Origin of the sequence: Kaistia granuli DSM 23481, from assembly GCF_000380505.1 — a bacterium.
Lineage (GTDB): Bacteria > Pseudomonadota > Alphaproteobacteria > Rhizobiales > Kaistiaceae > Kaistia > Kaistia granuli.
In genome coordinates this window covers 115,344-171,166 of record NZ_AQYH01000008.1, presented here as the reverse complement: position 1 = coordinate 171,166, position 55,823 = coordinate 115,344, and the positions used below count along the sequence as shown (strand labels likewise).

At 66.4% G+C, this 55,823-nt stretch carries 53 protein-coding genes (2 of these 53 cut by a window edge); 26 read left to right on the top strand and 27 right to left on the bottom strand.

Going from position 1 to position 55,823, the window contains the following annotated elements:
* On the bottom strand, positions 1-267 hold the 5' end (the start) of the coding sequence (locus tag G342_RS0113115; RefSeq protein ID WP_018183610.1) for a DeoR/GlpR family DNA-binding transcription regulator. The gene continues 516 nt to the left of window position 1, outside the view; only the first 267 of its 783 coding nucleotides appear in the window; its start codon is at positions 265-267; its stop codon lies beyond the left edge, outside the window.
* 353 nt (positions 268-620) lie between these two features.
* Between G342_RS0113115 and G342_RS25315 the strand changes: the two genes are divergently transcribed.
* Positions 621-1,946 (top strand): glycosyltransferase family 4 protein, encoded by a 1,326-nt coding sequence (locus tag G342_RS25315; RefSeq protein ID WP_018183609.1) that lies wholly within the window; start codon positions 621-623, stop codon positions 1,944-1,946.
* A gap of 4 nt (positions 1,947-1,950) precedes the next feature.
* Here the strand turns inward: G342_RS25315 and G342_RS0113105 are convergent, their stop codons facing one another.
* The 4 genes from G342_RS0113105 to G342_RS0113090 all read right to left on the bottom strand — a co-directional run bounded on the left by G342_RS0113105 (position 1,951) and on the right by G342_RS0113090 (position 5,906).
* Entirely contained in the window at positions 1,951-2,793 is an 843-nt protein-coding gene (locus G342_RS0113105) for a sugar phosphate isomerase/epimerase family protein (RefSeq protein ID WP_018183608.1), read from the bottom strand.
* 230 nt (positions 2,794-3,023) lie between these two features.
* Positions 3,024-4,271 carry an NAD(P)/FAD-dependent oxidoreductase gene (locus G342_RS0113100; RefSeq protein WP_018183607.1) on the bottom strand — a complete coding sequence of 416 codons (1,248 nt, stop codon included), beginning with the start codon at positions 4,269-4,271 and terminating at the stop codon, positions 3,024-3,026.
* Positions 4,272-4,317: 46 nt separating this feature from the next.
* The gene (locus G342_RS0113095) at positions 4,318-4,647 is read right to left on the bottom strand and encodes a MocE family 2Fe-2S type ferredoxin (RefSeq protein WP_018183606.1); all 330 of its coding nucleotides are present in this window, start codon (positions 4,645-4,647) and stop codon (positions 4,318-4,320) included.
* Between the two features lie 164 nt (positions 4,648-4,811).
* Positions 4,812-5,906, bottom strand: a complete 1,095-nt coding sequence (locus G342_RS0113090; RefSeq protein WP_018183605.1) for a fatty acid desaturase family protein — start codon at positions 5,904-5,906, stop codon at positions 4,812-4,814.
* A 180-nt stretch (positions 5,907-6,086) separates the two neighbouring features.
* On the opposite strand from G342_RS0113090, the gene G342_RS0113085 reads away from it, so the two are divergent.
* Positions 6,087-7,121 (top strand): LacI family DNA-binding transcriptional regulator, encoded by a 1,035-nt coding sequence (locus G342_RS0113085; protein ID WP_018183604.1) that lies wholly within the window; start codon positions 6,087-6,089, stop codon positions 7,119-7,121.
* A gap of 33 nt (positions 7,122-7,154) precedes the next feature.
* On the opposite strand, the gene iolB is transcribed toward G342_RS0113085, so the two are convergent.
* From iolB to G342_RS0113060, 5 genes are all read right to left on the bottom strand, one after another.
* Positions 7,155-7,952 (bottom strand): 5-deoxy-glucuronate isomerase, encoded by a 798-nt coding sequence (gene iolB, locus G342_RS0113080; protein WP_018183603.1) that lies wholly within the window; start codon positions 7,950-7,952, stop codon positions 7,155-7,157.
* A gap of 209 nt (positions 7,953-8,161) precedes the next feature.
* Positions 8,162-9,046: a myo-inosose-2 dehydratase gene (gene iolE, locus G342_RS0113075; protein WP_018183602.1), complete on the bottom strand. Its 885-nt coding sequence runs from the start codon at positions 9,044-9,046 to the stop codon at positions 8,162-8,164.
* A gap of 157 nt (positions 9,047-9,203) precedes the next feature.
* On the bottom strand, positions 9,204-11,051 hold the full coding sequence (iolD, locus tag G342_RS0113070) for a 3D-(3,5/4)-trihydroxycyclohexane-1,2-dione acylhydrolase (decyclizing) (RefSeq protein ID WP_018183601.1): 1,848 nt from the start codon (positions 11,049-11,051) through the stop codon (positions 9,204-9,206).
* A gap of 276 nt (positions 11,052-11,327) precedes the next feature.
* Positions 11,328-13,265, bottom strand: a complete 1,938-nt coding sequence (locus tag G342_RS0113065; protein ID WP_018183600.1) for a bifunctional 5-dehydro-2-deoxygluconokinase/5-dehydro-2-deoxyphosphogluconate aldolase — start codon at positions 13,263-13,265, stop codon at positions 11,328-11,330.
* 129 nt (positions 13,266-13,394) lie between these two features.
* Positions 13,395-14,237 (bottom strand): MurR/RpiR family transcriptional regulator, encoded by an 843-nt coding sequence (locus tag G342_RS0113060; protein WP_018183599.1) that lies wholly within the window; start codon positions 14,235-14,237, stop codon positions 13,395-13,397.
* A gap of 202 nt (positions 14,238-14,439) precedes the next feature.
* Here G342_RS0113060 and G342_RS0113055 point away from each other — a divergent pair, with 202 nt between their 5' ends.
* From G342_RS0113055 to rfbA, 8 genes are all read left to right on the top strand, one after another.
* Positions 14,440-15,363 carry a sugar ABC transporter substrate-binding protein gene (locus G342_RS0113055; protein ID WP_018183598.1) on the top strand — a complete coding sequence of 308 codons (924 nt, stop codon included), beginning with the start codon at positions 14,440-14,442 and terminating at the stop codon, positions 15,361-15,363.
* A gap of 203 nt (positions 15,364-15,566) precedes the next feature.
* Positions 15,567-16,694: an ABC transporter permease gene (locus tag G342_RS0113050; RefSeq protein WP_018183597.1), complete on the top strand. Its 1,128-nt coding sequence runs from the start codon at positions 15,567-15,569 to the stop codon at positions 16,692-16,694.
* Positions 16,694-17,473, top strand: coding sequence for an ATP-binding cassette domain-containing protein (locus tag G342_RS0113045; RefSeq protein WP_018183596.1), 780 nt, complete (start codon positions 16,694-16,696; stop codon positions 17,471-17,473). Before G342_RS0113050 ends, G342_RS0113045 begins: the two co-directional genes overlap by 1 nt.
* A 31-nt stretch (positions 17,474-17,504) precedes the next feature.
* Positions 17,505-18,623, top strand: a complete 1,119-nt coding sequence (locus G342_RS0113040; RefSeq protein WP_018183595.1) for a Gfo/Idh/MocA family protein — start codon at positions 17,505-17,507, stop codon at positions 18,621-18,623.
* A 46-nt stretch (positions 18,624-18,669) separates the two neighbouring features.
* A complete protein-coding gene (iolG, locus tag G342_RS0113035) occupies positions 18,670-19,668 on the top strand; it encodes an inositol 2-dehydrogenase (RefSeq protein WP_018183594.1) in 999 nt (332 codons plus the stop codon).
* 131 nt (positions 19,669-19,799) lie between these two features.
* A complete protein-coding gene (gene rfbB, locus G342_RS0113030; protein ID WP_018183593.1) occupies positions 19,800-20,858 on the top strand; it encodes a dTDP-glucose 4,6-dehydratase in 1,059 nt (352 codons plus the stop codon).
* Positions 20,858-21,745, top strand: a complete 888-nt coding sequence (rfbD, locus tag G342_RS0113025) for a dTDP-4-dehydrorhamnose reductase (protein ID WP_018183592.1) — start codon at positions 20,858-20,860, stop codon at positions 21,743-21,745. Before rfbB ends, rfbD begins: the two co-directional genes overlap by 1 nt.
* A complete protein-coding gene (rfbA, locus tag G342_RS0113020; protein ID WP_018183591.1) occupies positions 21,742-22,614 on the top strand; it encodes a glucose-1-phosphate thymidylyltransferase RfbA in 873 nt (290 codons plus the stop codon). Before rfbD ends, rfbA begins: the two co-directional genes overlap by 4 nt.
* A gap of 21 nt (positions 22,615-22,635) precedes the next feature.
* On the opposite strand, the gene rfbC is transcribed toward rfbA, so the two are convergent.
* Positions 22,636-23,187: a dTDP-4-dehydrorhamnose 3,5-epimerase gene (gene rfbC, locus G342_RS0113015; protein ID WP_018183590.1), complete on the bottom strand. Its 552-nt coding sequence runs from the start codon at positions 23,185-23,187 to the stop codon at positions 22,636-22,638.
* A gap of 206 nt (positions 23,188-23,393) precedes the next feature.
* Here rfbC and G342_RS0113010 point away from each other — a divergent pair, with 206 nt between their 5' ends.
* A complete protein-coding gene (locus G342_RS0113010) occupies positions 23,394-23,999 on the top strand; it encodes a phosphatase PAP2 family protein (protein WP_198010792.1) in 606 nt (201 codons plus the stop codon).
* A 100-nt stretch (positions 24,000-24,099) separates the two neighbouring features.
* Here the strand turns inward: G342_RS0113010 and cueR are convergent, their stop codons facing one another.
* A complete protein-coding gene (gene cueR, locus G342_RS0113005) occupies positions 24,100-24,561 on the bottom strand; it encodes a Cu(I)-responsive transcriptional regulator (RefSeq protein WP_018183588.1) in 462 nt (153 codons plus the stop codon).
* A 208-nt stretch (positions 24,562-24,769) separates the two neighbouring features.
* Between cueR and G342_RS0113000 the strand changes: the two genes are divergently transcribed.
* Complete coding sequence (locus G342_RS0113000) at positions 24,770-24,967, top strand: heavy-metal-associated domain-containing protein (RefSeq protein WP_018183587.1); 198 nt, start codon at positions 24,770-24,772, stop codon at positions 24,965-24,967.
* Positions 24,968-25,039: 72 nt separating this feature from the next.
* Here G342_RS0113000 and G342_RS0112995 read toward each other — a convergent pair whose 3' ends face one another.
* Positions 25,040-25,477 (bottom strand): DoxX family protein, encoded by a 438-nt coding sequence (locus G342_RS0112995; RefSeq protein ID WP_018183586.1) that lies wholly within the window; start codon positions 25,475-25,477, stop codon positions 25,040-25,042.
* A gap of 143 nt (positions 25,478-25,620) precedes the next feature.
* On the opposite strand from G342_RS0112995, the gene G342_RS0112990 reads away from it, so the two are divergent.
* A complete protein-coding gene (locus G342_RS0112990) occupies positions 25,621-25,845 on the top strand; it encodes a hypothetical protein (RefSeq protein WP_018183585.1) in 225 nt (74 codons plus the stop codon).
* 83 nt (positions 25,846-25,928) lie between these two features.
* Here the strand turns inward: G342_RS0112990 and G342_RS0112985 are convergent, their stop codons facing one another.
* Positions 25,929-27,428 (bottom strand): FGGY-family carbohydrate kinase, encoded by a 1,500-nt coding sequence (locus G342_RS0112985; RefSeq protein WP_018183584.1) that lies wholly within the window; start codon positions 27,426-27,428, stop codon positions 25,929-25,931.
* A 58-nt stretch (positions 27,429-27,486) separates the two neighbouring features.
* Complete coding sequence (locus G342_RS0112980) at positions 27,487-28,368, bottom strand: DeoR/GlpR family DNA-binding transcription regulator (protein WP_018183583.1); 882 nt, start codon at positions 28,366-28,368, stop codon at positions 27,487-27,489.
* Between the two features lie 129 nt (positions 28,369-28,497).
* Here G342_RS0112980 and G342_RS0112975 point away from each other — a divergent pair, with 129 nt between their 5' ends.
* Positions 28,498-29,280, top strand: a complete 783-nt coding sequence (locus G342_RS0112975; protein ID WP_018183582.1) for an SDR family NAD(P)-dependent oxidoreductase — start codon at positions 28,498-28,500, stop codon at positions 29,278-29,280.
* 34 nt (positions 29,281-29,314) lie between these two features.
* Here the strand turns inward: G342_RS0112975 and G342_RS0112970 are convergent, their stop codons facing one another.
* From G342_RS0112970 to G342_RS0112960, 3 genes are all read right to left on the bottom strand, one after another.
* Positions 29,315-30,460: an MFS transporter gene (locus tag G342_RS0112970; protein WP_018183581.1), complete on the bottom strand. Its 1,146-nt coding sequence runs from the start codon at positions 30,458-30,460 to the stop codon at positions 29,315-29,317.
* 240 nt (positions 30,461-30,700) lie between these two features.
* Positions 30,701-31,897, bottom strand: coding sequence for an amidohydrolase family protein (locus G342_RS0112965; protein ID WP_018183580.1), 1,197 nt, complete (start codon positions 31,895-31,897; stop codon positions 30,701-30,703).
* Between the two features lie 25 nt (positions 31,898-31,922).
* Positions 31,923-32,966, bottom strand: a complete 1,044-nt coding sequence (locus tag G342_RS0112960) for a questin oxidase family protein (RefSeq protein WP_018183579.1) — start codon at positions 32,964-32,966, stop codon at positions 31,923-31,925.
* A 532-nt stretch (positions 32,967-33,498) separates the two neighbouring features.
* Here G342_RS0112960 and G342_RS0112955 point away from each other — a divergent pair.
* The 3 genes from G342_RS0112955 (at position 33,499) to G342_RS0112945 (ending at position 36,736) form a co-directional block, all read left to right on the top strand.
* Entirely contained in the window at positions 33,499-34,779 is a 1,281-nt protein-coding gene (locus G342_RS0112955; RefSeq protein ID WP_018183578.1) for an extracellular solute-binding protein, read from the top strand.
* Positions 34,780-34,970: 191 nt separating this feature from the next.
* Positions 34,971-35,921 (top strand): carbohydrate ABC transporter permease, encoded by a 951-nt coding sequence (locus G342_RS0112950; RefSeq protein WP_018183577.1) that lies wholly within the window; start codon positions 34,971-34,973, stop codon positions 35,919-35,921.
* Positions 35,918-36,736 carry a carbohydrate ABC transporter permease gene (locus G342_RS0112945; protein ID WP_018183576.1) on the top strand — a complete coding sequence of 273 codons (819 nt, stop codon included), beginning with the start codon at positions 35,918-35,920 and terminating at the stop codon, positions 36,734-36,736. The genes G342_RS0112950 and G342_RS0112945 overlap by 4 nt, the downstream gene beginning before the upstream one ends.
* 151 nt (positions 36,737-36,887) lie before the next feature.
* Here the strand turns inward: G342_RS0112945 and G342_RS26015 are convergent, their stop codons facing one another.
* The 8 genes from G342_RS26015 to G342_RS0112905 all read right to left on the bottom strand — a co-directional run bounded on the left by G342_RS26015 (position 36,888) and on the right by G342_RS0112905 (position 44,202).
* Positions 36,888-37,052, bottom strand: a complete 165-nt coding sequence (locus tag G342_RS26015) for a hypothetical protein (protein WP_018183575.1) — start codon at positions 37,050-37,052, stop codon at positions 36,888-36,890.
* A gap of 129 nt (positions 37,053-37,181) precedes the next feature.
* Positions 37,182-38,348 carry an ABC transporter ATP-binding protein gene (locus G342_RS0112935; protein ID WP_018183574.1) on the bottom strand — a complete coding sequence of 389 codons (1,167 nt, stop codon included), beginning with the start codon at positions 38,346-38,348 and terminating at the stop codon, positions 37,182-37,184.
* A 116-nt stretch (positions 38,349-38,464) separates the two neighbouring features.
* The gene (locus tag G342_RS0112930; RefSeq protein WP_040878931.1) at positions 38,465-39,205 is read right to left on the bottom strand and encodes a copper homeostasis protein CutC; all 741 of its coding nucleotides are present in this window, start codon (positions 39,203-39,205) and stop codon (positions 38,465-38,467) included.
* 49 nt (positions 39,206-39,254) lie between these two features.
* Entirely contained in the window at positions 39,255-40,163 is a 909-nt protein-coding gene (locus G342_RS0112925; protein WP_018183572.1) for an ROK family protein, read from the bottom strand.
* Between the two features lie 14 nt (positions 40,164-40,177).
* The gene (gene nagA, locus G342_RS0112920; RefSeq protein ID WP_018183571.1) at positions 40,178-41,341 is read right to left on the bottom strand and encodes an N-acetylglucosamine-6-phosphate deacetylase; all 1,164 of its coding nucleotides are present in this window, start codon (positions 41,339-41,341) and stop codon (positions 40,178-40,180) included.
* Between the two features lie 133 nt (positions 41,342-41,474).
* Complete coding sequence (locus G342_RS0112915; RefSeq protein ID WP_018183570.1) at positions 41,475-42,500, bottom strand: SIS domain-containing protein; 1,026 nt, start codon at positions 42,498-42,500, stop codon at positions 41,475-41,477.
* 23 nt (positions 42,501-42,523) lie between these two features.
* Positions 42,524-43,288 carry a GntR family transcriptional regulator gene (locus G342_RS0112910; RefSeq protein WP_018183569.1) on the bottom strand — a complete coding sequence of 255 codons (765 nt, stop codon included), beginning with the start codon at positions 43,286-43,288 and terminating at the stop codon, positions 42,524-42,526.
* A complete protein-coding gene (locus G342_RS0112905; protein WP_051094221.1) occupies positions 43,285-44,202 on the bottom strand; it encodes a glucosamine kinase nucleotide-binding domain-containing protein in 918 nt (305 codons plus the stop codon). The genes G342_RS0112910 and G342_RS0112905 overlap by 4 nt, the downstream gene beginning before the upstream one ends.
* A gap of 299 nt (positions 44,203-44,501) precedes the next feature.
* Here G342_RS0112905 and G342_RS0112900 point away from each other — a divergent pair, with 299 nt between their 5' ends.
* From G342_RS0112900 to G342_RS0112860, 9 genes are all read left to right on the top strand, one after another.
* Positions 44,502-45,854, top strand: a complete 1,353-nt coding sequence (locus G342_RS0112900; protein ID WP_018183567.1) for a neutral/alkaline non-lysosomal ceramidase N-terminal domain-containing protein — start codon at positions 44,502-44,504, stop codon at positions 45,852-45,854.
* Positions 45,851-46,771, top strand: coding sequence for an N-acetylmuramic acid 6-phosphate etherase (locus G342_RS0112895; protein WP_018183566.1), 921 nt, complete (start codon positions 45,851-45,853; stop codon positions 46,769-46,771). Before G342_RS0112900 ends, G342_RS0112895 begins: the two co-directional genes overlap by 4 nt.
* Before the next feature lie 44 nt (positions 46,772-46,815).
* Positions 46,816-48,084, top strand: a complete 1,269-nt coding sequence (locus G342_RS0112890) for an ABC transporter substrate-binding protein (RefSeq protein WP_018183565.1) — start codon at positions 46,816-46,818, stop codon at positions 48,082-48,084.
* A gap of 232 nt (positions 48,085-48,316) precedes the next feature.
* Positions 48,317-49,264, top strand: coding sequence for a carbohydrate ABC transporter permease (locus G342_RS0112885; protein ID WP_018183564.1), 948 nt, complete (start codon positions 48,317-48,319; stop codon positions 49,262-49,264).
* 9 nt (positions 49,265-49,273) lie between these two features.
* On the top strand, positions 49,274-50,113 hold the full coding sequence (locus tag G342_RS0112880; RefSeq protein ID WP_018183563.1) for a carbohydrate ABC transporter permease: 840 nt from the start codon (positions 49,274-49,276) through the stop codon (positions 50,111-50,113).
* 186 nt (positions 50,114-50,299) lie between these two features.
* Complete coding sequence (locus tag G342_RS0112875) at positions 50,300-51,352, top strand: Gfo/Idh/MocA family protein (RefSeq protein ID WP_018183562.1); 1,053 nt, start codon at positions 50,300-50,302, stop codon at positions 51,350-51,352.
* A gap of 99 nt (positions 51,353-51,451) precedes the next feature.
* Positions 51,452-52,450, top strand: a complete 999-nt coding sequence (locus G342_RS0112870; protein ID WP_026304393.1) for an ABC transporter ATP-binding protein — start codon at positions 51,452-51,454, stop codon at positions 52,448-52,450.
* Between the two features lie 250 nt (positions 52,451-52,700).
* Entirely contained in the window at positions 52,701-53,924 is a 1,224-nt protein-coding gene (locus G342_RS0112865) for an NAD(P)/FAD-dependent oxidoreductase (protein WP_018183560.1), read from the top strand.
* A 122-nt stretch (positions 53,925-54,046) separates the two neighbouring features.
* Positions 54,047-55,159: a sulfite oxidase gene (locus G342_RS0112860; protein WP_018183559.1), complete on the top strand. Its 1,113-nt coding sequence runs from the start codon at positions 54,047-54,049 to the stop codon at positions 55,157-55,159.
* A gap of 42 nt (positions 55,160-55,201) precedes the next feature.
* Here G342_RS0112860 and G342_RS0112855 read toward each other — a convergent pair whose 3' ends face one another.
* Positions 55,202-55,823: the 3' portion of an HlyD family secretion protein gene (locus G342_RS0112855; RefSeq protein ID WP_018183558.1), read on the bottom strand. Its footprint extends 452 nt past the window's final position; 622 of the gene's 1,074 nt are visible here — the last part of the coding sequence; its start codon lies beyond the right edge, outside the window; it ends in the stop codon at positions 55,202-55,204.

Sequence of the window (55,823 nt, the reverse complement as noted above, 5' to 3'; positions counted from 1 at the left end):
CGGGATGATCGCCGCCACCGCCTGGCCGATCGCCGCCTTCTCGCGCGCGGCGATCTGCGAGCGCGCCTCATAGCCGACATTCTCGACGCCGGAGGCGAGGATGGCGCCGCCATGGGTGCGGGCCATCAGCTTGCGGTCGCAGAGATCGTTGAGATCCTTGCGAATTGTCTGCGGCGTGACGCCGAACTGGACGGCGAGTTCGTCAACCATGACGCGGCCGCGCTGCTTGGCGATTTCGAGAATGGCGGTCTGGCGCGACGGAGGCATTTGCGTTCGGCTTTCGAATGTTTCGATCGGGGCGCGAAACGAAACTAGCACATCCCTACGGCAATGGCGCGTCCCCGCAAAACCGGCGCAACTGTCGGCTTCATAGCTAAGGTGAGGCAACCAAGCCGACGTAGACAGATCTGGTCGAAGGCGTACCAACAAGGGGGGCAAGCCAAAGGTAGTCAAATTTGTTTCGTCTCTTGAGGAAAGTGACGCGACAGGATCTGCCGAATCCGGCAGATGTTCCCGTTCGGGATTATCTTGTCATTACGGAATGCTATTCGCCGTATTCGGTCGGGGGGGCGGAGGTCAGTCTTTCCCTGACATTGCGCGCCTCGCGCCGAGCCTCCGATATGCTGGTCGTCAACGTGCTCGGCCGGTCGCCCCAGATCGCCCGCCATCGCGTCGACGGCATCGAGGTGCTGGCGCTGCCGCCGCAGGCGAAGTGGCCCTATCACCGCCTCTCCGTCGGCGAGCGATCCCGCCTCAAGGCCGAACTGCCGAGGCTGGCCTGGGCGATCTTCCTGTTTCACGCATTGCTCTACTTCTTCTCCGGCCGACCGGAGCAGATCGCAGCGCGCTGGCTGATGCTGGCGACGCTGCCGTTCCGGAGCCGGGAGCGCGGAGCCTTCCCGCAGCTCGATACCGAAGAGACCGGTTACTGGTCGCTGGCGGTGCGGCGCATCCTGAAGGCGAGCGGTGCCACGACGGTCCATGCCGACAATCTGCTCGGCATCCAGCTCTGCCCGCCGGCCGGGCCGACTTCGGCCCGCCGCATCGGCGTCGTGCGCGACAATCGCTTCCTCTGCGTCCGGCTCAACCAGCAGACGCGGATCGGCGACGTCATCTGCCGGAACTGCCGCGCCGAATGCCATACCGGGACGGCGCTCCAGGACCGGCGCCTGCGCCTCATCGCCCGCTATGTCGGCCGGCAGCGGCGTCTCGCCTTGGGTCGCCTCGACGATGTCGTGGTGACGAGCCGCTATCTCGAGCGCCAGATCGCCTCGTTCGGCTCGATGCCGCCGGTGACGCGGATCGCCAATCCCGCCGGGTCCGCCCGCCGGATCGCCGAGGCGCCGGCGGCCGAATGGGACGGCGTCAACATCCTGATGATCGGCCAGATCAACGACAACAAGGGCCAGGAAGCGCTGGCCGCGCGCCTGCCGGAACTGATCCACCGGATCCCGGACCTCCGTCTGCACTTCGCCGGCCGGGGCGATGCGGCGCGGGATCGGATGATCGCGGCGGCGGGTGCCTATGCCGACCGGCTGCGGTTCCATGGCTATGTCGAGCCCGACGCCGTGCACGCGCTCTATACGCGCTGCCAGATCGTCGCGCTGCCGACGCGCTGGCCGGAGCCGTTCGGCCGCGTGCCGCTCGAGGCGGGGCTGGGCCGGCGGCCCGTGGTCGCCTTCGATGTCGGCGGTCTCGCCGAGCAGATCGTGCACGGCGAGACCGGCTTGGTCGTTGCAGCCGGCGACTATGGCGGCTTCGTCGAGGCGCTGGTGGCGCTGGCGAAGGACCCGGCGCGCCGGGAACGGCTCGGCGCCGCCGGCGAGCGTCGCGCCGTATCGCGGTACGGCGTCACCGAGACGGTGCGGGCCTATGAGGCGCTCTGGGGCGCCGCGCCGGACACCGCCCCGGTGGTGGACCGGGCGCGGCAGATTGCGCCCGGCTGATCGGTCAGCGCCTGGCCGGGTTCTTTTCCCACAGATCGCGGGCGAGATCCTTCAACTGGAGCGCCTCGGCCCAGCGATCGGACTGGTCGAAGCCGTCCGGGCCGCTGATCGCATAGGGTTTCGGGCCCAGTTCGCAGGTGAAGGACAGCGTGTCGTTCGGGCCGGCGCGCCGGCTCCAGCTCTCGAACAGATAGCCCCACCAGCCGAGGAACTGGTCGAGATAGGGCTTGTTGTGCGGGAACGAGATCTCGACCTGCACTTGCTCGGGGCTGGCGACACGGCCATGCGCCGCCCAGGAACGGTCCAGCACCTGGCGGATCTGGTCGTCCATCTCCTTCGGCACCGGCGGCTCGGGAAACTCGCGCCCGACCATGAAATGCGAGAGATCGGCGAGCAGCTTCAGATCCGGCATGGCGTCGAGGATGTCGAGGGTCACCAGCAAATCATTGGTGATGCGGCCGCGATGCGTCTCGACATAGACCGGCACGTCCGAATCCGCGGCCATGCGGTTCCAGCCTTCAAGGATGCGCAGGCTTTCGGCAAGCGCGCGCGGACGGACATCCGGCTGGATGGTCAGGTGATGGATGCCGTAGCGGTTGGCGAGTTCGAGCGCTGGCTTGAGTTCCTCGATCGTCGTCGGAAAGCACTGGCCCTCGACCAGGATGCCGTTGTCGCTGGCGGCTTCCGCCAGCGGTGCCGCCAGCTCTGGCGTGAAGAACAGGTTCGTCACGCCGTCGAAGCCGGCCGCGGCGGCCTCGGCCACCATGTCGGGCAGGGAGGCGTCGGCGTCGCGCCCCTTCAGGCGCTGCATGCCCCAGAGCGATTCGAAGACGAGCAGGCATTGCATGGCTTGGTCCTTTGCGATGGTGCGGAGGTTCTAGCGCCGGCCGCCGGGGGCGTCGATGGCGCGGATCGGAGCGAGGTCCGTGATTTTGGCCGTTGGACATCTGGTGGAGGGGATGTCGCGCCACGCTCGCCCTCATCCCGGCCTCCGAGCCGAAATCCCTTCAGCCCGATTGTCGGGAAGGACGATGTTGGACATCGGATAGCGGCGGCGCCCTGCGAGTTGGATCAACCTCACCCCGCCAGCAGGCCCTTCAGCTTGACCGCGGGGGCGGCGAGGGCCGCCCTGTCCGGGGTCGCGCGTCTGGCGATCAGCATCTCGGCGAGGCGGACGTCGCGGGCGATCTTGCCGTTCGGCCCGACCGCGCTGGCGGCGACCAGCCGGCCGTCGTTCGCGAGGTGGAAATCGAGCCGGGCGTCGTCGCCGAGCTCCCGCGTTACCGTCTCGCTGCCCTCGTCGGCGAGGCCGGCGATCTGCAGGGTGATGTCGTATTGATCCGACCAGAACCACGGCACGGCCTCGTAGGCATCGCTGCCGCCGAGCAGGTTCGTCGCGGCCGCGTTGCCCTGGTCCTGTGCGTTGCGCCAGGCCTCCAGCCGCACGCGCCGCCCGCCATAGAGCGCGTGCGGGAAGGAGCAGCAGTCGCCGGCGGCGAAGATATCAGGGTCGTTGGTCGCCAGCCGTTCGTCGACGGCGATGCCGTTGTCGATCGCCAGTCCAGCCCGTTCGGCAAGTCCGGTTTCCGGGATGGCACCGATCCCGGCGAGGATCGCGTCGCAGACGACCCGCTCGCCGGTCGAAAGCGACACGACATGGCCGGTGCTGTCGGTCTCGATGCTGGCGATGCCCGTGCCGGTGAGCAGCCGCACGCCCTCCGCCTCGTGTCGCCTGGCGATGATGGCAGCGAGATCGGCCGGCACGGCGCGTGCCAGTAGGCGCGGCGCGAGTTCGATCAGCGTGACCTCGGCGCCGCGCGCGCGGGCGGCGGCGGCCAGTTCCAGTCCGATGAAGCCACCGCCGAGGATGGCGAGGTGCGAGCCCGGCCGCAGCCGGGTGCGCAGTGCCCGCGCCTCGTCCAAGGTTCGCAGCGTCTGGACATTGTCCGGCCCGGCGCCATCGATCGACAGGCGGCGGGCGCTCGCTCCCGTTGCCAGCAGAAGCCGGTCATAGGCGATGCGTTCGCCGCCGGCGAGCTCGATCCGGTGGGCATCGCGATCGATCGCCAGCACGCGCGTGTCGGAACGATGCGTGATGGCGTGCTCGGCGAGGCGCTCCGGTGTCAGGATGAAGGCGGCCTGCGGCTCGACCTCGTCCGTCAGCGCCGCCTTGGAGAGGGGCGGGCGCTCATAAGGAGCATGCGGCTCGTCGCCGATGATCGTTACCCGCCCGGCAAAGCCCTGCTCGCGCAGCGCCATGGCCGCGCGCGCGCCGGCTTCGCCCGCGCCGATCACGACGATGGATTCCGGCCTCGATCCGCGCATCGATGTCTCCCCGGATCCTTCCATGGCTGCGCCCGGCGCCATCCCCTCAGGCCAGACCGAGCAGGACTTTGTCGCCGTCGATCCGGACCGGGTAGGTCTTGAGATTGACGCAGACGGGCGCGCCCTTGGCCTGGCCGGTGCGATAATCGAAGCGGCCATTGTGCTTCGGGCATTCGATGATGTGGTCCATGACCAGGCCGTCGGCGAGGTGGATCTGCTCATGCGTGCAGAGCCCGTCCGTCGCGTAATATTCGTCGTCCGGCGAGCGGTAGATCGCATAGGTGCGGCCGTCGTGATCGAAGCGGATGACGTCCTCTTCGTCGATGTCGTCGGCGGCGCAGGCCTCGATCCATTGCGTGGCGGTCGTGGTGGTCATGCAGGTGTCCTCGCTTGAAATCTTGGGGCGCGTGGTTCGGGATGCGGCCGACTGGCCGCGCCGCTGCGCATGTCGGGGGCGCAACCCCGATTGGATGCGCCCGCTTCCCTTCCGTTCCCGATCGCGCAGCGCGGGAGGTGGAGGCGGGCGCCGCCGGAACCCGTCTACTCGGCCGGCACGACCGAGACGAACTGGGTGCCGTGATTGTGCGGCACGGCCTTGTTCGGATCCGGCAGCTGCCGCTCTACGAAATAGCCGGGCTCGCGCACCTGGCGCAGCAGCGTCGGGATGATCTCGGCATAGGCTTCCCAGAGGCCGTTATACGGCTTCGGGCAATCGGCCTTGATCGCGGCGTGCAGCTTCGGCAGCGCGTGATAGGGCACCATCGGGAACATGTGGTGCTCCACGTGGTAGTTCATGTTGAGATACAGGAACCGGTAGATCGGGTTCATGTAGACCGTGCGGCTGTTCAGCCGGTGGTCGAGCACGTCCTCGTCGAGGCCGGCATGCTGCGTCAGACCGAAGATGACGACGAAGGGCGCGCCGTAGAGCGTCGGCAGGCCGATGAACATCGCCGGCAGGATCGAGCCGATGGCGAAGCACCAGATGGCGACGGCGGCGAAGATGGCGAGATAGAGCCGGGCGATCCAGTAGACCTTGGCGCGTTCCATCTCGGGGATGTAGGTCTTCTCTTCCTCGTTCAGCCGGCCGGTCGCGTGAAGGAGGAGCTTCTTCATCGCGACGTAGCTGCTCTTCAGGGCGAAAAGGTTGAGCAGGATGCCGAGAATGTCGGGCGGGCGCGGCACGGCGATCTCGGGGTCGCGGCCGACGATGATGGTGTCGGTGTGGTGGCGGGTATGGCTCCAGCGCCAGACGGTCGGCTCGCGCAGGATCATGAAGCAGGCGATGTGGTAGACGACGTCGTTCATCCAGCGCGTCTTGAACGCCGTGCCGTGGCTGCATTCGTGCCATCGTGAATCCGACGCCGAACCGTAGAGGATGCCGTAAACGGCGAAGAAGGGCACGGCCCACCACGTACCCCAGAAATAATAGCCGCCGAGGCCGGAGAGGAAGAGCGTCGCGAACCAGATCGCCGTGTCGCGCAGCGCCGGCCCGTCGGAGCGTTTCATCAGCTCCTTCAGTTCCTTGCGCGGGATCGGGCACTGGTACCATTGCGCCGCTGCCAGGCCGTTTTCCTCGGCCAGCCGGGTGTCGCGGCCGATCAGCGAATAGTCGCGCGGGGTCGTCGAGACCGTCATTCGTTCCTCCGAAGCCACCGTGTTTTTGTCCTCCGCAGCACGGATGACCGCATCTTCCGGTGTTTGGAGAAACTCTAATGCGGCTTGGTTTTCACCTCAATCGAGAGATGATAGAATCTATCATGAAAGCTCAAGGATGCTGGGCGTTGAAATGATGGAATCTATCATGAGGCTGTCGCCTTGGAAGCGTTGACCCGGCCGACGATCCGCGATCTCGCCGCTGCCGCCGGCGTCGGCGTCGCGACCGTCGATCGCGTCCTCAACCAGCGGGCGCCGGTGCGTCGCGAGACGGCCGAGCGCGTCCTCGCGGCCGCCGAGGCGATCGGCTATCACGGCACCGGGCTTCTGAAGCGCCGGTTGGAGGAAACGGCGGCGACGAAGAGCTTCGGCTTCCTGCTGCAGCGCCGCGCCGACGCGTTCTACCAGGAGATGGCGGCGGCGCTCGCCACGGCGGCGCGGGCGGCGAGCGGCGTGCGCGGAAAACCGATCGTCGAATTCGTCGAGGATATCTCGGCCGCGACCGTCGCCGACAAGCTGCTGGCGCTCGGCGGCCGCGTCGATGCGCTCGCCGTCGTCGCTGCCGACCATCCCAAGGTGACCGAGGCGGTCGAGGCGCTGGCGGCGCGCGGCGTCGGCGTGACGACGCTGCTGTCGGAGCTTTCGGCGCCATGCATCGGCCATGTCGGCATCGACCATCGCAAGGCCGGGCGCACCGCTGCCTGGGCGATCGCCCGGCTGGCCAAAAAGCCCGGCAGCGTCGGCATTTTCGTCGGTAGCCACCGCTATGTCGGGCATGAACTTTCCGAGATCAGTTTTCGCGCCTATTTCCGCGAGCATGCGCCGGATTTCCGCCTGCTCGAGCCGCTGGCCAATCTCGAGGATCCGCATCTCGCCCATGAAGGCACGCTCGAACTCCTGAAGCGCAATCCGGATCTCGTCGGCATCTATGTCGCTGGCGGCGGCATGGCCGGCCTGATCTCGGCCCTGCGCGAGACGGGCGCGCATGAGCGCGTCATCGCCGTCTGCAACGAACTGGTGCCGGAGACGCGGGCAGCCCTGGTCGACGGCGTGCTCGACGCTGTCATCGCCACCCCGGTGCAGGCGCTGGCCGAGCGGGCCGTCGCCATCATGGCGCGGGCGGTGCGCGGCGCCGCCGGGGAGGGCGAGACGCGCATCCTGCTGCCGTTCGAGCTGTATGTGGCCGAGAATGTCTGAGCGCGTGTCCGGCGCGGCGGGTGGTTACTCCGGCTATTTCTTCAGCAGCCACTCGTGCTCAGGCGCGTTGTGGAACCTCCAGGTCCGCTTCGGCCCGGCCATGACGTTCAGATAATAGAGGTCGTAGCCGTGGATCGTCGCGCAGGGGTGATAGCCCCTGGGCACCAGCGCCACCACGCCGTCCTCGATCAGCATCGTCTCGTCGAGCGAGCGGTCGTCGGTATAGACGCGCTGGAAGGCGAAGCCCTGCGGCGGCTCGATGCGGTGGTAGTAGGTCTCCTCCAGCAGGGATTCCGCCGGCAGATTGTCGGTGTCGTGCTTGTGCGGCGGATAGCTCGACGTGTGGCCGCCGGGCGTGATCACCTCGACGACGAGCAGCGAATCCGCCGGCTCGCTTTCGGGAAGGATGTTGGTGACATGGCGCAGATTGGTGCCGGCGCCGCGCGTCTCCTGGCCGACATGGTCGGGGCCGATCAGCCGCGGCGGCAGCTCGCCGGTCGTGGCGGGGGCCGAGCAGACGGCGAGCGTTACCTCGGTCGTGGCGGTGACGATCCAGTCGTGCTCGGACGGCACATAGACCGAATAGGGCTTGCCGTCGAAGGGCGACATGCGCTTGCCGATGATGCCGAAATCGACGTCCTCGACAATGGCGCGCGCCTTGCCGGAGATCAGGACGAGGCAGACCTCGCGGTCGCCCGTATTGCCCTCGGCGATCTCGCCGGGCTGCAACTGGTAGAGGTCGAAGCCGACATGGCTCCAGCCGGCCGATTGCGGCGTGACATGGATGGTACGGCCATGGCTGCCGGCGGGCTTGACGAGAAGGTCGGTCATGGTCCGTCTCCTTGGCGTGGGGCGCACTCTTGAGGCACCGAAGTAGATCCTCACCTCTTCCTGAGGGAGAGGTCGGAGCGAAGCTCCGGGTGAGGGTTTAGGGAACCATCCGGTCAGGCCGTAAACCCTCACCCGCCGGCCTGCCGCCGCCGACCACTCCCTCAGGGAGAGGTGAGGCGCCAAGTCCGCGCGACAAAGGCTTATTCCCCTCAGCGCTTCAATCCGGCAGCATCGATGAAGCGGGTGAGATTGTCGAAGCCCATCTTCACATAGCGCGCCGGCGGCGCCTTGACCGGATCCTGCTCGGCCTCGATGACGATCCAGCCGGAATAATCCGGGATTTCCCGGAACACGGCGACATAGTCGATCGAGCCGTCGCCGGGCACCGTATAGACGCCGGCCAGCACGCTTGTCAGGAACGACCAGTCGCCCGCCTCGGCCTGGCGCGCCACGTCGGGCCGGACGTCCTTGGTGTGCACATGCACGATGCGGTCGCGATATTTCCGCGCCAGCCGGGCCGGGTCGCCGCCGGCCCAGGTGATATGGCCGGTATCGAGCAAGAGTTTCACCGCCGGTCCGGTCGACGCCATCATGCGGTCGATCTCGCCCTCAGTCTGGACCACCGTGCCCATGTGGTGGTGATAGGCAAGCGTCAGGCCCTCGCGGTCGAGATAGTCGGCCAAGCGCGTCAGGCCGCTGGCGAAGCGGCCCCATTCGACCTCGCTCATCACCGGCCGCTGCGACAGTGGCATCGCCTGCGTGCCGTGCACGGTGCGGGTGCACTCGGCGACGATGAAGACGGTGCAGCCGAAGGCCTTCAGCAGGTCGATATGGTCCCGCGCCGCCTTGAATTCGTGCTCAGCGTCGCGCTCGAGCAGGAAGGTCGAATACCAGCCGGCGACGAGGGCGAGGCCATGCGCGTCGAGGATCGGTCGGAGTGTCCCGGCGTCGCGCGGAAACTTGTGGCCGAGTTCCATGCCCTCGATGCCGATCGCCTTCGCTTCCGACAGGCATTGTTCGAGCGAAATGTCGCCGCCGATGTCCTGCTTGTCGTCATTGGACCAGCAGATCGGATTGGCGCCGATGCGGATCATGGGTGTTTCCTCGTTTGCGTCGTCGGTGTCTGTTGTCTTTTAGCGCTTCTCTTTGCGGTCATCCCGGGCAAGCGGAGCGCGGCCCTGGATCCATTCAGCCGCCGGTGGCGGGCGGCCGCATGGATCCCCGCCTTCGCGGGGATGACGCACGAGATACTCAATCCAGCCCGCGCTGCGCCTCGATCGCCTTTTCATATTCCTCGCGCGCCGCGTTGACCTGCCAGCGTGGGCTCACCTCGGGCACGGCGACATCCCACCAGTGGCCGCCGGCCTCGGTGGTGACGAGCGGGTCGGTGTCGATGACGAGGACGGTGGTGCGGTCGTTCTTGACCGCGTCGCCGAGCGCGGTTTCGAGGTCGGCGATGGAGGCGACCTTGGCGGCGAGCGCGCCGAGGCTGGCGGCATGGGCGACGAAGTCGACCGCCGGCATCACCTCGTGCCTTACGTCCTTGAAGAGATTGTTGAAATTGGCACCGCCCGTGGCCATCTGCAGCCGGTTGATGCAGCCATAGCCGGCATTGTCGAGCACGACGATGGTAAGCCGGAGCCCCAGCATCACCGACGTGGCGATCTCCGAGTTCATCATCAGATAGGAGCCGTCGCCGACCATGACGACGACCTCCTCGGCCGGCTTCGCCATCTTGACGCCGAGGCCGCCGGGGATCTCGTAGCCCATGGTCGAATAGCCATATTCGAGATGGTACGACCCCGGGCGTCCCGCCTGCCAGAGCTTGTGCAGTTCGCCGGGCAAGCCGCCTGCGGCGCAGACGACCGTCGCATTGTCGCCGAGCGACCGCTGAACCGCACCGATCACCTGCGCGTCGGAAGGCAGGGCCGCATTGGTCGCGGCCGTCGCCTTGTCGGCTGCCTTGAACCAGTTCGCGCGGCCGTCCTCGGCCTTTTTCGTCCAGCGATCCGGCGCGGCATAGGAGCCGAGCCCAAGCGCGATTTCCTTCAATCCCGCCAGCGCGTCGGCGACGAGCGGCAGCGCCCGATGCTTGGTGGCGTCGAAGGGCTGGGTGTTGAGGCCGATGATCGCCTTGTGGTGGTTCTGGAAGAGGGCCCAGGAGCCGGTGGTGAAGTCCTGCAGCCTGGTGCCGACCGCGAGGATCACATCCGCCTCCTCGGCCAGTTCGTTGGCGGCCGAGGTGCCGGTGACGCCGATCGAGCCCATGTTGAGCGGGTGATCGGCCGGCAACGAGGATTTGCCCGCCTGCGTCTCGGCGACGGGGATCCGGTGCGCTTCCGCAAAGGCGCGCAGCGTTTCCGTCGCGCCGGAATAGAGCACGCCGCCGCCGGCGATGATCAGCGGCTTCTCGGCCTTCGAGAGGGCGGATAGGGCAGCCGCGAGTTCGTCCTCGGAGGGGCGGGGACGACGGGATGTCCAGACCGTCTCGGCGAAGAAGGATTCCGGATAGTCATAGGCCTCTGCCTGCACGTCCTGACAGAGCGACAGCGTCACCGGGCCGCAATCGGCCGGGTCGGTCAGTACGGCCATGGCGCGCTGCAGGGCGGGCATGATCTGTTCCGGCCGGGTGATACGGTCGAAATAGCGCGAGACCGGACGGAAGACGTCATTGGCGGTAACCGTGCCGTCGCCAAAGTCCTCGACCTGCTGCAGGACGGGATCGGGATGGCGGTTCGCGAAGACGTCGCCGGGCAGGAACAGCACCGGCAGGCGGTTCACATGCGCCAGCGCGCAGGCCGTCACCATGTTGGTGGCGCCAGGGCCGATCGAGCTGGTCACCGCCATCATGCGGCGGCGAAAGCTTGCCTTGGCAAAGGCGATCGCCGCATGGCCCATCGCCTGTTCGTTATGGGCGCGGAAGGTCGGCAGGGTGTCGCGATGCTGGTAGAGCGCCTCGCCGACACCGGCGACATTGCCATGGCCGAAAATCGCCCAGACGCCGCCGAAGATCGGCATTTTCTGGCCGCCGATCACGGTCATCTGGCGGCTGAGAAAGCGTGTCAGCGCCTGCGCCATGGTGAGACGGATGGTGGTCATCGGACGGTTCCCTCGGTCATTTTTCTTGCCACGCTCCTCCCCGATCGTCTGGGGAGGTCTCCCTCGTGCTTCTCTCTCCGGCTCCGGAGAGGCTATTCCTTCGCCCCGCCGCGGGGGAGGGGTCTTGTGTGTGTCAGCAGCTGGTCAAGGTTGGCTCTCGCGCCCACCGACCCCCGCCGTCATCCCGGGCAAGCGAAGCGCGACCCGGGATCCCTTCAGCCGCCGGCGGCGGGCAGTTGGATAGATCCCGGCTTTCGCCGGGATGCCGGAAGGCCCTTACGCCGGCTCTGCCTGCCGCGCCGCCTCCCAGGCGGCGACCAGCTTGCCGAAGCGCCGTGCCATGTCGTCAACTGCCGCTTGGTCGTCGATCCGGCCGGATAGCCAGTTTTCCGCTGCTTCCGCGAAGATCGTGCGGCCGACTGCGAAACCCTTGACCAGCGGCGTCGCCGCGGCGGCGCGGAAGGCCGTCACCAGCTCGTGCTCCGGCGCCTCGAGCCCCAGCAGGACGATGCCCCGGCAATACGGGTCGTTGGCCTCGATCACCCGCTCGATGGCGCGCCAGGCGGCCGAACTCGTCTGCGGTTCGAGCTTCCACCAGTCCGGCTTGATGCCGAGCTCGTAGAGCCTGGCGAGGATCGACGAGACGGTCGTCTCGGTCAGCGGGCCATGCTTGCCGGCGATGATCTCGACCAGCAATTCCCGGCCGACCGTCCGCGCCGCGTCGGCGACGCGCAGCAGCTCGCGCTCCTGCCGCGCCTTCAACTCGTCGCTGTCGGCGGGGTGGTAGAAGCAGAGGCATTTGATCGTATGGCCGATCGGCCATTCGGCCAGATGGCTGCCGAGATCGGGGAGATGGTCGAAATCGAGCGGGCGGGAGCCCGGCTGCTCTACCGGCCGGCCGATCCAGAAATCCTGCTCGGCGGCGCGCGGAAACGCCTTCTGGCCATAGGTACTGTCGAGCAGCATGCCGAAGCCCGGCCGCCCCTTGGCGACGCGCGCGGCGGCGTCCACGGCGAGCGCCTTCAGGCCCGCGATCTTCTCCCGCGGTACCTTGAGCCGGTCGGCGACGGCCTCCAGCTGCGAGCGATGGTCGATCGCCAGCGCCATCAGCGTGTCCGGCTGCGCGCGGCGGGTGGTGGCCCAATGGATGTGGTTGAGGGCGGCGTCCTTGCGCAAAGCGCGCTGCTCGCTGCCGTTCTCGAGGAAATGGGAGAGCTCGGCCCAGCTCGGATATTCCGGCGAGCAGAGCAGCCGCGACACGGCGAAGGCACCGCAGGCATTGGCCCAGGTGGCGCAGGTCGCCAATGGCTCGCCCTTCAGCCAGCCGCGCAGGAAGCCGGACATGAAGGCGTCGCCGGCGCCCAACACATTGTAGATCTCGATCGGAAAGCCGTCGCCGACGATGCCCTGTTCGAGGTCGTGAGGAATCGCGCCGTCATAGACGATGCAGCCCATGGCGCCGCGCTTCAGCACGATGGTGGCGGCAGAGAGGGCGCGGATGGTCCGGAGCGCGCCCAGCACGTCGTCGGCGCCCGATGCGATGCGGATCTCCTCCTCGGTGCCAACGATCAGGTCGCAATCGGCCAGGATGGACTTCAGCTGCTCCGACACGCGGTCGGATTTCACATAGCGGGCGAAGCCGTCGCCATGGCCGGCGAGGCCCCAGAGATTGGGTCGATAGTCGATGTCGAAGACGACGCGGCCGCCGTGCGCCTTGGCGATGCGGATCGCCTTGCGCTGCGCCGCGTCGCTGTTTTCTCGCGAGAAATGCGTGCCGGTGACCACGATGGCGGAAGCCGAGGCGATGAAATCATCGTCGATATCCGCCTCCGACAGCGCCATGTCGGCGCAATCGGTGCGGTAGAAGATCATCGGCGAGACGCCTTCGTCCTCGACGGCGAGCAGCACCAGCGCCGTCAGCCGGTCGGGGTCGGTGGCGATGCCCTGCGTGTCGACGCCTTCGCGCTGCATCTGTTCGCGGATGAAGCGGCCCATCTGCTCGTCGCCGACCCGGGTGATGACGGCCGATCTCAGGCCGAGACGGGCAGTGCCGATGGCGATGTTGGACGGGCAGCCGCCGACCGACTTGGCGAAGGAGGTGATGTCCTCGAGCCGGGAGTAGATCTGCTGGCCGTAGAGATCGACGGAAGATCGGCCGATGGCGATCACATCGAGCGGTCGATCGGTCGTATCGGACCGCTGAGCCTCGGTCATCGCATTCTCCGTCCCGGTTAACGAGGGGCTAACGGACGGCTAACGATACCGGCTTGCCGCATGCCCCGAACTACGGGACGCAGTGAAACAAAAATTCTGCGTTTTCGTCAATATGGAATGTTCAGATCATCAAGTACGGCGCGCTTCGGCGACGGCGACGGTCAGCGTCATGGCGAGTGCCATCGAGGCGGAGAGGGAGCGGAATCCTTCGTAGTCGGCCTCCACCACCTCGAACCAGACGCCGATCTTCGGGATCAGCGGGCTGAATGGGCTGTCGGTGATGACGACGAGCGGTGTGCCGGCCTCATTGACCTGGCGGGCATAATTGAGCGTCGCCGAGGCGTAGGGCGTGAAGGAGATGGCGATGGCCGCGTCGCGCGGGCCGGCGAAGGAGAGGGTTTCCGGATCGCTGCCCTGGGCCGAGCCGACCAGGATCGACTTCACGCCGAGCTTGCCGAAGGCGTAGCTCATATAGGAGGTAACGGGGAAGGAGCGGCGCTGGCCGATCAGGTAGATCGTCTCGGCCTTGGCCAGCAGCGCCGCTGCTTCGTCGATCTGTTCGACCTGCACGCGCTCGCGCAGCGAACCAACGGAGCGCTCGGCCGCCTTGCAGAAACCGGCGAACAAGGTCGCCGACTTGCTGTCGCCGGCGACATGCGAGCGGAGCGACGAGAGGCGCTCCGAATAGTTCGAGGTGCGGTCGCGCAGGCGATCCTGGAACACGGCCTGCAGGTCGGAAAAGCCTTGGTAGCCAAAGGCCTGGGCGAAGCGGACAAGGGTAGAGGGCTGCACTTCCGCCTTCTCGGCGATGCTGGCGGCGGTGCCGAAGGCGACGTCGTCCGGATTGGCGACGGCGTAGATCGCCACCTGCGCCAGCCGCTTCGGCAGCGTGTCCTTGCGGCTCACCATCCGGTTGCGCAGGCTCCAGAAATCGCGCGGCGGCAAGGCGTCGTTGTCGTCAATCGTCATCATCGCGGGCCTTTCCTGCGCATTCGGCGCAGCTTTCCCCGACTTCGGGCCGAAAATCAACACTTGACGGAGATCGATCTCGATGGAATGAATATTCCGACGTCGATTCAAGGAGCTGTTTTGTTCCGAAATATCGATGCAGCGGGATCCTAGAGCGCCAAAAAACGCCGGAATCTCGCATCTTTTCATTCTCGGGAGGAATGTCATGAAGATGAAATTCAGGGCGATGCTCGCGGCCACGGCGCTGGCCGTTTCCGCTGTCGCGGCCCATGCCGACATCATCGTCGTCACCCATGGCCAGGCTTCCGACCCATTCTGGTCGGTGGTCAAGAACGGCGTCGCCGAGGCCGGCAAGGATCTGGGCGTCAAGGTCGACTACCGCGCCCCCGAAACCTTTGACATGGTGGCGATGTCCCAGTTGATCGACGCCGCCGTCAACCAGAAGCCCGAGGGGCTGGTGGTCTCGATTCCCGACGGCGACGCGCTTGGCCCTTCGATCCAGAAGGCGGTCGCCGCCGGCATTCCCGTCATCTCGATGAATTCGGGCTCGGACGTGTCGAAGAAGCTCGGCGCGCTGCTGCATGTCGGCCAGAGCGAGTATGACGCCGGCAAGGCGGCGGGCGAGAAGCTCAAGACGATGGGCGGCAAGAAGGGGCTCTGCGTCAACCAGGAAGTGGGCAACGTCGCCCTCGACCTGCGTTGCAAGGGCTTTACCGACGGCTTCGGCGCCGTGACGGTCCTGCCGACCTCGGCCGATCCGGCCGACGTCAAGGCCAAGGTCAAGGCGGCGCTCGCCTCAGACCCAGCCATTGACGCCATCATCACGCTCAACGCCTCGCTGGCTGGCGAACCGGCCGTCGCCGCCGTCGGTGAATCCGGCATGGACGGCAAGGTCAATGTCGCGACCTTCGATCTCTCGGCTGGCTTCCTGCAGGCTGTCGCCGACGGCAAGGCCGCCTTCGCTATTGACCAGCAGCAGTTCCTGCAGGGCTACCTGCCGGTCGCCTTCCTGGCGCTGCACAGCAAGTATGGCCTGATGCCCGGCGGCGACGTGCCGTCCGGTCCCAATCTGGTCACCAAGGACTCGGCCGCCAAGGTCGTCGATCTGTCGGCGAAGGGCATTCGCTAGACTCGCTCCGGCCAGTGCGCGTGGGCCCGAACAGCCCGCGCGCATTGCCACGTTTGTCGAGGGATCTCGGTCCCTCGGCGTCACCCGGCCGACACGGCTGGACCGGATTGCCTCGTCTCTCGCCGCGGCTGCGCAGGGCGGCGGGCAGGCGGCGTCCTCGAACGACCCGCGTCGACTGGCTTCGCGCGCTGGCGGGGAAGAGAATGACGGACAAGAACAGCCTGATCGAAACGGCGGCGGATGAGCGGCTCAAGCATGCCTCGCCGCTGACGCGCGTCCTGCGCCGTCCCGAACTCGGAGCCCTTCTCGGCCTCGTCATCGTCACGGTCTTTTTCCTCGCCGTCGCCAATCCGGTGATGTTCGAATTGTCGGGCATTATGAACTTCATGGCGCCGGCGGCCCAGCTCGGCATCCTGGCGATCGGCGCCTCGCTCCTGATGGTCGGCGGCGAGTTCGATCTGTCGGTCGGATCGATGGTTGCCTTTGCCGGCCTGATCTTCGCCGCCTGCGTCGTGACCTTTGGCATGTCGCTGCCGGTGGCGATCGCCGTGACGTTTGCCTGCGCGGCGGCCATCGGCTTCTTCAACGGCCAGCTCGTCATTCACACCGGCCTGCCCAGCTTCATCGTCACGCTGGCCTTCCTGTTCGTCCTGCGCGGCCTGTCGCTAGTCGGGCTCAAATGGGCGACTGGTGGCGCGACGCAGCTGCGCGGCGTGCGCGAAGCCGCGACCGACACACCGCTCGATGCCTTCATCTACAAGCTGTTCGCCGGTGACGCCTTTGAAGGCCTGTTCGCCTGGCTCGCCGCGCATGACTGGATCGCCAAGTTCCCGAACGGCCAGCCCAAGGTGACCGGCGTGCCGATCGAGATCCTCTGGTTCGTCGGGTTGGCGGCCCTCGCCGCCGTGGTCCTCTCACGCACGCGCTACGGCAACTGGATCTTCGCGTCGGGCGGCGACCCGAACGCAGCGCGCAATTCCGGCGTGCCGACGCGACGGGTGAAGACTTCCCTGTTCGTGCTGACCGCCTGCTGCGCGGCGCTGGTCGCCATCCTGACCGTGCTCGACGCCGGTTCGACCGATGCGCGGCGCGGCTTCCAGAAGGAGTTCGAGGCGATCATCGCGGCCGTGATCGGCGGCTGCCTGCTGACCGGCGGCTATGGATCGGTCGTTGGTGCTGCGGTCGGCGCCGTCATCTTCGGCATGGTGCTGATCGGCCTCACCTACACCACCATCGACCAGGACTGGTATCTCGTCTTCCTCGGCGGCATGCTGCTGATGGCGGTGTTCTTTAACAACATCATCCGCAAGCGCGTGACGGGAGAGCGGTGATGGCGACGCCAATCCTCGAAATGCGCAATATCGAGAAGCATTTCGGCTCGGTCGTGGCGCTGGCCGGCGTGTCGATCGAGATCCTCCCGGGAGAGGTGCATTGCCTGCTCGGCGACAATGGCGCCGGCAAGTCGACCTTCATCAAGACCATGGCGGGCGTGCACAGGCTGACCAAGGGCCAGATGTTTCTGAACGGCCAGCCGGTCCAGTTCAGCAGCCCGCGCCAGGCGCTCGATGCCGGCATCGCCACGGTCTACCAGGACCTCGCCATGATCCCGCTGATGTCGGTGACGCGGAACTTCTTCATGGGGCGGGAGCCGGTGAAGGGGATCTGGCCGTTCCGTTTCATGGATATGGGGTTCTGCGATCGCATCACGCGCGAGGAGATGAAGCGGATCGGCATCGACGTTCGCGATCCCGGCCAGGCGGTCGGCACCTTGTCGGGCGGCGAGCGCCAGTGCGTGGCGATCTCGCGCGCCGTCTATTTCGGCGCCAAGGTGCTGATCCTCGACGAGCCGACATCGGCGCTCGGCGTCCGGCAGACGTCGATGGTGCTCAAATATATCGACATGGTGCGCAAGCGCGGCCTCGGGGTCGTCTTCATCACCCACAATGTCCGCCACGCCATGGCGGTCGGCGACCGGTTCACCGTGCTCAATCGCGGCCGTACGCTGGGCACGGCGGCGCGCGGCGAGATCACGGCGGATGAATTGCAGAACCTGATGGCCGGCGGCAAGGAGCTGGCGGATCTGTCTTCCGAGCTCGGCGGTACCGTCTAGCCTTCTCATCTCATCATCGGGAATGACCAGCATGAAATCCCTCGGGATCGGCCTGATCGGTACGGGCTATATGGGCAAGTGCCATGCGTTGGCCTGGAACGCGGTCGCGCCGACCTTCGGCGATATCGCGCGGCCGCGGCTCGTGCATCTCGGTGAGGTCAACGAGAGCGTCGCCCGAAAGAAGGCGGAGGAACTCGGCTTCGCCCGCGCCTCGGGCGACTGGCGGGCCGTGATCGCGGATCCCGAGGTCGACGTCGTCTCGATCACCACGCCGAACGAATTCCACGCCGAGATGGCGATCGCCGCGCTCGAGGCGGGCAAGCATATCTGGTGCGAGAAGCCGATGGCGACGTCCGAGGCGGATGCCCGCGCCATGCTGGAAGCGGCGCGACGGTCCGGCAAGGTGGCGGCGCTCGGCTACAACTACATCCAGAACCCGGCGATCGGGCATCTGAAGGCGCTTCTCGAAGAGGGCGCCATCGGTGCGATCAATCATGTCCGTCTCGAGATGGACGAGGATTTCATGGCGGATGGCGCCGTGCCATTCGGCTGGAAGAGCGATCGCCGCTCGGGCTATGGCGCGCTGGATGATTTCGCCGTCCATCCGCTTTCGCTTCTGACGACGTTGCTGGGGCCCGTGGCGCGCGTCGTCACCGACATGGCGAAGCCTTTCGCCGAGCGTCCGCTCGCCGAGGGCGGAAGCCGGGCGGTCGAGACGCATGACATCGCCAACGTCCTGCTCCGGCTTGCGAGTGGTGTTTCGGGCATCCTGCTGGTCAATCGCTCCGCCTGGGGGCGAAAGGGGCGGATCGCGCTGCAGATCTTCGGCTCCGAAGGTTCGATCCTCTACGACCAGGAACGGATGAACGAGCTGCAGCTTTATCAGGCGCGGGGACCGGTGGCCGAGCAAGGCTTCCGCACCATCCTGACCGGCACGGCGCACCCGCCCTATGATCGCTTCATCCCGGCGCCCGGCCATGGACTGGGCTTCAACGATCTGAAGGTGATCGAGGCGCGCGAGCTGATCCGCCGGATCGGCGGCGAGCCGGCGCATCTGGTCGAATTCGAAACCGGCATCGGCATCGAGAGGACCGTTCACGCCATGGCGCGGGCGTTCGAGACGGGTGGTTGGGTCGACGTCGGCAGCTAGCGGCCGGATCCCCGCGGGCTCTGGCGAAATTATTGAGGATATTGGCATGACCGTGAGACTGGGACTTCTGGGCGCAGGCCGCATCGGCAAGGTGCATGCCGGCGCGATCGCCGCCATCAAGGGGGCACGGCTCGTCGCCGTCGCCGACGCGTTTCCGGAAGCGGCCAAGGCGCTCGCCGCGTCGACCGGCGCCGAGGTGCGCGAAGCGGACGCGATCATGAACGCGGCCGATATCGATGCCGTTCTGATCACGACGCCGACCGATCTGCACGCCACGATGATCGAGCAGGCGGCGCGGGCGGGCAAGGCGATCTTCTGCGAGAAACCGATCGATCTCGATGTTGCCCGCGTCAAGGCGTGCCTCGCGGTCGTGGCCGAGACGAAGGCCCTGCTGATGGTTGGCTTCAACCGCCGCTTCGATCCGAATTTCATGGAGGTGCGGCGCCAGATCGATGCCGGCGCGATCGGCAAGGTCGAGATGGTGTCGATCACCTCGCGCGATCCCGGGCCGCCGCCGGCCGATTACATCCTCCGCTCCGGCGGGCTATTCCGCGACATGACGATCCATGATTTCGACATGGCGCGCTTCCTGCTCGGCGAGGAGCCGGTCAGCGTCTTTGCCTCGGCCTCCGTGTTGGTGGATCCGGAGATCGGCAAGCTCGGCGATTTCGACAGCGCCTCGATCATCCTGACGACGAAATCCGGCCGCATTGCCCAGATCTCGAATTCCCGTCGTGCCAGCTATGGCTATGACCAGCGCATCGAGGTGCATGGCTCGAAGGGGCTGGTCAGCGCCGAGAACCTTCGCGCCACCAATGTCGAGATCGCCAATGGCGACGGCTATCGCCGCGAGCCGCTGCTGAACTTCTTCATGACCCGCTACACCGAAGCCTATCGCAACGAGATCGCCGCCTTCATCGCGGCGCTCGAAACCGGCGCCCCGGCCAACCCGTCCGGCGAGGACGGCTGGAAGGCGCTGGTGCTGGCCGACGCCGCCCTGCAGTCGGTCAAGGAGAAGCGCGCCGTGGAGGTCGCCATCGGCTGAAGACGACGCGACGTTCCGGCGGCGTCTGTCTCGGATCCTGCCAGGCTATCGACCCTCGCCGTGACATCGCGCCTTTGCGATGCCATGGCGAGCGGTTAGGCTTGCTCGTCAAACAGGGCAGCCAATCTCGCATGCGAATTCTTGTTACCGGCGGCGCCGGGTTCATCGGTTCGGCCTTGTGCCGGCATCTCGTCGCCGATCTCGGCGTCGGTGTCGTCAATGTCGACAAGCTGACCTATGCGGCGAACCTCGCCTCGCTGGCGCCGATCGGGGATAACCCGCTCTATGATTTCATCCAGGCGGATGTCTGCGACGCGCCGGCGATGGCGGAGATATTCCGTCGCTACGAGCCCGATGGCGTCATCCATCTCGCCGCCGAAAGCCATGTCGACCGGTCGATCGGCAGCCCGGGCGAGTTCCTGCAGACCAACATCATGGGCACGGCCGTCTTGCTGGAGGCGACGCGCGCCTATCTCGACCGGGCGCCGGCGGCGACGCGAGAGAGCTTCCGCTTCCTGCATGTCTCGACCGACGAGGTCTATGGCTCGCTCGGCGCGGACGGGCTCTTCCATGAGGAGACGTCCTACGATCCGTCCTCGCCCTATTCGGCCAGCAAGGCGGCGTCCGACCATCTGGTGCGCGCCTGGCACCGCACCTATGGCGTTCCGGCGCTGATCTCGAACTGTTCGAACAATTACGGGCCCTATCATTTTCCGGAAAAGCTGATCCCGCTCGTCATCCTGAATGCGCTCGAGGGTGCGCCGATCGACGTCTATGGCGACGGGCTCAACGTGCGCGACTGGCTCTATGTCGAGGACCACGCCCGGGCGCTTTTTCTCGCTTTGACACGCGGCATCGCGGGCGAAAAATACAATATTGGCGGCCGCAACGAACGCACCAATCTCGACGTGGTCCGGCGGATCTGCGCCATCCTGGACGGTCACCGCGTCGATGCCGGGCCGCATGAGCGGCTGATCCGCTTCGTCGCCGACCGTCCGGGCCACGATCAGCGCTATGCGATCGATCCGACCAAGGTGGAGCGGGAACTGGGGTGGCGGGCGCAGGAGAGCTTCGACACCGGCATCGAGAAGACGGTCGCCTGGTATCTCGACCGGCGCGACTGGTGGGAGCCGATCCGCAACGGCGTCTATCGTGGCCAGCGTCTTGGTCTTCTGGCGGACGCCGGCTGATGCGGATCTTCGTCGCCGGATCGAGCGGCCAACTCGCCAGTGCGCTGAAGGCGCGGGCCTCGCTGCAGGGCCATGTCGTCGAGACCTTCGGGCGTCCCGCGCTCGATCTCGCCGTGCCGGGCGATTTCGAGGGGCTGATCGCCGCCTTCGCGCCGAACGTCGTTCTCAACGCCGCCGCCTACACGGCCGTCGATCATGCTGAAAGCCAGGCGGGTCTGGCGATGGCGGTGAACCGGGGCGGCGCTGCGCACCTCGCCCGCGCGGCCCGTCGACTGGAGCTGCCGTTCCTGCATGTCTCGACAGACTATGTCTTCGATGGTGAGAAGGGGGCGCCCTATATCGAGAGCGACGCGCCAAACCCGCTCGGCGTCTATGGTGGCTCGAAGCGGGAGGGGGAGGAATTCGTCCTGGCGGAAAACCGCGGCGCGTTGATCCTTCGCACCGGCTGGGTCTATGGCGCGGACGGACGCAACTTCGTCAAGACCATGATCGCGCTGGCGGCGACGAAGGACAGGCTCGATGTCGTCGCCGATCGGTTCGGCAACCCGACGCACGCCGCCGATCTCGCCGATGGCCTGCTCGCCATCGCCGCGCAGGCGGCTGACCAGGCCGAGGGCGGCATCTACCATCTCGCCGGCAGCGCCGATGCCTCCTGGTTCGATCTGGCGGAGGGCGTCATGGCGCGGCTCGAAGCGGCAGGCCTGCCGGTACCGATGCTCGTCCGAAGCGCGGGCGACGACTATGTCGCCCCGGCGCGCCGGCCGCGCGATTCACGGCTCGATTGCGGTCTGGCGGAGCGGACCTTCGGCGTTCGCCTGCCGGGTTGGCCGGAAAGCCTCGGCGCGGCCGTTGCCGCCATCCTCAACCAGGAACGGAACGCCGCATGAAGGGGATCATCCTGGCGGGCGGCGCGGGTACGCGGCTGCATCCGATGACACTGGTCACCAGCAAGCAATTGCTGCCGATCTACGACAAGCCGATGATCTACTACCCGCTGTCGACGCTAATGCTGGCCGGCATCCGTGACATCCTCATCATTTCGACACCGCAGGACCTGCCGAAGTTCCAGTCCCTGCTCGGCGATGGTTCGCAATGGGGCGTCGCGCTTTCCTATGCCGAGCAGCCGTCCCCCGAGGGCCTGGCGCAGGCCTATCGGATTGGCGCCGATTTCGTCGCTGGCCAGCGTTCGGCGCTGATCCTCGGCGACAACATCTTCTTCGGCCACGGACTGACGGCGCTGATGGCCGAGGCACGGGCCCGCACGACCGGCGCGACCGTGTTCGCCTATCACGTGCAGGATCCGGAGCGTTATGGCGTCGTCGCCTTCGACGGCGACCGCAAGGCCGTCTCGATCGAGGAAAAGCCGAAGCGGCCGCGCTCGAACTGGGCGGTGACGGGCCTCTATTTCTACGACGAGGCGGTCGTCGACATCGCCGCCGACCTGAAGCCCTCGGCGCGCGGCGAACTGGAGATCACCGACGTCAACAGCGCCTATCTCGAACGCGGCGCGCTGCATGTCGAGAAGATGGGGCGCGGATATGCCTGGCTCGATACCGGCACGCCCGACAGCCTGATCGAGGCGTCCGAGTTTGTGCGCACCTTCGAGAAGCGGCAGGGTCTCAAGATCTGCTGTCCGGAGGAGATCGCTTATCTGATGGGCTTCATCGACGCCAGTCAGTTGGAGCGCCTCGGCGTCGCGCTCGGCAAGAGCAGCTATGGCCGCTACCTGCTCGAGATGGTGCTGGCGGAACGCTGAACTCGTCGAGCGGAGTCTCTCTCAGCGCTTCAGTTCCGACAGCCGGGGATGGGTCCTGTCCCGGTCCGACAGCGTCGCGGCCTCCGCGCTGACCGGCCAGGCGATGCCGAGCGCGGGATCGTCCCAGGCGAGGCCGCGATCCTGCTCCGGGCTGTAGAAGTCGGTCGTCTTGTAGTGGATCTCCGTGTCCGGCTCGAGCGTGCAGAAGCCATGCGCGAAGCCGGCCGGTACGTAGAGCTGGGCCTTGTCCCGAGCCGAAAGCGTCACCGCCACGTGCTCGCCAAAGGTTGGCGACCGGGGACGGATGTCGACGGCGACGTCGAGGATCGACCCGGCCAGAACGCGCACGAGCTTGGCCTGAGCGCGCGGTTCCACCTGGAAATGCAGGCCTCGAACGGTGCCTGCCAGCCGCGACAGCGACTGGTTATCCTGCACGAAGCGAACACCGGACGCCACGTCCCGTTCGAAGTGATCCTGTCGGAAGGCCTCGAAGAAATAGCCCCGTGCGTCCTCGAACACGCGAGGGCGGATGAGCACGGGGCCGGCGATGGCGAAGCGTTCGATTTCGGTCATGCTCGGGTGGCTCTCCGGTTCGGGCGCCCGGCAGCTTCGCCTTGATGCCCGGGCGGATGCAAGCAACCGGCCCGTCGCCGCATGGACAGGGCGTTTGTCCGCCTTCATGCTGGCGCCGAAGCAGGGATTGGTGGGCGAATCGCCTGCTCCCTGCGGCGCGGCACCAGCGGGGGCGGCGTCCTCTTTGTCCCGACCCGGAACCCTGTATGTCGCTTCGCCCCCTAACCTTGCTGGTCACCAATCTCGGGGGGCAGGCCGTCATCCTGCCTATCCTCGTCCTGGTGGCGCTGATCCTGCTGGTCTCGGGACAGCGCCGCGCGGCATTCTGGTGGGCATTTTCCGTCGCGCTGGTGCTTGGACTGGTTCTGCTGACGAAGATTGCCTTCATCCCCTGCGGTTCGTATCTGCCGGTGCCGGGCCTGCGCAGCCCGAGTGGACATGCGGGCGCGTCGATGGCCGTCTATGCGGGGATGGGAGTGCTGATCGCCCGGCTGACACAGAATGTGCCGCTGCGGATCGTGGCCATTCTCTCCGGCTTTCTGCTGGCGCTGGCCATCGCCGTGACTCGGGTCGTACTCGGCGCCCACACGGTCCCGGAGACGATCCTCGGCGGGGCCATCGGCATGATCGCGCCGATGATCCTCGCTACCCGGCCGGTGCTCTTCGTCCGGCCAGTGCGACTGCAATGGATATGGCTGCTGATCGGGCCGCTTTTCATCGTGCTTCTGCTGCAGGGCGTCGAACTCGGCGCTGAGACCGTGATCGAGCGGGTGGCACAGCAGATCAACGCCATGTTCGGCATCTGTCGCTGAGCTTTCGTCGCCACCTCGCGACCAAGCATCGAACGATCGCCGGGAAGACCACCCTGCACTGGTTCGGCGGGACCGGCGCAGGGTGTCTCAGGAGATGGCTTCAGGCTGGAGCGATATCGCCCCGATGCCGTCCCTTCAGCGCCGGCCGGCGCGCGGCTGGCTTCTCCACCGCGGCGATCGCGGCGAGATCGTCGAGGATGGGGCAGTCGGGCCGGTCGTCGCCATGGCAGTGGCCGGCGAGATGGCGCAGCGTCCGCGCCATGCCTTCCAGTTCATGGATGCGCTTCTCGATTGCCACGACGTGCTGCATCGCCACCCGCTTGACGTCGCCGCTCTCGCGTTGCTTGTCCTGCCAGAGCGCCAGCAGCGTGCCCATTTCTTCGACCGAGAAACCGAGGTCGCGGGCGCGGCGGATGAAGCGCAGCGTCTCGACATCCGTCGTCGAGTAGATCCGGTAGCCGGATTCGGTGCGTCCGACGGCGCGGATCAGGCCGATCTGCTCGTAGTAGCGGATCATCTTGGCGGAGACGCCGGAAGCCTTGGATGCCTCACCGATATTCATCGCGGAACTCCTTCATTCGACCGGGCGGTATTGCTTCCGAGACCGCGCCGACGACCCATGTTGGTCATTGCGAGAGCCCCTTGTCTTTTGAGATGTCCATATAGATGGACCTTCCCATTATTGGAAGGTCAAGGAGTGTTTTCGGTCCTTGACCTTGCCATGATGGGAACCTCCATATTCCCGACACCGAAGCGAATGGAGGCCCTGAATGCTGACCCTCACCGTGAAAGACATGTCCTGCGGCCATTGCGCCGCGACGATCGAGAAGGCCGTCAAGGGCGTCGATCCCGCCGCGCGCGTCGGCACGGATCTCCCAACCAAGACCGTCCGTGTGGAAAGCGCCGTTGACGCCGCTGCGATCGTCGCCGCGTTGGACGAAGCCGGCTATCCGAGCGTGGCAGTCTAGTCGCCGGCTTCTCGGCACCGGAACCTTGCAGGGGCCCCGATGGTGACCGCTTTCGGGGCCCTTTCCATGGGCTCAGACGGGACCGGGCTTGAAGCGGCGGCGTCGGGCCAGCCACATGTCGACACTCCAGGCGCCGGGGCCGGCGGCGGCGAGGTAGAAGAAGATGAAGCAGAACAAGATCGCCTCGATCCCCCCGTTGCGGAGCGGGAAGAAGTCCTCGGGCAGGTGGATGAAGAAATAGGCAATCGCCATTTCGCCCGACAACACGAAGGCGACCGGGCCGGTGAATAGACCGATCAGGAGCAGCGGCGCTCCGATGATCTCGAAAATGCCGGCAATCCAGAAGAGGGAGAAGGGCGGCAGGTTGGAAAGGGTGTCCGAGAACGGAAAGCCTAGCAGCTTGGCGGTGCCGAATTGCAGATAGACCAGCGCCGTTGCGATGCGCAGCAGCGCGAGTATCTCGGGCTGCCAGTTCCGTAAAACCGGCATGCGGCTCAGGTTCTCGTTCATTTCCCACCTCCATCATCGCCTGGAAACGCGCAAGGGACAGGGCCGGATTCTCGGGAAAGTGCGATTTCCGGTCCTGGTTTGGAACGAAAACAGCCGCCGCGCCTTGTTTATTCGAAGCGCTTATGTGGCAAGGAGGACGTTCGATGGCTGTCAAGGAACTGCTGAAGTCGATGGTGCCCGGTCATGCCGCGCGCCATGCCCGCAAAGAGCAGAATACCCGCCTCGACAAGGAACTGAAGGAAACATTCCCGACGAGTGACCCGCCCGGCATGGTGCAGCCCGGCTCGGGCATTACCGGCGCCGAGGTCAGGCCGTCGCAATTGTCTCCGTCGCAATTGGCCAAGGCCAAAGCAAAGAAGGTCCACTAGCTCCCTGTGAACCTCCCGAGCGCTTTCCCGCGCTCCATCTCGCCCCCGCCAGCATCGCTTCGCGGGGGCTTCTTGTGCACCTGCTACGGCATGGCGAAGACGGGCTTCAAGGCTTCGTAGGAGGCCTGGTAGCGCGCATAGCCGCGATCGTAGACCGTCCGGTTGGCGGGGTTCGGCTCGATGAGGGCGCCGCGCGTTGCCAGGCTGGAGATGCCGTTCCAGTCGCTGGCGAGGCCGGTGCCCATCGCCGCGACCCAGGCCGCTCCAACCGAGGAACCATAGGGATTGTCGAGGAGCTGCACCGGCGCGCCGACGACATCCGCCATGATCTGCATCCAGACCCGGCTCTTGGTGCCGCCGTCGGAGGCGAAGAAGCGGCGGGGCGCATGACCCATATCCGCCAGCACGTCGACATGATGGCGGAAGCCATAGGCGATGCCCTCGAGCAGCGCGCGCCAGACATGGCCCTTGCCGTGGCCGAGGCTGAGGCCGATGAAGGTTCCGCGCGCCAGCGGATCGTGGATCGGAGTCTTCTCGCCGAGGAAATAGGGCAGGCAGAGCACGCCGTCGCTACCAGCCGCGACGGCCGCTGCCAGCTGATCGAGCTGGACATGCGGTCGCTCGGCGCCATCCGTCTCGCCGATCAGTCCGGCGAGCCAGTTCAACGCCGAACCGGAGGCCGCCATGCAGCCATTCGGCGCGTAGAGGCCGGGCACCAGGTGATAGTCGAGATAGAGCCGAGCATCCGGCTTCGCCTTGTCGGCCGCGACGACGATGTCGCCGGCGCCGCCGAATTTCAGCAGGATATCGCCCGGCGAGGCGATGCCGGCGGCAAGCGCCGACGCGATGTGATCGGCCGCGCCGCCGAATACCGGCAGACCTTCGGGCAGGCCCGTGGCGGCCGCCGCCTCAGCGGAGACGCGGCCCATTTCCTCGTGCGTCACGGTCCGGTCCGGCACGGCGTCACGCGGGATGCCGGCGAGCGCCACCAGATCGTCGGCGATGCGGTCGGTCGCGACGTCGGTAAAGCCGGCCTCGAGCGCCCAGTTCTGCTCGACGGCGCGACGGCCGGTGAGCCGCCAGTTCACATAATCATAGGAGCCGAACACGGTGGCGATGCGGGCGAAGACGTCCGGCTCGTGCTTGGCGATCCAGCGCAGCTTGGCGGCGACGAGCTGCTGGTTGACGCCGTTGCCGGTGCGCTTCAGGAAGGCCGCCTCGTCGATTTCGCGCCTCAGTTCCTCCACTTCGGCGCCGCAACGGCCGTCGCTCTGCTGGATGCTCGGGCGCAGCACCGAGCCGTCGGCATCAAGCAGGACCACGGCCGGCAGCATGCCGGTGACACAGATACCGGCGAGCGAATCCGGTCCGTCCGGCAGAGCGGCGATCGTCTCGCGCAACACCGCGCGGGTGTTTTCCCACCATTCGGCCGGATCTTCCTCGGCCCAGCCGGGACGCGGTGACGAAAGCCTCACCGGTCGCGAGGCCATGTGCGAGATCTCGTCCGGCACGCGGACGGCGATGGCGATGGTCGAAGTGGTGCCGATATCGAGACCGATGACGGTCGTCTTCCGAGCGGGCATCCGGGGTGATCCAGTTGTTGGAGATTGTTTGGGCGGGCGGGAGGGGCTGCGGCCAGCCTCACTCGATCTGATGATGCTCTCTGCCGGCCACGACGACTTCGATCCCGGCGGCGTCGAGCGCTCTGGCGAGATGCGGCGGAGGCGGGGCGTCGGTAACCAGAATGTCGGCACCGGAAAGCTCGCAGACCCGCGCGAGCGAGCGGTGATCGAACTTCGAGGAATCGCACAGGATGACGACCCGGTCGGCGCGGGCGATGAAGGCGCGCTTCACTTCGGTGTCCTCGACCGAGTAGTCGAAGAAGCCGGCCTCGATCAGACCCGAAACGCCGATGAACACCCGATCGATGTTGTAGTTCTGCAATTCGCCGACGGCGCGGGAGCCCACGACCGATTGTTCGGGATTGCGCACTTCGCCGCCCAGCACATAGACCGGGCTTTTCGAGGCGGAGAGCATCATGGCGGCGCGGAGACTGTTGGTGAAGACGCGGAGATCCGCGCGCCCGACCACCGCTTCGGCCAGCGTCAGGGTCGAGGTGCCTACGTCGATGCCGATCGTCTCGCCGGGGCCGATCAGGGCGGCGGCGGCGGTGGCGATAGCCGATTTCTCGCGGGCGTTGCGGTGGCGGCGGCTCTTGAAGGCCGGCTCTTCCGCGTCGAAGATTTCGCGCGGATTGACCGCCGATGACACAGCGCCGCCATGGGTTCTGGCGAGCAGGCCCCGTTCCGCCAGCACGACGAGATCGCGCCGGATGGTCATTTCCGAGACGCCGAGATCGCCGGCGAACTTGGAAACCGAGAGGAAGCCATTGGTGGCGATGACGTCGAGGATCAGCGCCTGCCGAGCGCCGGCCGGCATGCGGGCGAAGTCCCGGTCGATCCAATCGGTTCGGGCAGCATCGGGTTGCCCGAATTCATGGCCTGGCATCGAGTCGGCTGACATCGCAGGTTCCTTCCGGATGCGTCAACGGCATCAACTTCGAACATTAGCAAACATTAAGCTGATGGATGGCGTTGTAAAGTGTTCGATTTTGCGATTTGCTGATGTGAGCAACCCAACGAGGACACACGGATGGCCGGTATTTTTGATCTCTCTGGACGCAAGGCGATTGTCACGGGCGGATCGAAGGGGATCGGCGCGGCGATCGCGCGGGCACTCGACAAGGCCGGGGCGACGGTGGCGATCGCCGATCTCGACGTCATGGCCGCGCAGGCCGTGGTAGCGGGTCTGGAAAACGGCGGTTTCGCCGTCGAAGTCGATGTCACCAAGCGCGATTCCGTCGAGCGGGCGATGCAAAAGGCGATCGACGGCATCGGCGGCTTCGACCTGCTTTGCGCCAATGCCGGTGTCTCGACCATGCGTCCGGCGGTCGACATCACCGACGAAGAGTGGGACTTCAACTTCGACGTCAACGCGCGCGGCGTCTTCCTCGCGAATCAGATCGCCTGCCGGCACTTTTTGGCGCAAAAGACCAAGGGGGTGATCGTCAATACGGCGTCGCTCGCCGCCAAGGTCGGCGCGCCGCTGCTGGCGCACTATTCGGCCTCGAAGTTCGCCGTCTTCGGCTGGACGCAGGCGCTCGCCCGCGAGATGGCCCCGAAGGGGATCCGCGTCAACTGCGTCTGCCCCGGCTTCGTCAAGACGTCGATGCAGGAGCGGGAGATCGTCTGGGAGGCGGAGCTGCGCGGCATGACGCCGGAGGCCGTGCGAGCCGAGTACATCTCGCTGACCCCCCTCGGCCGCATCGAGGAACCCGAGGATGTCGCCGATGTGGTGGTGTTCCTCGCCTCCGAAGCCGCCCGCTTCATGACCGGCCAGGGCATCAACGTCACCGGCGGCGTCCGCATGGACTGACGCCGGCGGGTTGCCTTCCGCTTCGCCGGGGCGCTTAGCGCGCCTCGGCCTGTCTGCCGAAGAGCTCGGTCAGGTAGAACAGGAAGGCGATCAGCGGGAAGGCGACGCCGGCCGCCAGGATGCCGTTCCAGCCGAAGGTCTCGTAGAGCGGGCTGGCGATTGCCGAACCGACCGCTCCGCCCATGAAGATAATGGCGACATAGATGCCGCTCAGCCGGTTGCGGATCGCCGGGGCCATCATAAACAGCGAGCGCTGGCCGAACACCATGTTCGCCTGGACGCAGAAATCGAGCAGGATCGCCGCGACCACCAGGGCGGCGATCGAGCCGATGGAGACGAGCCCGGTCAGTGCGAAGGCGGCAAAGGCGCCGGCGATCGCCAGTCCCGTGCCGATCCGGCCGAAGCCGCGATCCGCCAGACGTCCGGCCAGCGGCGCCGACAAGGCGCCGGCGGCGCCGGCAAGCGCGAAGACCGCGATCTGCGTCTGCGACAGATGGAACGGCCCACCAGCGAGCTCGAGCGGTACGCTCGTCCAGAACAGGCTGAAATCCGCGAACAGCGCGAACTGGTAGAAACCGCGCCGCCGCAGCACCGGCGTATCGCGGAAAATCGACCAGAGCGAGCCGATCAGCTGAGAATAGGTATGGCCGGAATGCGGATGGCGCTGCGGCAGGTAGCGCAGCAGCAGCAGGGCCAGCGCCAGCATGAAGGCGGCCGAGCAGAAGAACACGCCGCGCCAGCCGATCTGGTCTGCCAGAACGCCGGCCAGCGGTCGCGCGAACAAGATGCCGATCATCAGGCCGCTCATCACGTTGCCGACGGTGCGGCCCCGCGTTTCGTCGCTCGCCATGTGCGCGGCCATCGGCACCAGCACCTGCGCGATGCTGGAGCAGATGCCGATGAACAGCACCGCGCCCAGGAAGGGCAGGGCGCTCGGCGCGAAGGCCGCGAGCAGCAACGCGAAGGCGGTGACGCCGACGGCGATCAACACCAGCTTCTTGTTCTCGATGATGTCGCCGAGCGGCACCATCAGCATCAGGCCGACGCCATAGCCAATCTGCGTCAGCGTCACGATGAAACTGGCCAGCGCTGGCGGCAGGCCGACATCCGGGCCGATCAGCGCGATCAGCGGCTGGGCGTAGTAGAGATTGGCGACGATCGCCCCGCAGGCGGCGGCCATCAGGATGGTCAGCGGCGTGGTGATCGTGGCGGGCAGGGGGGCCCTAGGTGCGGAACCTGGACCGTGAGAATCGGGCAGACGCATGAAAGGCCTTCGGGTACCGCTGCGGGCGGATGGGGAAATCCGTTTGGGCGGCGAGACATGCCAGCTTTCGGCAGCCGATCCAATCGCTGATGCGGTTCGCGGCGTTCACGATTGCGATGGCGGAGGAATTGCGCCGCCATCGGCACGTCGCCTTCGCTAGTCGCGCGGTGCCAGCATACCCTTTCGCGCCACCAGCCGGCCGCGCTTGATCACCGTCCGGTCGAGCGGCGCGCCGGCGACCGCCTCCGGCAGCGAAGCGGCTGCCAGCAGGACGAGGTCGGCGCGCTTGCCCGGCGCGAGGCCGTAATGATCTATGCCGAGTACGGCGGCCGGGATTTCGGTCACCATGGCGAAGGCATGGGCAAGGCTCGCGTCGGTGAGGAAATCCTGGCGATAGCCGATCAGCATGGCGCGGCGCAGCAGGTCGCCGTCGCCATAGGGCGACCAGGCGTCGCGAATATTGTCCGAGCCGGCAAAGACGGTGACGCCGGCCGCGTTCAGCCGGCGTACCGGCGGCATGGCGACGGGACCGGGGCCGTTGGTCATGATGGCGACGCGGGCGGTGGCGAGCGCCTCGGCGGTGCGGCCGAACTCGAAATCGTCGATCTGGCCCAGCGCGAAGGCATGGCTGACGGCGACCTTGCCCTCAAGGCCGAGCGCGATGGTGCGGGCAGCGATCTGCCGAAGCTCGAAGGCGCCGAGTGGGCCGGGATCGTGCAGGTGGATGTCGAGGCCGACGCCATGCTTGCCGGCGATGGCGAAAATTGCATCGAGATGTCCGGTGACGTCCTGATCGATGCCGGCCGGATCGAGGCCACCGACAAGATCGGCGCCTTCGCGGATCGCCGCGTCGAGCAGGTCGGCGACGCCGGGATCGGTGATCACCCCGCTTTGCGGGAAGGCGACGATCTGGATGTCGACCAGATCCCAGTACCGTTCCTTCAGGCGGATCAGCGCGTGCAGGCCGGAGAGGCCGATTTCGGTGTCGATATCGACATGGCTGCGCAGGCTGCCGGTGCCGAAGGCGGCGATCTGCTCGATCAGCCGGCCGCCGCGTTCCTCGATCGGCAGCGCCAGTGTGCGCCGGAGCGCCTTTTCCGCGGCGATGCGGAGCGCCACCGTTTCACCCGGTAGATGCGGAATGAAGGGCAGGCCCAGCAGCGTCTTGTCGAGGTGGATGTGCCCCTCCACGAAGGAGGGCGCGGCGAGGCGGTCGGTGGCGTCGATGCGGTCGCAGTCATCAGGGCCTTCGCCGGCCGGGACGATCGCGGTGATCGTCTCGCCGGCGATGACGATATCGACGGTGTGGCCACCCGCCGTCGTGGCACCGGCGACGACGAGGGTCGGCTGCATCCGTTCCGTCAAACCATCCACTCCATCAGTCCATCAGTTCCATGCGGCGTGCCGCGACGACGCGGTAGAGACGATCACCATGGACCTTCTCCTCCTCGCGGGCGGAGAAGACGAGGCTGATGTCGTGCTCGTCCTCGGATTGTACTGCCTTGGCGGCGATCTCCGGCCAACCGGGCGCCGGGAGGTGCCGCCATTCGTCCAGCTGCTCGGCGCTCGGCAGCGTCGGGAAGCCGATTTTCGGCACCAGCGAGGCGATGATCTGCCAGAAATGGCGCATCAGAGCGGCGCGATCCGCTTCCAGCAGGTGCGGGCTGATCATCCGGATCCAGTGCGAGCCCGTCAGCGCGTGCAGCGAGGAGAAGTCCATCGTCGCCGCGAAGAGCGCCAGCGAGGTTGAGGCCAGGCGTCGGCCGGTATCGGGGCCGATCGCCAGCCAGTCCACCACCGGCGCGAAATCGGGGGAGGCGCCGGCAGCGCGGATATTGTGCCAGAGCAGGTCCGTCTCGGGGACGACATGGTGCAGGCCTGGCAGGGCGCAGGCGCGGGCGAGCACTTCGCCCGGATCGTCGGTGATCGGGTCGGCCCCGGTCGAGGGCGGCATCGGCAGATAGGTGGCCGCCCAATAGCCGATCGCCGTCCCGACCTCGGCCGGATCCATCCGCATGAATCCGTAGGCGGTTCGCATCATGCCGTGCAGGGCGCTGGCGCCGATGCCGGGGATCAGCGTCGGCAGGTAGGCCTGGACCGTCGCGTCGATTCCGAGCCGGCGCACCTCGCCCTCGAAAAAGGCGCGGTAATCATATTCGCGCGACCGGTCGCCGAGTGCGTCGGTCCATTGTTCTCGCTGGATCGGCGCAACGGGCGGCGGTGTCGGCACCAGGCCGTTCACGGTGCGGTAATTGTCGAAATATTGGCGCAGCCGCTCACTGGTCGCGCCGAGCTGGTCGAGCGCGACGATCATCATCGGCAGGTGATTGGCGAGCAGAACTGGGAATTCGGCGCTGAATAGCCGTCCCTCGATCAGGAGATCGTCGACTGCATCCGGCTCTGTGCGTGGCGCTAGGGCCATAACGTTTCTCCGCTATCAAGGTCTCGAGCACTGTGCGGATCCATGCCGCATAGTGCAGGTCCGCATCGTGGAAGGAAAGGCCCGCCATCGCTTCGGCCGCTCATACGGATCCTCCGCATATGGCGACTGGCGGGTCACAGCGCCACGGCTGCCGGGCCGCGATCCCGGGCGCGGCGGCGGATGAGGGACGCGGCGGCACTTTCGCCGTGTTTTCGTCCATCCTGCCGAAATTGCGCGCTCCCCAATTCCCGGCGGCTCTGTCATCATGCCCACGACGCGCCGAGCTCTCGTCGCGGTGTTCGCTCGTGGATTTGAACTGTATCGGTTTCGAACAATCGAACATGGTCAGTTTCACGGATTTAACATGATAGATCTTCGGTGCTGACTGTTTCGGCCAGTGCTATGCAACTTAATTGTCGGCTCTCTGCGGAGAATTTGTGCGTACCGTGAAGGAATGTAGCTTATTGAGTGCCGGTTTGTTTGAGATATACTCCATTTTGCGTATTTATCACAACGGAAGAGAGTCCTAACGATGATTAAGACGTCTTTCTGGAAGCTCGGCACGGCCGGACTGGTCATGGCTGGGTTGGCCGGCGGCGCTTCGGCCGCGGACAAGCCGCTCGCCGGCGTCACCCTCACACTCGCCTCGCAGAACGATCAATATGCGCCGGTGATCGCCAAGCTCGCGCCCAAGTTCGAGGAAGCGACGGGCGCCAAGGTCAAGGTCGACATTCTCGACTACGGCTCGCTCCTGACCAAGACGCAGGCCGATTTCGTCGGCGACACCAAGAGCTATGACCTGGTGACGATGGATATCGTCTGGGCCGGTCAATATGCGGACAACAAATACACCGTCGACCTGACCGACTGGATCAAGCGCGACGCCGCAGAGATGCAGCTCGACGACATCTACCCGGCCATGATCAAGTATATCGGCCAGTATGATGGCAAGCAGGTTGCCTTTCCGTTTGCGGGCTATGCTGCGGTGCTTGCCTATCGCAAGGATCTGCTCGACGCAGCTGGCCTGAAGGTGCCGGAGACCGCCGAGGACTTCGTCACCACGGCGATCAAGCTGACAAATCCGGACAAGAAGACCTATGGCTTTGTCGCCAACGGCCAGAAGGGCCCGGCCGTGGCGCAGGACTGGCTGCAGTACAACGCTCAGCTCGGCGGTTCGGTGCTGGATGCCTCGGGCAAGCCGGCGATCAACTCGGAAGCCAACATCAACAGCCTCAAGGTCTACAAGGAGCTGTTCGACAAGGCAGCCCCTCCCGGCGCGGTCGACTATGACTGGGGTGGCCGCGAAGAGAGCTTCCGCCAGGGGCTGGCGGCGATGATGGAAACGTGGTCGGTCGGCGCGCCGGGATATTATGACCCGTCGATGTCGAAGGTGGTCGACACGGTGGCGATCACCACGACGCCGGTCGCCAAGGGCCTGCCTGTCAAATACGGCCTCGGCGGCTGGGGCATGGGCATCAATGCGGACATCGATCCCGCCCAGCAGGAAGCGGCCTGGCAGTTCATCAAGTGGCTGACGAGCCCCGAGGTGCAGAAGGAACTCAATCTGGAAGGCGCCGGCAGCTATATCCGCAAGTCGACGCTGGCCGATCCGGACCTGAACAAGAAGTTCCCCTTCCTGCCGGTTCTCGCCAAGTCGTTCGAGAACGCCGATGGCGACTACCGCCCGCGGATTCCGCAATATCCGGAAATCCAGGACCTGCTCGGCACGGCCGTGAACGCCGTTCTGGTTGGTGGCGTCGAGCCCAAGGCGGCGCTCGACGAAGTCCAGGAAAAGGCAGCGAAGCTGTTCTGATCCGAGCACCGGAATGTGAGCGCCCCTTCTCCGTCGCCCTTGGGGCCGACGCGGAAGGGGCAGCCCCGCTGCCGCGACGCCGGCATTGGGGCGGTCGCCCGTTTCGGATACAATCCAGGCCATACCCCTTTCGGCCCGCCTCCCATCGCGGCCGGGCCGGGCGGGGCCTCGCCTCGATCGAGGACTAGCCTTTGACCACCACTTCCGTCGGATCGATCGATCTTGCCCCGTCCAGGGCGTCAGGCCTGCGCTTCTCGGATCGCCGCAAGCTGTTCCTGGTCGCCCTCGCCCTGCCGGCGATCCTCTATGTCGTGCTGGTGGCCGTCTGGCCGCTGGCGCAGGGGATCTGGTACTCGTTCTTCGACTACAATCTGCTGCGCGGCGGTGGCCGGCGGACCTTCGTCGGCCTCGACAACTATATTGCGCTCTGGGCCGACGCGACGGCGCGGCGCGCCGTGATCAACACCTTCCTCTTCACCTTCGGCGCCGTGACGCTCGAGTTCGTGATCGGGCTCGGCCTGGCGCTGCTGCTCTGGCGCGACGGACGTTTCAACCGCATCTGCCTCGCCTTCCTGCTCATCCCGGTCACCATCACGCCGATCGTCGTCGGCCTCATCTTCCGCGCGCTGCTCGCGGTCGACTACGGCTTCTTCGGCTACTACCTGGCAGAATGGGGCATCTCCGGACCGCGCGGCTTCCTCGCCAACACGACGACGGCGCTGCCGGTCGTGATCCTGATCGACGTTTGGGAATGGACGCCGCTGGTGGCGCTGATCCTGCTCGCCGGCCTCAAATCGCTGCCGACCGACATTCTGGAGGCCGCGGCGGCGGATGGCGCGACGGCTTTGCAACGCTTCCGCATGGTGGTGCTGCCGCTGCTGCTGCCGACCGTCTTCCTGGCGCTGGTGCTGCGCGTGATGGACGCGTTCCGCGTCTTTGACATCATCTTCGTGACAACCGGCGGCGGACCGGCCGACGCCACGACGTCGCTGATGCTCTATGGCGTCAAGCAGGGCCTCGAGTTCTTCAACATCGGCTTTGCCTCGGCGATCGGCAATCTGACGATCCTCTGCATCGCGCTGATGTGCGCCGTGTTCACGCTGCTGATCCGCCGGGCCGATGTGAGGGCCAACGAGAGATGAAAGCCCGGACCCGCCAGATCGCCATCGAGCGCACGGCCCTCATCGTCATTCTCGCCATCTATCTGATGCCGGTACTCTGGCTGGTGACGACCGCCTACAAGCCGCCGCGCGAGATCTTCTCGTCGCCGCCGAGCTTCGCCTTCACGCCGACGATGTTCAATTTCCAGCGCATCTTCGAACTGTTCGACGTCTGGGCGCTGCTGAAGTCGAGCCTCATCATCAGCCTCGGCACCACCGTGCTGTCGCTGCTGCTCGGTGTGCCGGCGGGCTATGCGCTGGCGCGGTCGAAATCGCGCTATGCGATCCTCGTCGCCTATTTCTTCCTGGCGATCCGCACCGTGCCGATCATTGCGACGCTGATCCCGTTCTATCTGATGATGCGGGATATCGGCCTTCTCGGCACATGGTGGGCGGTGGTGATGATTAATACGACGCTCAATTGCGCCTTCGTGACCTGGATGATGTTCTCCTACTTCCGCGCGCTGCCGCGTGACATGGAGGAGGCGGCTTTGACCGACGGCTGCACCTTGTGGGGCTCGTTCTACCGTGTGGCGTTGCCGATGGTGGTGCCGGGCATCATCGCCAGCGCGCTGTTCTGTATCATGTTCTCGTGGAACGACTTCCTGACGCCGATGTTCCTGACCGGTCCCGACACCAAGCCTCTCTCGGTGGCGCTGCTCGCGGCCTTCGGCACCAAGGACATCACCTGGGGCACGCTGGGCGCGCTGGCGCATTTCTCGACAGTGCCGATCGTGCTGATGGCGTTGTTCCTGAACCGCTATTTCGTCCAGGGCCTGACCAGGGGCGTGCAATAAGGGGGGCGCTGACCCTGGAGGTGGTCAGGGCGCAACGGATTGCCTCAACGTGACATCTCCGGCCTGCTCCAGCCGGATGCGCACGGAGGTCAATCGACGAACCTGTCCCCCGAAAGGAACGCCGAGCCGCTGCGCCCTGTTGCTGTGCCGTTCAGGTACGGATGGGGCGCGCGGCCTGAATCGAGGCGCGGGCTTCTGTCGGCCGCAAGCTCGGGCTCAGGTTGCGCGTCTGGCGTTCCGCCCAGGCGAGGCTGATCATGAAGACGGCGAAAGCGCAGACGATCGCGCTGAGGAAGAGAACACCGGTGGCGGACATGGCAGACTCCGTTTGCTGACGGAACCACTATCGATCATGCCCAATCGCCCCGCTTTGATGGAAATCAACCAGTTCTCCGGATGCGAAGATCTTTGCGATCCTGTCCGGTGACGCATCCGGCCGAGGCCGTCAGGCGAGGATCGCCAGTTCCGTTTCGGCATCGAAGAGATGGATGCGGGACGGATCGACGGTGAGGCAGATACGGTCACCCTTCTTCACCGGCAGTGTGCCGTCGATCACGGCGCGCAACCGGGTTCTGGCCGATTGCAGTTCCTCGCCATCTTCCGATACGCCCGCGGCGACCACGGCGGCGCCGTCGAGATCGAGATGGACGAGCAGATTGGCGCCGAGATCCTCGACAAAGGCGACCTTGCCGGCAAGCTTGCCCGGGCCGGGGATAGCATCCCCTGCCGGGGCTAGCGCCTCGGGGCGAATGCCGGCGATGATGTCGCGGCCGATCGCTCGCAGGATGGCCGGCCGGGCAGTGAGCGAGTCGGCGTCGAGCGCGATCGTCAGTTCGCCCAGCTTCAGCACATACCCCTCGGGCCCGGCGATGATCTGGCCGCCGATCAGGTTCATCGGCGGCGAGCCGATGAAGCCGGCGACGAACAGGTTGGCCGGTGCGTCATAGAGGGTGCGTGGGGCGGCCAGCTGCTGCAGCACGCCCTTGTTCATCACGGCGACACGGTCGCCCATCGTCATCGCCTCGACCTGGTCGTGCGTGACATAGACGGTGGTGACGCCGGTCATCTTCTGCAGATGGGCGATCTCGGCCCGCATCTGGCCGCGTAGCCGTGCATCGAGATTGGAGAGCGGTTCGTCCATCAGGAAGGCCTTGGGCGAGCGCACCAAAGCGCGGCCCATGGCGACGCGCTGGCGCTGGCCGCCGGAGAGGCGGCCGGGCTTGCGGTCGAGCAGGTCGGAGAGCTCGAGCAGCTTCGCGGTTTCCTCGACCTTGGCGCGGATCGCCGTCTTGTCGGAGCCGCGCACCTTGAGGCCGAAGCCGATATTGTCGGCGACGGAGAGATGCGGGTAGAGCGCGTAGGATTGGAACACCATGGCGATGTTGCGGTCGCGTGGCGACAGATCGTTGGCGACGGCGCCGTCGATGACGAGCGCGCCGTCCGAGATTTCCTCGAGCCCGGCGATCATGCGGAGCGCCGTCGACTTGCCGCAGCCGGACGGCCCGACCAGCACGAGGAACTCGCCATCCTCGATCTTGAGGTTCAGCGCATCGACGGCGAGATGACCGTCGTCGTAGCGTTTCGTCACCCGCTCAAAGACGATCTCGGCCATGACCATTCCCTCGTTATCGAGCGCAGCGTGCCATGCGCGGGGACCGGCTGTCAAAGTCCTTTGATGCTGTGAATTCAATCGTTTGCGCTATGCGGCGCCATGTTCGTCATGTGGCGTCAAGCCGACGGATTTTCGAACATGCGGACGGTACGGATCAACTCGGCGACCGATTCCGCCGCCGTGACATCCCGGAGTGAATCCGACGCGAAGCCGAGCGCCACCGCCTCCGGCGCCACGGTCTGGCGACCGGTCCGGCAAGAGGCATGAATCTCACGCGCGCCGGTCTCGGCGAGGATCGCCGCCGCATTTTCCGGCCGAACGCCGGAGCCTGGCATGATCGAGAGGCGGTCGCCGGCGCGAGCCACCAGCGCCCGCAGCGCCGCCAGTCCGTCCAGGGCCCGCTTGCTGCCGCCCGATGTCAGGATGCGCTCGAAACCGAGCGAGATCGCTGTCTCCAGCGCGTCGTTCGGATCCGGCACGAGGTCGAAGGCGCGATGCAGCGTCGCGCCGAGCCCGCCCGCGTGGCTGCGCAGGCGAAACAGCGCCTCGGCGTCGAGCTTTCCGCGTGGCTCGGAGGCTCCCAAGACGACGCCGGCGAGACCGGCCGAGCGGGCCGCGTCGATGTCGCGCCGCATCTGGTCGAGCTCGCCCGGCGTGAAGACGAAATCTCCCTCGCGCGGCCGGATCATCGCGTAGGTCGGCACGCCAGTTTTGGCGGCGATCCGCATCAGGCCGGGGGAGGGCGTCAACCCTCCGAGCGCTAGCGCGCTGCAGAGTTCGATACGATCGGCGCCGCCCCGGATGGCGGCGGATAGTCCGTCGGCCGTATCGACGCAAATCTCGACCTGGATCGTCATCAGCGCTGCGGTGTCCCTGGGTTCGGCGATGGGCATGGCCGCAGTATGATCACGGCGCACGTTCTTCCGCCAGCATGGCCGCGCCGATCAGGCCGCTGGCGCCTCGGGTCTGCCCGGGAACCACGAGCGGCTGGGTGTATCGCCCCAGAACGCGGGCGCGCACGGCCTTGTCGATCGCGCCGAGCAGGACCGAATCGGAGGAGAGCCCGCCGCCGACGGGGATGATCGACGGGCCGATCGTGTTGACGATCATCGACAGCGGACCGGCGATCAGTTCGACGAAAGCCTCGACGCTCTTCGTGGCTTTGTCATCGCCGGCGTGCCAGGCCTCGGTGATGGCGTGGCTGGTGCGTGTTTCACCCGCCAGCGCCGCGTGGATCCGCTCCAGCCCGCGTGCCGAGCCATAGCTGTCGAGGCAGCCGGTCTGGCCGCACCCACACCGCACGACCGGAATGCCGCGCGCGGCGACGGCTTCGGCGAGCAGCGGGCCGTGGCCCCATTCGCCGGTGACGCCATGCGCGCCGCGCACCATGCGGCCGTGGATCACCAGCCCGCCGCCGACGCCGGTGCCAAGGATCGCGCCGAAGACGATCGGTAAGCCCTTGCCGGCGCCGACTATCGCCTCGGCCAATGCGAAGCAATCCGCGTCGTTGCCGACCCGGACGGGGATGCCGAGCGCTTCGGCGATTTCACTCTCGATGCGGTGTCCGGTGACAACCGGCACGTTGGCGGCCAGGGCTATGCCGGTGGCGCTGTCGGCGGTGCCGGCGATCGAGATGCCGATGCGGGCGGCGCCACCATCTGCCTCGATCAGGCGACGGAGCGTCGCGACGAAGTCGCCCCAGCTCGTGTGCGGCGTCGGCAGCGTGGTGCGATCGGTTACCGCGCCTTCGCGCGAGACACGGGCGAACTCGATCTTCGAGCCGCCAATGTCGAAGGCTGCGGTTCCGCGCGTCATGCTCGTTGGTCCGTTCAGGAGAGCGGTGCGAAATGCTGCCGCGCACCGCCGATATAGACGCCCGCGACATCGAGGTCGCCGGTCAGGTGTACGAAATCGGCGCGCGCGCCAGGCGCGATGCGGCCGTAGGTCCGATCGATCCCCATGAACTGCGCCGGATACAGCGACGCCATCCGCAGGGTTTCGTCGAGGCCGATGCCGACCGTGCCGGTCATGAAGCGGATCGCGCCGATCATGTCGAGATCGGAGCCGGCCAGCGTACCGTCGTCGAGCGTCAGCTTGCCGCCCTGGCGCTGGATGATGCGGCCGTTCAGCTCAAACTCCGTCATCGTCGTGCCGACCGTCGACATGGCGTCGGTGACGATGAAGATCCGGCCGGGAGCCCGCTTGGCGCGCAGCGCGTTGGCGATCGCCGCCGGATGGACGTGCAGGCCGTCCGGGATGATACCGCACCAGGAATCGGAGCTGTCGAGAGCCGCGCCGACCACGCCGGGAGAGCGATGGCCGAGCTGGCTCATGGCATTGAAGAGGTGAGTAACGCCACGAGCACCGGCATTGAAAGCGGCCATTGCCGTTTCGTAGGGGGCGTCGGAATGGCCGATGGCGACATGTACGCCGGCTTCCGTCAGTCGGGCGATCTGCTCGGGCGGCACGGTCTCGGCGGCGACCGTGGTCAGCACATGCTCCAGCCCCGTCGAGGTGAGGCGCTCGAGGTCTGCCTCGTCCATCGTCCGGATGAAGCCCGGATTGTGCGCGCCCTTGCGGGCCACGGAGAGATGAGGCCCTTCGAGGTGGACGCCAAGGCATCCCGGCACGCCGGCTGCGATCGCGTCACGGGTGGCGGCGATGGCCGCTTCGGTCACGGCGGGTGTATCGGTGATCAGCGTCGGGAGCAGCGCCGTCGTGCCGTAGCGGGCGTGCGCCGTGCAGATCGTGCGGATACCATCAATGGTCGCGGCGCTGTTCAGGAGCGCGCCGCCGCCACCATTCACCTGCAGGTCGATGAAGCCGGGCGCCAGCAGCCCGCCGTCGAGGCTGATGGTCTTCGCACCGTCCGGCAGACCGCCGGGGCCGACGATACCGACGATGGTGTCGCCCTCGACGAGAACGGCGGCGTCACGTCGGCGCGTCGCGCCGTCGAACAGGTCGGCGGTCAGATAGGCTGTCAGGTTCGGCATGTGGCTCTTCCTGAATTCGGTGTCGGCAAATGGATAGCACGGCCGCTTCCGAAAGGCGGACCGTGCTCTGTTTCTATTGGATCTCTCGCTCTCTCGGGGAGAAGGAGAGAAATGCCGGGATACGCCAGATCGGCTAGACGGTCTCGGTGACCTTGTTGAGGCCGCGCGGCTTGTCGGGGTTGAATCCGCGTGCCACGGCCACCGTCTCGGCGAAGCGATAGAAGGAAAGCGCGATCGAGATCGGATCGGTCATGGCGTGGCCGGTCGGCGCCACGGGGAGGCGCGGGCCTGGGATGGTCGCGGCCGTCGCCGTGAACACCTTGGCACCACGGGCGTGCAGCGCGGAAACATTGGCGATCATGCTCGGCGCTGCCGCGTCCTCCGGGATGAAGGCGATCAGCGGGAAGTTCTCGTCGACCAGCGAGACCGGGCCGTGCTGCAGCTCGGCGCCGGAATAGGCCTCGGCGTGCAGGATCGAAGTTTCCTTGAGCTTTAGCGCCGCCTCCTGTGCGACGGCGAAGCCCGGGCCACGGCCCAGCGTATAGAGCGACGACGCGCCAACGACGATGTCGCGCGCTTCGCTCCAGTCGCATTCGAGCGCGGCGTCGAGCTTGTCCGGCAGGGCGGCGATGGCGCTCTGGAGTTCCTTGTCCTCGCGCCATTCGGCGATGATGGCGAGGCCGGCGACCACAGAGGTGATGTAGGACTTGGTCGAGGCGACGCTCTTTTCCGGCCCGGCGCGCAGCGGCACGAAGATGTCGGCAAGGGCTGCCAGCGGCGCGTCCTCGACATTGACGAGGGCGATACTGGTGGCGCCGCCCTGCTTGGCGGCCTCCACCATGGCGAGCAGGTCGGGGCTCTTGCCGGATTGCGATGTGGCCAGTACGGCGGCGCCCGGCAGGTGCAGCGGCGTCTTGTAGATCGAGGCGATCGACGGGCCGAGCGAGGCCACGGGAACGCCGGTCAGGATCTCGCAGGCATATTTGAAAAAGGCGCTGGCATGGTCGGAGGAGCCGCGCGCCACCGTCACGATCACTTTGGGGTCGAGTGCGCGCAGGCGCGCGCCGGCATCGGCAATGGCATCGCGGGACTGGTCGAGCAGGCGGCGGACGGCTACCGGGGCTTCATCGATCTCGGCGCGCATCAGGGTCGTGGTCATGGTCTCAATCCTCCGTTCCGACGTCAGCGGGGAGACGCTTCGGTCAGGTTCAATTCAGCTACGAAATCATAGGCATCGCCGCGATAGTGCGAGCGCGTGAACTCGACGACGCGACCATCCTGGAGATAGGAGATACGCTCGATGGCCAGGGCCGCCGAGCCGGGCGCGATGCCGAGCAGCGCGGCGTCGGCGCTGCCAACATTCTCGGCGTTCAACCGCTGCACGGCGCGCACCGGGCGCATGCCGGTCGAGGCTAGAACATCGTAGAGCGAGACCTCGACGATCGTCGGGTCCGGCAGTATGCGGGCGGGCACGACGGCGCGTTCGATTGCCATCGGCTCGTTGTCGGCCATGCGCAGGCGATGCAGGCGCGAAACCCGATCGGTCGGAGCAAGACCGAGGATCATGGCCTCGGCCGAGGTCGGCATGCCGACGGAGCGCTCGATCCAGCTCGCGGTCGGAACCAGGCCACGGCTGCGCATGTCTTCGGTGAACGAAGTGAGGCGCGACAGCGGCTGCTCGACGCGACCGCCACCGCGCGAGACGAAGGTGCCGGAGCCGTGGCGTTGGCGCAGCACTCCCTCGGCGACCAGTCCCTGGATCGCCTTGCGCACGGTGACCCGCGAGACGCCGAGCGAGGCTGCCATTTCGCGCTCGGCAGGCAAGGCGTTGTTGGGCACCAGACGGCCCTCGGAGATGGCGCCGCGAATCAGCGCCTGCAGGCGGATATAGAGCGGTCCGCCCTCTTCGCCCGCCAGTCGTTCGGGTGCGAGGAGGAAATCGGTCATGGATTGGCCTCGACCGGCAGCAAGGTCGCTGCGAGGACCAGCGCGCCTTCGAGCGGATCGCCGGCCGGCGCTACGATCCGGGCCGCGATCTCGGGCGAAAGCCGCGTGGCATAGAGCGGGGCGAGGCCGCCGAGCAGGCTGATCCGGGCCGCGCCGAGCTCGACGAGACGGTTCAGCGAGGCTTCGATATCGAGGGTCGCCCGGGCGAGAATGGCTTCCGCCATCGCATCGCCTGCCTTCGCGTGTTCGAAGACGAGCGGGGCGAAATCTCCGTAATCGCGCGGCAGCGCGGTCTTGCAGAAGGTCACGATCTGGTCGGGCTTATGGTCGAACCGCGCCAGCAACGATTCCGATAGCGACGTGGCGGGGATGACGCCGTCATGGGCGAGAGCAGACTGGCGCAGCGCCTGGTGACCGAGCCAGGCGCCACTGCCCTGGTCGCCGAGCTGGAAGCCCCAGCCGCCGACCGTGACGAAGGCGCCGCCGGTCTGCACGACATAGGCCGTGCCGGTACCGAGGATGGCGATAGCGCCATTTCCTTCCGGGTGGGCGCCGCGGCAGGCGATCCAGGCGTCCATCTCCAGCGCGGTCCTGGCAAAGGGGAAGCCGGAGGCCAGGAAGCGCTCGGCGAGGTCGGGAATGTTCGCGGCGGCGAGGCCCATGCCGACATGACAGCGGCCGAGATCGGCGGCGGAAAGGCCGCCGGCGACGAGAGCGCCCTCGACCGCGGCGATGATGTTGTCCCGCGCCGCGTCGATACCGGCCAGGATGTTGGCGGTGCCGGTGATGCACTCGCCAATCGGCGTGCCGTCGACGAAGCGGGCGCGGGCCCGGCACCGGGTTCCGCCGCCATCGACTCCGACCAGGATGATGTCCTGGCTGTCTATCCGGCGACCCTCATAGCTCCCCGACATGTCGTCCTTCACCGCCTGTCAGCCTCGCTGGCAACCGGATTGAGACAGTCCGGCGACCTCTATGGCGAGATAATACCAAACGAAATCCAATTTGGAAGATAATATGCTGCCTCTGCCAGGCACATGCGACTGGAGCGAGAAATGAGGCGTCAAAAATATCGGCAATGATATGTAATTAAAGGAGAAATTTGCCTTTCCCCAGGGTGGGCGGTATTTTTTCGAGCGTCTGATTTAGGCGACTGGACGGACTGGTATTTCGTTGGTATCGTCCACTTGATCAGGCGGGGAAGAGTTGATCGATGCTGGAAATGCGCATTGACGCAGGGGCTGGAGAGTCAGGTCGACCGGATGCGGACGCTATCGTCCTCGCCGGCGCGGCCGTCGTCGACATCACGCCGCCGTCCGGCCTCGCCATGGCGGGCTACGCCGCGCGGACCTCGCCGGCCACCGGTACACATGATCCCCTGACCGTTCGCGCCCTCGTCGTCGGCGATACGGCACTCGTTTCCGTCGACGTCATCGGGTTGCATGAGGATACATGCGGACGCATCCGCGCCCGGGTCCCGCTGCCGGACGATCATGTCGTCGTCACGGCGCTTCATACCCATGGCGGACCCCGTGCCGTCCCCGGTCGGGTCGGCGGTGCGTCGGATGCCGGATTTGTAACACGGCTCGAAGACGCCTGCGTCGCGGCGATCGAGGCCGCCCTTGCGAACCGCCGCCCGGCGCGGCTGTCGTTCGGCAATGGCGCCGATCCGGAGGTGGCGCGGAACCGCCGTCACGATGGCGGCGTCACCGATCCGCAATTGCCGGTGCTCCGCATTCGCGGCGAGGACGGCGGCTGGATCGCCGTGGTGCTCTCCTACGCCTGCCACCCGGTCGTGCTGGGTGCGGACAATACGCTTTGGACGGCGGATTATCCCGGAGCCGTCCGGACAGCGATCGAGGCGGTTCATCCCGGAGCCGTCGCCCTGTTCCTGACCGGGTGCGCCGGCGATGCCGGGATCGGCGATACGCCGCACGGCTCGATCAGCACGGTGCCGTCCGATTTCCGCAGCTTCGCGAATGCCGAACGCCTCGGCCACCGCATCGGCGCGGCGGCGCTCGCCGCGCCGCAGGCGCCGATATCCGCCCGGGTTGGAGCCGCTTCTGCGCCGGTCGCATTGGATCTGGTCCGGCCGGAGGAGGCCGAGCTCGACGCGCTCGGCGCCCAATGGCGCGCGGATAGCCAGACGGCTGAGCCCGCCTGGGCCGCGCTCTATGAGAGCTGGGCCGACTGGGCCGATACCGCGGCCCGCGAGCCACTTGCGCCGTGCCCGCTTCGCGTGACTGTTTTCAACTGGGGCGGTGTCCGCCTGGTCGCGCTGCCCGGCGAGATCTTCGCCGCGACGGCGAGGCAGATCCGTCAGGCGATCGACGGCACGCCCGTCGGTGGCCGTTCCTTCGTCTTCTGCTTCGCCGACGGCGTGCCTGGCTACATTCCCCCCGCGGAAGAATATGCCTTTGGCGGCTATGAGGTCGACGAGGCGCATCGCTATTACGGCATGCCCGGCGCCTTCGCGCAGGGTTCGGCCGAGCGGCTCGTGCAGACGGCCGCAACCCTCGCCGCGACGCTCGCCGGCGGGGCCGCAGATATCGAGAAGAAAGCATGACCGTGACCAAAGCTTCGCTGTCGACCGAAATCGCCGATCCGCGCTATCGCGGCCTCGACACCTGGCGTGACGAGGACGTGCTCGCGGCGCTGCAGGGCGGCCATGCGCGCGCCGTCGCCTCGGTCGAGGCGGCGATCCCCGCGCTCGCCAAGGCCGCCCGCCTCGCGGCCGACAAGCTCGCGGCCGGTGGTCGGCTGGTTTATCTCGCCTCGGGCAGCCCGGCGCTGCTGGCGCTCAGCGACGCGCTCGAGATCCCGCAGACCTATGGCGTTCCCGACGACCGCATCGTCACCATCCTGGCGGGCGGGCTCGACCTGATCCACAATTTCTCCGGCCTGCAGGAAGACGATCCTGATCAGGCGCGCATCGACGTCGCTGCCTATGGCGTCGGTCCGCAGGATTGCGTCGTCGCGATCTCGGCGAGCGGCTCGACGCCCTTCACGGTGTCAGGATTGCAGGCGGCGATCGCCGCGGGCGCCGCCAGCGTCGCGATTGCCAGCAACGCCAGCGCGCCGCTCTTCGAGGGCGCCGACGTGACCGTCCATCTCGATTCCGGACCGGAAGTCATCGCCGGATCGACCCGGATGGGGGCTGGCACGGCCCAGAAGGCGGCGCTCAACATGCTCTCGACGATGACGGCGATCCATCTCGGCCATGTCTATGACGGGCTGATGGTCAATGTCCGGGCCGACAATGGCAAGCTCCGGGGGCGTGCCGCCCGGATCATCGCCAGTGTCGCCGGTGTCGACGAGGCGAGCGCCGGCGCGGCGCTCGAACGCGCGGGCGGCCATGTGAAGCCGGCGATCCTGATCGCGGCCGGGGCGAAAGATCCCGCCGCTGCCAATGAACTCTTGAGACAGAACAATGGGAACGTACGCGAAGCGCTGGCGGCGGTCGCCGGGGCTGACGTCCGATAATGCCGATGCGGCCGCCGGCCGTACGGTTCAGAGAGGAGCCTGACATGAACACCACCATGAAGCGGATGATGCTGGCGACGGCCGTCGCTGCGCTCTCGGCCGGGGCTGCCCCGGCATTCGCCGAGGACGTGACGCTGACTGTCGAGAGCTGGCGCAATGACGACCTGTCGATCTGGCAGGAGAAGCTGATCCCGGCCTTCGAAGCGAAGAACCCCGGCATCAAGGTCGTGTTCTCGCCGCTGGCACCGACCGAATACAACGCCGCGATCAACGCCAAGCTCGACGCCGGCTCGGCCGGTGATCTCATCACCTGCCGTCCGTTCGACCTCTCGCTCGCCATGTACCAGAAGGGCCAGCTGACCGCGGTTGACGCGCTCGCCGGCATGGAGAACTTCAGCCCGGTCGCGAAGTCGGCCTGGCAGACCGACGACGGCAAGACCACCTTCTGCGTGCCGATGGCATCGGTCATCCACGGCTTCATCTATAACAAGGAAGCCTTCGAGAAGCTCGGCATCGCCGTGCCGACGACCGAGGATGAGTTCTTCGCCGCGCTGGAGAAGATCAAGGCCGATGGCACCTACGTGCCGCTCGCCATGGGCAGCAAGGACCAGTGGGAAGCCTCGACCATGGGCTACCAGAACATCGGTCCGAACTACTGGAAGGGCGAGGAAGGCCGCCTGGCTCTGATTGCCGGTAAGCAGAAGCTGACCGACCCGGAATGGGTCGAGCCGTTCGCGACGCTCGCCAAGTGGGCGCCTTACATGGGCGACGGCTTCGAGGCCCAGACCTATCCGGACAGCCAGAACCTGTTCACGCTCGGCCGCGCCGCCATCTACCCGGCCGGCTCGTGGGAAATCGCTCCGTTCCGCGCGCAGGCGACGTTTGAGATGGGCGCGTTCCCGCCGCCGGTCCGCAAGGCCGGTGACGAGTGCTTCATCTCCGACCACACGGATATCGGCCTCGGCGCCAACGCGAAGTCGAAGCATCCCGAGGAGACGAAGAAGTTCCTCGAATGGGTCGCCTCGCCGGAGTTCGCTGATCTCTATTCGAACGCGCTGCCGGGCTTCTTCAGCCTGTCGTCCGCGCCGATCACGCTGCAGGATCCGGTCGCCCAGGAGTTCATGAGCTGGCGCGCCAAGTGCAAGTCGACGATCCGCTCGAACAACCAGATCCTGTCGCGCGGCACGCCGAACCTCGACACCGATACCTGGATCTCCTCGGCCAACGTGATCAACGGCACCGAGACCCCGCAGCAGGCCGGCGAGCGCCTGCAGAAGGGCCTCGACAGCTGGTACAAGCCGGCCGCGCAGTAACGAACGATACGAGTAAACCCCTCCCCGTACGGGGAGGGGTTGGGGAGGGGGTACCGGCGCCGTTCTGGGGATCAGGTCTTCGTCTGCGCGAGGGCCACACCTGCAGGACCGTGGCGGTACCCCCTCCCCAGCTCTCCCCACAAGGGGAGGGGATCCGCCGGTTTCAATGCCGGGCTCTGCGCATTCGAACGGATGATCGCGGCACTATTTCAACGAAGAAGACAGGCTCCGGATGACCACGCTCGACACTCCCGAACCGGACATCGTCGCGAAGCGGCCGGTCCGCTGGCATATCGCGGTCTTCCTGCTGCCGGCGGTGCTTGTCTATACGGCGGTGATGATCATTCCGCTGTTCGACACGCTGCGCCTGTCGCTGTTCCGGGTCGTCGATGGCCAATCGGTCTTCGTCGGGCTCGACAACTTCCGTACCGTGTTCGGCGACCCGCTCTGGTCCGCCAGCTTCTGGAATGCGTTGCGCAACAATATCTTGTTCTTCCTGATCCACATGGTCGTGCAGAACCCGATCGGCATCGCGCTCGCCGCGCTGTTGTCGCTGCCCGTGCTGCGTTTCCGGGGCTTCTACCGGACGGCGATTTTCCTTCCGACCATCCTGTCCTTCGTCATCGTGGGCTTCGTCTGGAAGCTGATCCTGTCGCCGATCTGGGGCGTCGCGCCGTTCCTGCTCGATATCGTCGGTATGAAGGCGTTCTTCGCGCCCTGGCTCGGCCGGCCCGGCAGCGCGCTGATCACCGTTTCGCTGGTCTCGGTCTGGCAGAACATCGGCATCCCGATGATGCTGATCTACGCCGCACTGCTGTCGATCCCGGACGAAGTGCTCGAGGCGGCCGAATGCGACGGCGTGACGGGCTGGAGCCAGTTCTTCAAGATCAAGCTTCCCCTGATTCTGCCGACCATCGGCATCGTCTCGATCCTGACCTTCGTCGGCAATTTCAATGCCTTCGACCTGATCTACACCATGCAAGGCGCCATCGCCGGGCCGAACTACTCGACCGACATCCTGGGCACGTTGCTCTATCGCACCTTCTTCGGCTTCCAGCTGCAGCTGGGCGATCCGAACATGGGCGCGGCGATCGCGACGGCGATGTTCTTCATCATCCTCGCCGGCGTCTGCCTCTACCTCTTCGTCATCCAGCGGCGCATCCGCCGCTACCAGTTCTGAGGCCCGGCCATGTCGAAAGCACGTTCGTCCGTCGCCCGCACCGGCCTGGTTCACCTGGCGCTGGGGGCCTATACGCTGCTGGCGCTGTTCCCGATCTTCCTGGTGCTGGTCAATTCGTTCAAGACCCGCGCCGGCATCTTCTCGGCGCCGCTGCAGCTGCCTAACGCCAAGACATTCAGCCTGATCGGCTACGAGACAGTGCTGAAGCAGGGCGACTTCCTGGGCTACTTCCAGAACAGCCTGATTGTCACCGTCGCCTCGATCTTCCTCGTCCTGCTGTTCGGCGCCATGGCAGCGTTCGCGCTGTCGGAATACCGCTTCCGCGGCAACACGATGATGGCGCTGTACCTGGCGCTCGGCATCATGATCCCGATCCGCCTCGGTACGGTGGCGATCCTGCAGGGCATGGTGGCGACCGGTCTGGTCAACACGCTGACGGCGCTGATCCTGGTCTATACGGCGCAGGGCCTGCCGCTTGCCGTGTTCATCCTGTCGGAGTTCATGCGCCAGGTGTCGGACGATCTGAAGAATGCCGGCCGCGTCGACGGGCTGTCCGAGTACACGATTTTCTTCCGTCTGGTGCTGCCGCTGGTCCGGCCGGCGATGGCGACGGTCGCGGTCTTCACCATGATCCCGATCTGGAACGATCTCTGGTTCCCGCTGATCCTGGCGCCGGGCGAGAAGACCAAGACTGTGACGCTGGGCGCGCAGATGTTCATCGGCCAGTACGTCACCAACTGGAACGCGGTGCTCTCGACGCTGTCGCTGGCGATCCTGCCGGTGCTGATCCTCTACTTCATCTTCTCGCGCCAGTTGATCCGCGGCATCACCGCCGGTGCGGTGAAGTGATGGCTGGCCTCATCTCTGCACCCCGCCCCCTTGTGGGGAGGGGCCGGGGGAGGGGGTACCAGCTCCGTCACCACCGGTTTGCCGCTCATTTGTTCGTCTTCAGGAGAGGCCCAGCCGGTACCCCCTCCCTAGCCCTCCCCACAAGGGGGAGGGAACACGCCGTGTCTTTCCGATCGCAGGTACACCATGACTAGTCCCCTCCGTGTTTTCGTCGCCGGCCTCGGCCAGATGGGGCGAAGCCATGCACTCGCCTATCATGCCAATCCCGGCTTCGAGATCGTCGGCCTGTACAACCGCTCCGAGGTCGACCTGCCCGAGGAGCTCAAGGCCTATCCGCGCGTCGAGAGCTTCGAGGCCGGGCTGGCGCTGAAGCCAGACGTCGTCTCGATCAACACCTACACCGACAGCCACGCGCCCTTCGCCATCGCGGCGATGGAAGCCGGCGCGCATGTCTTCGTCGAGAAGCCGCTGGCCGCCAACGCTGCCGATGCCCGTTCCGTCGTCGAGGCGGCCAAGCGCACCGGCAAGAAGCTTGTCATCGGCTACATCCTGCGCCATCACCCGTCCTGGATCGGCTTCATCGCCAAGGCGCGCGAGCTCGGCCCGCCCTACGTCATGCGCATGAATCTGAACCAGCAGTCCTCCGGGCCGAGCTGGCACATCCACAAGCAGCTGATGCAGACGACGTCGCCGCTGGTGGATTGCGGCGTCCATTATGTCGACGTCATGTGCCAGATCACCGACGCGAAGCCGGTCGAGGTGCGCGGCATGGGCGTGCGCCTCTCCGACGAGATCGCGCCGACCCAGGTCAATTACGGCCATCTGCAGGTGATCTTCGAGGATGGCTCGGTCGGCTGGTACGAGGCCGGCTGGGGCCCGATGATCTCCGAGACCGCCTTCTTCGTGAAGGACGTGATGAGCCCGAAGGGCGCCGTCTCGATCGTCATGGACGAGGCCGCGAAGTCCGATGACGTCGACACCCACACCAAGACGGCGCGCATCCGCGTCCATCATTCGGAGCTGAAGCCGGACGGCAGCTTCGCCAAGGCCGACAGCTGGTTCTCGACCGAGGACGAGCCTGGGCACCAGGCGCTCTGCGACCGCGAGCAGGCCTATCTGCTGAAGGCGATCCGCGAGGACATCGACCTCACGCGCCATATGCAGGACGCGATCACCTCGCTCGAAATCGCGCTCGCCGCCGAGACCAGCATGCGCGAGGGCAGGGTGGTGAAGCTGTGACCTCCCGCGTCGATGCAATCTTCCTGGGCCAACGCTCAGCCGGCATCCCTGCGCAAGCGCTCGGGATGACGCCTCCCCATGATCACGAAGGATAACGCCGTGAGCGCACTGACCCTTCAGAACATCACCAAGCGCTTCGGTTCGACCGATGTGATTCGCGGCGTTGATCTCGACGTCGCCGAGGGCGAGTTCGTCGTCTTTGTTGGCCCGTCCGGCTGCGGAAAGTCGACGCTTCTCAGGATCATCGCCGGGCTTGAGGACCAGACCTCTGGCCATGTGACGATCGCCGGGCGAAATGTCGACGTGACGCCGCCGGCGAAGCGCGGCATCGCCATGGTGTTCCAGTCCTACGCGCTGTACCCGCACCTGACGGTGAAGGGGAACATGGGGCTGGCGCTGAAGCAGGAGGGCGTCGAGAAAAGCGAGATCGAGCGCCGCATAGCCGCCGCCGCCAAGATGCTGCACCTGGAGACTCTGTTGGATCGGCGTCCATCCGAGCTTTCCGGCGGCCAGCGCCAGCGCGTCGCCATCGGCCGCGCCATCGTGCGCCAGCCGAAGCTGTTCCTGTTCGACGAGCCGCTGTCGAACCTCGACGCGGCGCTGCGAGTCAATACGCGTATCGAGATCGCCAACCTGCACCGGCTGCTGGGTGGCACCATGATCTACGTGACGCACGACCAGATCGAGGCGATGACGCTCGCGGACAAGATCGTCGTGCTCAGCGCCGGCAAGATCGAGCAGGTTGGTCGTCCGATCGACCTCTACAACAAGCCGGCCAATCTCTTCGTCGCCGGCTTCATCGGCTCGCCGAAGATGAATTTTCTCACCGGTGCGGCTGCCGAGAAGCTGGACGCGACGACGATTGGCATCCGTCCTGAACACATTCGCGTCGTGCCGGCCGGAGGCGTATGGGAGGGCAAGGTCAGTCATCTCGAGAAGCTCGGCTCGGACACCTTCGTCTATGTCGCCGTCGAGGGCGCCGACATGGTCACGGTCCGCATCGTCGGCCAGGCGGATTTCGAGGTCGGCTCGACGGTCGGCCTCGCCGCCGACGAGGCGCACATCCATCGCTTCGACAAAGATGGCCGAGCGCTCTGAGAGCCGCAGGCCGTCACACGAGCCTCCGTCATCCCGGACGCAGCGCAGCGGAGATCCTGGATCCATGCATCCGGGTTTTCGGAAGCCTCGCGCGGCCAACGTTTCGGCTGCATGGATTCGCCTTCGCGGAATGACGGCTTCGCCGTTCCGGCCAGCAGGGTAAGGGTTCTTCACCACCTCACCAAGCAGCCCCTTGCACCCGAAGGGCTGCCGATGCGAGTGTCGCGCCGCATTTGGACAGGCGGACGACATGACGAAGAGCATCATCATCATTGGCGGCGGGCATGGCGGCGCACAGGCCGCCGCGAGCCTGCGGGCGGACGGCTTTGACGGCAAGGTCACGCTCGTTTCGGCCGAGCCGGAGATTCCCTATCACCGGCCACCGCTCTCGAAGGGCTTCATCAAGGCCGAGCTCGACGAGCTGCAGGAACTGCGCCCGGCCGCCTTCTACGAGAAGAATGCCGTCGATCTGGTGCTCGGATCGGAAGTCACTGCGATCGACCGTGACGCGGGCTTGGTGCGCCTCGGCGCCGATAGCCTGCCGTTCGACGGCCTCGTGCTGGCGACCGGCGCGCGCGTCCGCGTGCCGCCGGTTCCTGGCATCGATCTCGAAAACGTCTTCCTGCTGCGCACCGCCGAGGATGCGCGCCGGCTGAAGCAGCGCTTCGCCCTCGCCCAGGACGTCGTCGTGGTCGGCGGCGGCTTCATCGGCCTCGAGCTCGCTGCGACGGCGCGCCTGCTCGGCAAGACCGTGACCGTGCTCGAAGCCGCGCCGCGCCTGATGGGGCGCGTCGTGGCGCCGGCGATTTCCAGCTACTTCCTCGACCTGCACCGCGCCATGGGCACGACGGTTCGGCTGGAAACGCCCGTGCACGGGATTATCAGCGAGAACGGTGCCGCCGTCGCGGTCGAGACGCTTTCCGGCGAGCGAATCCCGGCCGACACGGTGATCGTCGGCGTCGGCGTGGTGCCGAATGTCGAGCTCGCCGACGCGGCCGGTCTCACCGTTTCGAATGGCATCCTTGTCGACGAGGCGATGCGGACCTCCGATCCGCGCATCGTGGCGGCGGGCGACGCGGTGTCGTTCCATCACTGGGCGCTCGGACGGTCGGTCCGGCTCGAAAGCGTGCAGAACGCCGTCGACCAGGCGAAGACCGCAGTGGCGACTTTGCTCGGCAAGGTCGAGCCCTATCGCGCCGTGCCGTGGTTCTGGTCGGACCAGGGCGATGCCAAGTTGCAGATGGTGGGGCTCTCGAACGACGCGGATTCCAGCGTGCTGCGCGGTCGGCCGGAGGATGGCTCGTTCTCGGTGTTCCACTATCAGGGCGACCGGCTGGTCGCGATCGACTCGGTAAATCGCGCGGCCGACCACATGCTCGGCCGGCGCATGCTCGCTTCCGGCATGTCGCCCGACAAGGCCGTTGTCGCCGATGAGAGCGCCGATCTGAAGAAGCTTGTGCTCGGGACGGGCTGACACGGGTTCTTCGGCAGGCGTCGCGGACTGACGCGGCGTCGCTTCCATGCTAGGTTTTGCGTCTTGGGTGGTGATGTCAGACGCATTGTCCCGACGCATTGTCCCGACGCATGGGGTCGAGCATGTCCGAGACCGAGGTTCCCGATCCAGCCCTGACGCTCGCGCCGAAGCCGCTTCCGCGCGGGCCGACCGAGGGCCCGCTGACGACCGAGGAATTGCAGCTTTCGGCGCGCAATCACTCGATGCCGCTCGAAGCGCTGCGCTACGACATCACGCCGCTCGGCCTGCACTACCTGCTGATTCATTTCGATATTCCGATGATCGATCCCGCCCATTGGCGGCTATCGATCGGCGGGCAGGTGGCGCGACCGATCGAACTCACCCTTGATGAGATCCACGCCCGGCCCCGCGTGACGATGCCGGTCACGCTCGAATGCGCCGGCAATGGCCGGTCTCGCCTGTTCCCGCGTCCGGTCAGCCAGCCTTGGGTAACGGAGGCCGTCGGCACGGGACTTTGGACGGGAACGCCGCTCAGCGAGCTCCTGGCCGAGGCGGGGATCGCCGCGGACGCGGTCGAGATCGTTTTCACGGGCGCCGATCATGGCATCGAGAAGGGCCATGAACTCGACTATGCCCGCAGCCTTTCCGTCGTCGAGGCGGAGAGGCCGGAGATCCTGCTGGCCTATGAGATGAACGGGCAGCCCTTGCTGCCGCAGCACGGCTTTCCGCTGCGGCTGATCGTGCCGGGCTGGTACGGCATGGCGAGCGTCAAATGGCTGACGCGGATCGAGGCCGCGACGACGCCGTTCAAGGGTTATTATCAGGCGACGAACTATCACTATCGGGCTGGGCCCGATGATCCGGGGACACCGGTCCAGCGCATCCGGCCGCGCGCGCTGCTGGTGCCGCCCGGTTATCCCGATTTCCTGACGCGTCGCCGCACTTTGGCGGCCGGACCGTGCCGGATCGAGGGTCGCGCGTGGTCGGGCGAGGCTCCGATCGAGCGCGTCGTGCTCGGCATTGACGGGGGCTGGCAGGAGGCCGTGCTGGAGCCGGAGCAGGGACCCTATGCCTGGCGCCGGTGGACCAGTGTCTGGGAAGCGGAGCCGGGCGAGCACATCCTCTCCTGCCGCGCCACCGACGCCAGCGGCCAGTCCCAGCCGCTCGAGCCGAACTGGAACTGGATCGGCGTCGGCAACAACATGGTGCAGGCGGTGCCCGTCACGGTGCGCTAAGGCAGCCGGCGCTCCTGGAAGGCGCCGGACACCGAGGATCGATCATTGCAGCGTGGCGACGGCCGGGAGCGGCTTGTCGGCGGTGTCGATCCGGACGACGACCGACATGCCGGGTCGCAGATCGGCAATGGTGCTCTGGCCCGGGTCGATCTCGATCCGGAGCGGGATGCGCTGTGCCACCTTGGTGAAGTTGCCGGTCGCGTTGTCGGCCTTTAGCACGCTGAATTCCGAACCTGCCGCAGGGGCGATCCGCATGACCCGGCCGCTCAGTTCGATATCGCCGAGACCGTCGACCGTGAAGGTTGCCGGCAGGCCGACATCGATATGGGCGAGCTGCGTCTCCTTGAAGTTGGCGATCACCCAGACCGTCGACGGCGTGATCGAGGTCAATTGGGTTCCTGCGGCCGCGTATTGGCCGACATGGGCGGCGACTTCGCCCAGCCTGCCGTCGACCGGCGCGACGATGCGCGTATTGCCGAGATTGATCTCGGCCAGCTTCACCGTCGCTTCGGCGCTGGCGACGGCGGCTTCCAGCGAGGCCTTGCCGGCGTCGGTCAAGGCGAGGTTTTGCTCGGCGATCTTCACCGCGGCTTCAGCCTGGGCGACGGTGGATTTCGCCTGCAGCAGCGCGACGCGCGTCTGGTCGCCCGACGACTGGGTGGAG

Bases quoted from the DNA above. Each gene is read 5' to 3' on its own strand.
- G342_RS0112995 (WP_018183586.1), bottom strand. From the start codon at position 25,477: ATGAACGAGAACCTGAGCCGCATGCCGGTTTTACGGAACTGGCAGCCC.
- G342_RS0113000 (WP_018183587.1), top strand. From the start codon at position 24,770: ATGCTGACCCTCACCGTGAAAGACATGTCCTGCGGCCATTGCGCCGCG.
- rfbC (WP_018183590.1), bottom strand. From the start codon at position 23,187: ATGACCGAAATCGAACGCTTCGCCATCGCCGGCCCCGTGCTCATCCGC.
- G342_RS0112960 (WP_018183579.1), bottom strand. From the start codon at position 32,966: ATGGCCCTAGCGCCACGCACAGAGCCGGATGCAGTCGACGATCTCCTG.
- G342_RS0112990 (WP_018183585.1), top strand. From the start codon at position 25,621: ATGGCTGTCAAGGAACTGCTGAAGTCGATGGTGCCCGGTCATGCCGCG.
- G342_RS0112860 (WP_018183559.1), top strand. From the start codon at position 54,047: ATGTCCGAGACCGAGGTTCCCGATCCAGCCCTGACGCTCGCGCCGAAG.
- rfbD (WP_018183592.1), top strand. From the start codon at position 20,858: ATGCGGATCTTCGTCGCCGGATCGAGCGGCCAACTCGCCAGTGCGCTG.
- iolB (WP_018183603.1), bottom strand. From the start codon at position 7,952: ATGACCGACCTTCTCGTCAAGCCCGCCGGCAGCCATGGCCGTACCATC.
- iolE (WP_018183602.1), bottom strand. From the start codon at position 9,046: ATGATCCGCATCGGCGCCAATCCGATCTGCTGGTCCAATGACGACAAG.
- G342_RS0113095 (WP_018183606.1), bottom strand. From the start codon at position 4,647: ATGACCACCACGACCGCCACGCAATGGATCGAGGCCTGCGCCGCCGAC.
- G342_RS0112955 (WP_018183578.1), top strand. From the start codon at position 33,499: ATGATTAAGACGTCTTTCTGGAAGCTCGGCACGGCCGGACTGGTCATG.
- G342_RS0113100 (WP_018183607.1), bottom strand. From the start codon at position 4,271: ATGCGCGGATCGAGGCCGGAATCCATCGTCGTGATCGGCGCGGGCGAA.
- G342_RS0112900 (WP_018183567.1), top strand. From the start codon at position 44,502: ATGCTGGAAATGCGCATTGACGCAGGGGCTGGAGAGTCAGGTCGACCG.
- G342_RS0112965 (WP_018183580.1), bottom strand. From the start codon at position 31,897: ATGCAGCCGACCCTCGTCGTCGCCGGTGCCACGACGGCGGGTGGCCAC.
- G342_RS0112975 (WP_018183582.1), top strand. From the start codon at position 28,498: ATGGCCGGTATTTTTGATCTCTCTGGACGCAAGGCGATTGTCACGGGC.
- G342_RS0112910 (WP_018183569.1), bottom strand. From the start codon at position 43,288: ATGACCGATTTCCTCCTCGCACCCGAACGACTGGCGGGCGAAGAGGGC.
- G342_RS0112905 (WP_051094221.1), bottom strand. From the start codon at position 44,202: ATGTCGGGGAGCTATGAGGGTCGCCGGATAGACAGCCAGGACATCATC.
- nagA (WP_018183571.1), bottom strand. From the start codon at position 41,341: ATGCCGAACCTGACAGCCTATCTGACCGCCGACCTGTTCGACGGCGCG.
- G342_RS0112865 (WP_018183560.1), top strand. From the start codon at position 52,701: ATGACGAAGAGCATCATCATCATTGGCGGCGGGCATGGCGGCGCACAG.
- G342_RS25315 (WP_018183609.1), top strand. From the start codon at position 621: ATGCTGGTCGTCAACGTGCTCGGCCGGTCGCCCCAGATCGCCCGCCAT.
- rfbA (WP_018183591.1), top strand. From the start codon at position 21,742: ATGAAGGGGATCATCCTGGCGGGCGGCGCGGGTACGCGGCTGCATCCG.
- iolG (WP_018183594.1), top strand. From the start codon at position 18,670: ATGACCGTGAGACTGGGACTTCTGGGCGCAGGCCGCATCGGCAAGGTG.
- G342_RS0113090 (WP_018183605.1), bottom strand. From the start codon at position 5,906: ATGACGGTCTCGACGACCCCGCGCGACTATTCGCTGATCGGCCGCGAC.
- G342_RS0113060 (WP_018183599.1), bottom strand. From the start codon at position 14,237: ATGATGACGATTGACGACAACGACGCCTTGCCGCCGCGCGATTTCTGG.
- G342_RS0113050 (WP_018183597.1), top strand. From the start codon at position 15,567: ATGACGGACAAGAACAGCCTGATCGAAACGGCGGCGGATGAGCGGCTC.
- G342_RS0113065 (WP_018183600.1), bottom strand. From the start codon at position 13,265: ATGACCGAGGCTCAGCGGTCCGATACGACCGATCGACCGCTCGATGTG.
- G342_RS0113105 (WP_018183608.1), bottom strand. From the start codon at position 2,793: ATGCAATGCCTGCTCGTCTTCGAATCGCTCTGGGGCATGCAGCGCCTG.
- cueR (WP_018183588.1), bottom strand. From the start codon at position 24,561: ATGAATATCGGTGAGGCATCCAAGGCTTCCGGCGTCTCCGCCAAGATG.
- G342_RS0112895 (WP_018183566.1), top strand. From the start codon at position 45,851: ATGACCGTGACCAAAGCTTCGCTGTCGACCGAAATCGCCGATCCGCGC.
- G342_RS0113045 (WP_018183596.1), top strand. From the start codon at position 16,694: ATGGCGACGCCAATCCTCGAAATGCGCAATATCGAGAAGCATTTCGGC.
- G342_RS0112935 (WP_018183574.1), bottom strand. From the start codon at position 38,348: ATGGCCGAGATCGTCTTTGAGCGGGTGACGAAACGCTACGACGACGGT.
- G342_RS0112930 (WP_040878931.1), bottom strand. From the start codon at position 39,205: ATGACGATCCAGGTCGAGATTTGCGTCGATACGGCCGACGGACTATCC.
- G342_RS0113040 (WP_018183595.1), top strand. From the start codon at position 17,505: ATGAAATCCCTCGGGATCGGCCTGATCGGTACGGGCTATATGGGCAAG.
- G342_RS0113055 (WP_018183598.1), top strand. From the start codon at position 14,440: ATGAAGATGAAATTCAGGGCGATGCTCGCGGCCACGGCGCTGGCCGTT.
- G342_RS0112885 (WP_018183564.1), top strand. From the start codon at position 48,317: ATGACCACGCTCGACACTCCCGAACCGGACATCGTCGCGAAGCGGCCG.
- iolD (WP_018183601.1), bottom strand. From the start codon at position 11,051: ATGACCACCATCCGTCTCACCATGGCGCAGGCGCTGACACGCTTTCTC.
- rfbB (WP_018183593.1), top strand. From the start codon at position 19,800: ATGCGAATTCTTGTTACCGGCGGCGCCGGGTTCATCGGTTCGGCCTTG.
- G342_RS0113010 (WP_198010792.1), top strand. From the start codon at position 23,394: ATGTCGCTTCGCCCCCTAACCTTGCTGGTCACCAATCTCGGGGGGCAG.
- G342_RS0112980 (WP_018183583.1), bottom strand. From the start codon at position 28,368: ATGTCAGCCGACTCGATGCCAGGCCATGAATTCGGGCAACCCGATGCT.
- G342_RS0112925 (WP_018183572.1), bottom strand. From the start codon at position 40,163: ATGACGCGCGGAACCGCAGCCTTCGACATTGGCGGCTCGAAGATCGAG.
- G342_RS0112880 (WP_018183563.1), top strand. From the start codon at position 49,274: ATGTCGAAAGCACGTTCGTCCGTCGCCCGCACCGGCCTGGTTCACCTG.
- G342_RS0112945 (WP_018183576.1), top strand. From the start codon at position 35,918: ATGAAAGCCCGGACCCGCCAGATCGCCATCGAGCGCACGGCCCTCATC.
- G342_RS0112970 (WP_018183581.1), bottom strand. From the start codon at position 30,460: ATGGCCGCCGCCTGCGGGGCGATCGTCGCCAATCTCTACTACGCCCAG.
- G342_RS0112875 (WP_018183562.1), top strand. From the start codon at position 50,300: ATGACTAGTCCCCTCCGTGTTTTCGTCGCCGGCCTCGGCCAGATGGGG.
- G342_RS0112890 (WP_018183565.1), top strand. From the start codon at position 46,816: ATGAACACCACCATGAAGCGGATGATGCTGGCGACGGCCGTCGCTGCG.
- G342_RS26015 (WP_018183575.1), bottom strand. From the start codon at position 37,052: ATGTCCGCCACCGGTGTTCTCTTCCTCAGCGCGATCGTCTGCGCTTTC.
- G342_RS0112915 (WP_018183570.1), bottom strand. From the start codon at position 42,500: ATGACCACGACCCTGATGCGCGCCGAGATCGATGAAGCCCCGGTAGCC.
- G342_RS0112985 (WP_018183584.1), bottom strand. From the start codon at position 27,428: ATGCCCGCTCGGAAGACGACCGTCATCGGTCTCGATATCGGCACCACT.